Source organism: Modestobacter sp. NPDC049651, from assembly GCF_040659695.1.
Classification (GTDB): Bacteria; Actinomycetota; Actinomycetes; order Mycobacteriales; family Geodermatophilaceae; genus Modestobacter.
Map to the genome: position 1 here is coordinate 1 of NZ_JBFAOG010000002.1, position 55,223 is coordinate 55,223.

The 55,223-nt window shown below is 74.6% G+C and carries 62 protein-coding genes and 2 pseudogenes (1 of these 64 running past the window's edge); 43 read left to right on the forward strand and 21 right to left on the reverse strand.

Translation table 11 applies throughout. From position 1 onward, the window contains the following. Nucleotides 1-212: 212 nt before the first annotated feature. The 17 genes and pseudogenes from rpsH (at nt 213) to truA (ending at nt 11,174) form a co-directional block, all read left to right on the forward strand. Nucleotides 213-623 (forward strand): 30S ribosomal protein S8, encoded by a 411-nt coding sequence (gene rpsH / locus AB0J00_RS03315; RefSeq protein WP_357740134.1) that lies wholly within the window; start codon nt 213-215, stop codon nt 621-623. Nucleotides 624-638: 15 nt separating this feature from the next. Further along, nucleotides 639-1,178, forward strand: coding sequence for a 50S ribosomal protein L6 (rplF, locus tag AB0J00_RS03320; RefSeq protein ID WP_357740137.1), 540 nt, complete (start codon nt 639-641; stop codon nt 1,176-1,178). Beyond that, a complete protein-coding gene (gene rplR / locus AB0J00_RS03325) occupies nt 1,178-1,594 on the forward strand; it encodes a 50S ribosomal protein L18 (protein ID WP_357740140.1) in 417 nt (138 codons plus the stop codon). The genes rplF and rplR overlap by 1 nt, the downstream gene beginning before the upstream one ends. 31 nt (nt 1,595-1,625) lie before the next feature. Further along, on the forward strand, nt 1,626-2,240 hold the full coding sequence (gene rpsE, locus AB0J00_RS03330; protein WP_117375633.1) for a 30S ribosomal protein S5: 615 nt from the start codon (nt 1,626-1,628) through the stop codon (nt 2,238-2,240). A 1-nt stretch (nt 2,241) separates the two neighbouring features. Continuing rightward, the gene (gene rpmD, locus AB0J00_RS03335; protein ID WP_357740143.1) at nt 2,242-2,424 is read left to right on the forward strand and encodes a 50S ribosomal protein L30; all 183 of its coding nucleotides are present in this window, start codon (nt 2,242-2,244) and stop codon (nt 2,422-2,424) included. A 35-nt stretch (nt 2,425-2,459) separates the two neighbouring features. After that, nucleotides 2,460-2,903: a 50S ribosomal protein L15 gene (gene rplO, locus AB0J00_RS03340; RefSeq protein ID WP_357740146.1), complete on the forward strand. Its 444-nt coding sequence runs from the start codon at nt 2,460-2,462 to the stop codon at nt 2,901-2,903. Nucleotides 2,904-3,074: 171 nt separating this feature from the next. Beyond that, entirely contained in the window at nt 3,075-4,388 is a 1,314-nt protein-coding gene (secY, locus tag AB0J00_RS03345; protein ID WP_357740149.1) for a preprotein translocase subunit SecY, read from the forward strand. Further along, nucleotides 4,388-5,011 (forward strand): adenylate kinase, encoded by a 624-nt coding sequence (locus AB0J00_RS03350; RefSeq protein ID WP_357740151.1) that lies wholly within the window; start codon nt 4,388-4,390, stop codon nt 5,009-5,011. The genes secY and AB0J00_RS03350 overlap by 1 nt, the downstream gene beginning before the upstream one ends. Nucleotides 5,012-5,026: 15 nt before the next feature. After that, on the forward strand, nt 5,027-5,896 hold the full coding sequence (gene map, locus AB0J00_RS03355) for a type I methionyl aminopeptidase (protein WP_357740154.1): 870 nt from the start codon (nt 5,027-5,029) through the stop codon (nt 5,894-5,896). 276 nt (nt 5,897-6,172) lie between these two features. Next, nucleotides 6,173-6,394 carry a translation initiation factor IF-1 gene (infA, locus tag AB0J00_RS03360; RefSeq protein ID WP_012950459.1) on the forward strand — a complete coding sequence of 74 codons (222 nt, stop codon included), beginning with the start codon at nt 6,173-6,175 and terminating at the stop codon, nt 6,392-6,394. A 67-nt stretch (nt 6,395-6,461) separates the two neighbouring features. Next, nucleotides 6,462-6,575 (forward strand): 50S ribosomal protein L36, encoded by a 114-nt coding sequence (gene rpmJ, locus AB0J00_RS03365; RefSeq protein WP_014742835.1) that lies wholly within the window; start codon nt 6,462-6,464, stop codon nt 6,573-6,575. Between the two features lie 15 nt (nt 6,576-6,590). After that, nucleotides 6,591-6,965 carry a 30S ribosomal protein S13 gene (gene rpsM, locus AB0J00_RS03370; RefSeq protein WP_357740159.1) on the forward strand — a complete coding sequence of 125 codons (375 nt, stop codon included), beginning with the start codon at nt 6,591-6,593 and terminating at the stop codon, nt 6,963-6,965. 137 nt (nt 6,966-7,102) lie between these two features. Further along, the gene (gene rpsK / locus AB0J00_RS03375; RefSeq protein WP_026844840.1) at nt 7,103-7,510 is read left to right on the forward strand and encodes a 30S ribosomal protein S11; all 408 of its coding nucleotides are present in this window, start codon (nt 7,103-7,105) and stop codon (nt 7,508-7,510) included. Between the two features lie 35 nt (nt 7,511-7,545). Continuing rightward, nucleotides 7,546-8,172, forward strand: a complete 627-nt coding sequence (gene rpsD / locus AB0J00_RS03380) for a 30S ribosomal protein S4 (RefSeq protein ID WP_357740162.1) — start codon at nt 7,546-7,548, stop codon at nt 8,170-8,172. A gap of 140 nt (nt 8,173-8,312) precedes the next feature. Then, complete coding sequence (locus AB0J00_RS03385) at nt 8,313-9,380, forward strand: DNA-directed RNA polymerase subunit alpha (RefSeq protein WP_357740165.1); 1,068 nt, start codon at nt 8,313-8,315, stop codon at nt 9,378-9,380. A 128-nt stretch (nt 9,381-9,508) separates the two neighbouring features. Then, nucleotides 9,509-9,859, forward strand: a pseudogene (rplQ, locus tag AB0J00_RS03390) (50S ribosomal protein L17); the annotation flags it as partial. 451 nt (nt 9,860-10,310) lie between these two features. Beyond that, complete coding sequence (gene truA, locus AB0J00_RS03395) at nt 10,311-11,174, forward strand: tRNA pseudouridine(38-40) synthase TruA (RefSeq protein WP_357741325.1); 864 nt, start codon at nt 10,311-10,313, stop codon at nt 11,172-11,174. A 7-nt stretch (nt 11,175-11,181) separates the two neighbouring features. Here truA and AB0J00_RS03400 read toward each other — a convergent pair whose 3' ends face one another. Beyond that, complete coding sequence (locus AB0J00_RS03400; protein ID WP_357740168.1) at nt 11,182-11,844, reverse strand: SDR family oxidoreductase; 663 nt, start codon at nt 11,842-11,844, stop codon at nt 11,182-11,184. Nucleotides 11,845-11,853: 9 nt separating this feature from the next. After that, complete coding sequence (locus tag AB0J00_RS03405; protein ID WP_357740171.1) at nt 11,854-12,474, reverse strand: NTP transferase domain-containing protein; 621 nt, start codon at nt 12,472-12,474, stop codon at nt 11,854-11,856. Nucleotides 12,475-12,516: 42 nt separating this feature from the next. Here AB0J00_RS03405 and fdhD point away from each other — a divergent pair, with 42 nt between their 5' ends. Beyond that, nucleotides 12,517-13,386, forward strand: a complete 870-nt coding sequence (fdhD, locus tag AB0J00_RS03410) for a formate dehydrogenase accessory sulfurtransferase FdhD (RefSeq protein WP_357740174.1) — start codon at nt 12,517-12,519, stop codon at nt 13,384-13,386. A 7-nt stretch (nt 13,387-13,393) separates the two neighbouring features. Here the strand turns inward: fdhD and AB0J00_RS03415 are convergent, their stop codons facing one another. From AB0J00_RS03415 to glp, 4 genes are all read right to left on the reverse strand, one after another. Next, nucleotides 13,394-13,786, reverse strand: coding sequence for a hypothetical protein (locus AB0J00_RS03415; protein WP_357740177.1), 393 nt, complete (start codon nt 13,784-13,786; stop codon nt 13,394-13,396). A gap of 129 nt (nt 13,787-13,915) precedes the next feature. Next, on the reverse strand, nt 13,916-14,407 hold the full coding sequence (locus AB0J00_RS03420; RefSeq protein ID WP_357740180.1) for a molybdenum cofactor synthesis domain-containing protein: 492 nt from the start codon (nt 14,405-14,407) through the stop codon (nt 13,916-13,918). Beyond that, nucleotides 14,404-14,877 (reverse strand): cyclic pyranopterin monophosphate synthase MoaC, encoded by a 474-nt coding sequence (gene moaC / locus AB0J00_RS03425; protein WP_357740183.1) that lies wholly within the window; start codon nt 14,875-14,877, stop codon nt 14,404-14,406. The genes AB0J00_RS03420 and moaC overlap by 4 nt, the downstream gene beginning before the upstream one ends. Next, a complete protein-coding gene (gene glp, locus AB0J00_RS03430) occupies nt 14,874-16,079 on the reverse strand; it encodes a gephyrin-like molybdotransferase Glp (RefSeq protein ID WP_357740186.1) in 1,206 nt (401 codons plus the stop codon). Before glp ends, moaC begins: the two co-directional genes overlap by 4 nt. 84 nt (nt 16,080-16,163) lie before the next feature. Between glp and AB0J00_RS03435 the strand changes: the two genes are divergently transcribed. The 12 genes from AB0J00_RS03435 (at nt 16,164) to AB0J00_RS03490 (ending at nt 27,023) form a co-directional block, all read left to right on the forward strand. After that, nucleotides 16,164-16,667, forward strand: a complete 504-nt coding sequence (locus AB0J00_RS03435) for a carbonic anhydrase (RefSeq protein ID WP_357740188.1) — start codon at nt 16,164-16,166, stop codon at nt 16,665-16,667. A 185-nt stretch (nt 16,668-16,852) separates the two neighbouring features. Next, the gene (gene rplM / locus AB0J00_RS03440) at nt 16,853-17,296 is read left to right on the forward strand and encodes a 50S ribosomal protein L13 (RefSeq protein ID WP_357740191.1); all 444 of its coding nucleotides are present in this window, start codon (nt 16,853-16,855) and stop codon (nt 17,294-17,296) included. After that, complete coding sequence (gene rpsI, locus AB0J00_RS03445) at nt 17,293-17,712, forward strand: 30S ribosomal protein S9 (protein ID WP_357740193.1); 420 nt, start codon at nt 17,293-17,295, stop codon at nt 17,710-17,712. The genes rplM and rpsI overlap by 4 nt, the downstream gene beginning before the upstream one ends. A gap of 11 nt (nt 17,713-17,723) precedes the next feature. After that, the gene (gene glmM, locus AB0J00_RS03450; protein ID WP_357740195.1) at nt 17,724-19,067 is read left to right on the forward strand and encodes a phosphoglucosamine mutase; all 1,344 of its coding nucleotides are present in this window, start codon (nt 17,724-17,726) and stop codon (nt 19,065-19,067) included. An 85-nt stretch (nt 19,068-19,152) separates the two neighbouring features. Beyond that, nucleotides 19,153-21,003 carry a glutamine--fructose-6-phosphate transaminase (isomerizing) gene (gene glmS / locus AB0J00_RS03455; RefSeq protein WP_357740198.1) on the forward strand — a complete coding sequence of 617 codons (1,851 nt, stop codon included), beginning with the start codon at nt 19,153-19,155 and terminating at the stop codon, nt 21,001-21,003. A 120-nt stretch (nt 21,004-21,123) separates the two neighbouring features. Continuing rightward, entirely contained in the window at nt 21,124-21,501 is a 378-nt protein-coding gene (locus tag AB0J00_RS03460) for a holo-ACP synthase (protein WP_357740201.1), read from the forward strand. Further along, nucleotides 21,498-22,973, forward strand: coding sequence for an NAD(P)H-hydrate dehydratase (locus AB0J00_RS03465; RefSeq protein ID WP_357740204.1), 1,476 nt, complete (start codon nt 21,498-21,500; stop codon nt 22,971-22,973). Before AB0J00_RS03460 ends, AB0J00_RS03465 begins: the two co-directional genes overlap by 4 nt. A 26-nt stretch (nt 22,974-22,999) precedes the next feature. Continuing rightward, nucleotides 23,000-24,163 carry an alanine racemase gene (alr, locus tag AB0J00_RS03470; protein WP_357740207.1) on the forward strand — a complete coding sequence of 388 codons (1,164 nt, stop codon included), beginning with the start codon at nt 23,000-23,002 and terminating at the stop codon, nt 24,161-24,163. Next, nucleotides 24,160-25,326 (forward strand): alpha/beta hydrolase, encoded by a 1,167-nt coding sequence (locus tag AB0J00_RS03475; protein ID WP_357740210.1) that lies wholly within the window; start codon nt 24,160-24,162, stop codon nt 25,324-25,326. Before alr ends, AB0J00_RS03475 begins: the two co-directional genes overlap by 4 nt. Further along, entirely contained in the window at nt 25,323-25,943 is a 621-nt protein-coding gene (locus AB0J00_RS03480; RefSeq protein ID WP_357740213.1) for a uracil-DNA glycosylase, read from the forward strand. The genes AB0J00_RS03475 and AB0J00_RS03480 overlap by 4 nt, the downstream gene beginning before the upstream one ends. Beyond that, nucleotides 25,940-26,392 carry a tRNA (adenosine(37)-N6)-threonylcarbamoyltransferase complex ATPase subunit type 1 TsaE gene (gene tsaE / locus AB0J00_RS03485; protein WP_357740215.1) on the forward strand — a complete coding sequence of 151 codons (453 nt, stop codon included), beginning with the start codon at nt 25,940-25,942 and terminating at the stop codon, nt 26,390-26,392. Before AB0J00_RS03480 ends, tsaE begins: the two co-directional genes overlap by 4 nt. A 52-nt stretch (nt 26,393-26,444) precedes the next feature. Then, on the forward strand, nt 26,445-27,023 hold the full coding sequence (locus AB0J00_RS03490) for a Rho termination factor N-terminal domain-containing protein (RefSeq protein ID WP_357740218.1): 579 nt from the start codon (nt 26,445-26,447) through the stop codon (nt 27,021-27,023). A gap of 34 nt (nt 27,024-27,057) precedes the next feature. On the opposite strand, the gene AB0J00_RS03495 is transcribed toward AB0J00_RS03490, so the two are convergent. Then, a complete protein-coding gene (locus tag AB0J00_RS03495; protein ID WP_357740221.1) occupies nt 27,058-27,360 on the reverse strand; it encodes a DUF6221 family protein in 303 nt (100 codons plus the stop codon). 454 nt (nt 27,361-27,814) lie between these two features. On the opposite strand from AB0J00_RS03495, the gene tsaB reads away from it, so the two are divergent. Genes tsaB through tsaD form a run of 3 tightly spaced genes read left to right on the forward strand, consistent with a single transcriptional unit; the run spans nt 27,815 to nt 29,938 of the window. After that, the gene (gene tsaB / locus AB0J00_RS03500; protein WP_357740224.1) at nt 27,815-28,450 is read left to right on the forward strand and encodes a tRNA (adenosine(37)-N6)-threonylcarbamoyltransferase complex dimerization subunit type 1 TsaB; all 636 of its coding nucleotides are present in this window, start codon (nt 27,815-27,817) and stop codon (nt 28,448-28,450) included. Beyond that, a complete protein-coding gene (rimI, locus tag AB0J00_RS03505; RefSeq protein WP_357740226.1) occupies nt 28,447-28,908 on the forward strand; it encodes a ribosomal protein S18-alanine N-acetyltransferase in 462 nt (153 codons plus the stop codon). The genes tsaB and rimI overlap by 4 nt, the downstream gene beginning before the upstream one ends. Next, on the forward strand, nt 28,901-29,938 hold the full coding sequence (gene tsaD, locus AB0J00_RS03510; RefSeq protein ID WP_357740229.1) for a tRNA (adenosine(37)-N6)-threonylcarbamoyltransferase complex transferase subunit TsaD: 1,038 nt from the start codon (nt 28,901-28,903) through the stop codon (nt 29,936-29,938). Before rimI ends, tsaD begins: the two co-directional genes overlap by 8 nt. Before the next feature lie 43 nt (nt 29,939-29,981). Here the strand turns inward: tsaD and AB0J00_RS03515 are convergent, their stop codons facing one another. The 3 genes and pseudogenes from AB0J00_RS03515 to AB0J00_RS03525 all read right to left on the reverse strand — a co-directional run bounded on the left by AB0J00_RS03515 (nt 29,982) and on the right by AB0J00_RS03525 (nt 34,290). Further along, nucleotides 29,982-31,652, reverse strand: coding sequence for an AMP-binding protein (locus AB0J00_RS03515; RefSeq protein ID WP_357740232.1), 1,671 nt, complete (start codon nt 31,650-31,652; stop codon nt 29,982-29,984). 25 nt (nt 31,653-31,677) lie between these two features. After that, a pseudogene (locus AB0J00_RS03520) lies at nt 31,678-32,910 on the reverse strand (beta-ketoacyl-ACP synthase II); the annotation flags it as partial. Nucleotides 32,911-33,048: 138 nt separating this feature from the next. Next, nucleotides 33,049-34,290, reverse strand: a complete 1,242-nt coding sequence (locus tag AB0J00_RS03525; RefSeq protein WP_357740235.1) for a class I SAM-dependent methyltransferase — start codon at nt 34,288-34,290, stop codon at nt 33,049-33,051. A gap of 199 nt (nt 34,291-34,489) precedes the next feature. On the opposite strand from AB0J00_RS03525, the gene groES reads away from it, so the two are divergent. Further along, nucleotides 34,490-34,798: a co-chaperone GroES gene (groES, locus tag AB0J00_RS03530; RefSeq protein WP_357740238.1), complete on the forward strand. Its 309-nt coding sequence runs from the start codon at nt 34,490-34,492 to the stop codon at nt 34,796-34,798. 130 nt (nt 34,799-34,928) lie between these two features. Then, nucleotides 34,929-36,572 carry a chaperonin GroEL gene (gene groL, locus AB0J00_RS03535; protein WP_357740240.1) on the forward strand — a complete coding sequence of 548 codons (1,644 nt, stop codon included), beginning with the start codon at nt 34,929-34,931 and terminating at the stop codon, nt 36,570-36,572. Between the two features lie 127 nt (nt 36,573-36,699). Here the strand turns inward: groL and AB0J00_RS03540 are convergent, their stop codons facing one another. Next, nucleotides 36,700-36,999 carry a WhiB family transcriptional regulator gene (locus AB0J00_RS03540; protein WP_357740243.1) on the reverse strand — a complete coding sequence of 100 codons (300 nt, stop codon included), beginning with the start codon at nt 36,997-36,999 and terminating at the stop codon, nt 36,700-36,702. A 375-nt stretch (nt 37,000-37,374) separates the two neighbouring features. Here AB0J00_RS03540 and AB0J00_RS03545 point away from each other — a divergent pair, with 375 nt between their 5' ends. Continuing rightward, the gene (locus tag AB0J00_RS03545) at nt 37,375-38,127 is read left to right on the forward strand and encodes a response regulator transcription factor (protein WP_357740245.1); all 753 of its coding nucleotides are present in this window, start codon (nt 37,375-37,377) and stop codon (nt 38,125-38,127) included. A 151-nt stretch (nt 38,128-38,278) separates the two neighbouring features. Here AB0J00_RS03545 and AB0J00_RS03550 read toward each other — a convergent pair whose 3' ends face one another. Continuing rightward, nucleotides 38,279-38,692, reverse strand: a complete 414-nt coding sequence (locus AB0J00_RS03550; protein WP_357740248.1) for a DUF5319 family protein — start codon at nt 38,690-38,692, stop codon at nt 38,279-38,281. Nucleotides 38,693-38,947: 255 nt separating this feature from the next. Between AB0J00_RS03550 and guaB the strand changes: the two genes are divergently transcribed. From guaB to guaA, 3 genes are all read left to right on the forward strand, one after another. Then, the gene (gene guaB / locus AB0J00_RS03555) at nt 38,948-40,438 is read left to right on the forward strand and encodes an IMP dehydrogenase (protein WP_357741328.1); all 1,491 of its coding nucleotides are present in this window, start codon (nt 38,948-38,950) and stop codon (nt 40,436-40,438) included. 71 nt (nt 40,439-40,509) lie between these two features. Beyond that, entirely contained in the window at nt 40,510-41,649 is a 1,140-nt protein-coding gene (locus tag AB0J00_RS03560) for a GuaB3 family IMP dehydrogenase-related protein (protein ID WP_357740251.1), read from the forward strand. A 14-nt stretch (nt 41,650-41,663) separates the two neighbouring features. Next, a complete protein-coding gene (guaA, locus tag AB0J00_RS03565) occupies nt 41,664-43,226 on the forward strand; it encodes a glutamine-hydrolyzing GMP synthase (protein WP_357741330.1) in 1,563 nt (520 codons plus the stop codon). A gap of 75 nt (nt 43,227-43,301) precedes the next feature. Here the strand turns inward: guaA and AB0J00_RS03570 are convergent, their stop codons facing one another. Beyond that, nucleotides 43,302-43,595, reverse strand: a complete 294-nt coding sequence (locus AB0J00_RS03570) for a hypothetical protein (protein ID WP_357740254.1) — start codon at nt 43,593-43,595, stop codon at nt 43,302-43,304. Next, nucleotides 43,588-44,529 carry a PspC domain-containing protein gene (locus AB0J00_RS03575; protein WP_357740257.1) on the reverse strand — a complete coding sequence of 314 codons (942 nt, stop codon included), beginning with the start codon at nt 44,527-44,529 and terminating at the stop codon, nt 43,588-43,590. The genes AB0J00_RS03570 and AB0J00_RS03575 overlap by 8 nt, the downstream gene beginning before the upstream one ends. 133 nt (nt 44,530-44,662) lie before the next feature. Between AB0J00_RS03575 and AB0J00_RS03580 the strand changes: the two genes are divergently transcribed. Further along, entirely contained in the window at nt 44,663-45,868 is a 1,206-nt protein-coding gene (locus tag AB0J00_RS03580) for a PspC domain-containing protein (protein ID WP_357740260.1), read from the forward strand. Next, a complete protein-coding gene (locus AB0J00_RS03585; RefSeq protein WP_357740263.1) occupies nt 45,865-46,521 on the forward strand; it encodes a response regulator transcription factor in 657 nt (218 codons plus the stop codon). Before AB0J00_RS03580 ends, AB0J00_RS03585 begins: the two co-directional genes overlap by 4 nt. On the opposite strand, the gene AB0J00_RS03590 is transcribed toward AB0J00_RS03585, so the two are convergent. The 5 genes from AB0J00_RS03590 to AB0J00_RS03610 form a co-directional block, all read right to left on the reverse strand. Beyond that, entirely contained in the window at nt 46,487-46,828 is a 342-nt protein-coding gene (locus AB0J00_RS03590; protein ID WP_357740266.1) for a TfoX/Sxy family protein, read from the reverse strand. The genes AB0J00_RS03585 and AB0J00_RS03590 overlap by 35 nt on opposite strands. A 59-nt stretch (nt 46,829-46,887) precedes the next feature. Beyond that, entirely contained in the window at nt 46,888-47,622 is a 735-nt protein-coding gene (locus AB0J00_RS03595) for a PIG-L deacetylase family protein (protein ID WP_357741333.1), read from the reverse strand. Between the two features lie 13 nt (nt 47,623-47,635). Then, nucleotides 47,636-48,418 (reverse strand): sigma-70 family RNA polymerase sigma factor, encoded by a 783-nt coding sequence (locus AB0J00_RS03600; RefSeq protein ID WP_357741336.1) that lies wholly within the window; start codon nt 48,416-48,418, stop codon nt 47,636-47,638. 107 nt (nt 48,419-48,525) lie between these two features. Further along, nucleotides 48,526-49,113: a carboxymuconolactone decarboxylase family protein gene (locus tag AB0J00_RS03605; protein ID WP_357740268.1), complete on the reverse strand. Its 588-nt coding sequence runs from the start codon at nt 49,111-49,113 to the stop codon at nt 48,526-48,528. A gap of 40 nt (nt 49,114-49,153) precedes the next feature. After that, complete coding sequence (locus AB0J00_RS03610; protein WP_357740271.1) at nt 49,154-49,426, reverse strand: chorismate mutase; 273 nt, start codon at nt 49,424-49,426, stop codon at nt 49,154-49,156. A 259-nt stretch (nt 49,427-49,685) separates the two neighbouring features. On the opposite strand from AB0J00_RS03610, the gene pcrA reads away from it, so the two are divergent. Next, nucleotides 49,686-51,977, forward strand: a complete 2,292-nt coding sequence (gene pcrA / locus AB0J00_RS03615; protein ID WP_357740274.1) for a DNA helicase PcrA — start codon at nt 49,686-49,688, stop codon at nt 51,975-51,977. 43 nt (nt 51,978-52,020) lie between these two features. On the opposite strand, the gene AB0J00_RS03620 is transcribed toward pcrA, so the two are convergent. Together AB0J00_RS03620 and AB0J00_RS03625 are read right to left on the reverse strand one after the other, a co-directional pair. Continuing rightward, nucleotides 52,021-52,959 (reverse strand): M23 family metallopeptidase, encoded by a 939-nt coding sequence (locus tag AB0J00_RS03620; RefSeq protein ID WP_357740277.1) that lies wholly within the window; start codon nt 52,957-52,959, stop codon nt 52,021-52,023. Between the two features lie 230 nt (nt 52,960-53,189). After that, nucleotides 53,190-54,098 (reverse strand): alpha/beta fold hydrolase, encoded by a 909-nt coding sequence (locus AB0J00_RS03625; RefSeq protein WP_357740280.1) that lies wholly within the window; start codon nt 54,096-54,098, stop codon nt 53,190-53,192. A gap of 157 nt (nt 54,099-54,255) precedes the next feature. Here AB0J00_RS03625 and AB0J00_RS03630 point away from each other — a divergent pair, with 157 nt between their 5' ends. Continuing rightward, nucleotides 54,256-55,223, forward strand: the 5' portion of a protein-coding gene (locus tag AB0J00_RS03630) for a hypothetical protein (protein ID WP_357740283.1). Its footprint extends 61 nt past the window's final position; 968 of the gene's 1,029 nt are visible here — the first part of the coding sequence; it begins with the start codon at nt 54,256-54,258; its stop codon lies off the right edge, out of view.

Consider the following 55,223-nt stretch of genomic DNA (forward strand, 5'->3'; position numbering starts at 1 on the left):
CCCGCCAGTACCTGCTCCCGGGGACCCCCCCGCCCGCCCCCCCCCCCCCCCCCGCCCGCCCCCCCCCCGCGGCGCGGCCCCCGGGGCCGCAGCACCACCCAGCAGGACAGCACCACCCCACTCGAGCACCACCGATCGCCGACAGGCCCGCGCGCCAAGTCACGGAGACCCAGCGCCAGAGGAACCGCGGCGAGAGAGGCAAGTCCCCACCCATGACGATGACCGACCCCATCGCCGACATGCTCACGCGGCTGCGGAACGCCAACCAGGCGTACCACGACACCGCGGCCATGCCGTCGTCGAAGCTGAAGACGCACATCGCCGAGATCCTCCAGAAGGAGGGTTACATCGGCGGGTGGACCGTCAACGATGTCGAGAAGGACGGCCACGTCCGCAAGGAGCTCGTGGTCACCCTCAAGTACGGCCCCAACCGCGAGCGGAGCATCGCCGGCGTCCGCCGCGTCTCCAAGCCCGGTCTGCGGGTCTACGCGAAGTCGAACTCCCTGCCCAAGGTCCTGGGCGGCCTCGGGGTGGCGATCATCTCCACCTCGACCGGGCTGCTGACCGACAAGCAGGCGACCAAGAAGGGCGTGGGTGGGGAAGTCCTCGCCTACGTCTGGTAAGAGGAGCGAGCAGACATGTCACGGATCGGACGACTCCCGATTCCGGTGCCCAGCGGGGTGGACGTCGCCATCGACGGGCGCACGGTCAACGTCTCGGGCCCGAAGGGGAAGCTGAGCCACACGGTGGCCGCTCCCATCACCGTCGAGCGCGGTGAGGACGGCACGCTGCTGGTGCAGCGGCCCAACGACGAGCGCGAGAGCCGGGCCCTGCACGGCCTGTCCCGCACGCTCATCGCCAACATGATCACCGGCGTCACCCAGGGGTACGACAAGACCCTGGAGATCGTCGGCGTCGGTTACCGAGTGCAGGCCCGCGGCACGGACCTCGAGTTCGCCCTCGGTTACAGCCACCCGGTGCCGGTGCGTGCCCCCGAGGGCATCACCTTCACCGTCGAGTCCCCGACCCGCATCAAGGTCACCGGGATCGACAAGCAGCAGGTGGGCCAGGTCGCGGCCAACATCCGCAAGCTGCGCAAGCCCGACCCGTATAAGGGCAAGGGCGTGCGCTACCAGGGTGAGGTCGTCAAGCGCAAGGTCGGGAAGACGGGCAAGTGATGGCACAGGCAGCGAACACCGCGAAGGGTGCCCGGGTGCACAAGCCCGTCGGCACCGATGTCAGCACCGCGCGCCGCGTCTCGCGGCTGCGCCGTCACAACCGCCTGCGCAAGCGGGTGGGTGGCACGCCGGAGCGCCCGCGCCTGGTCGTCAAGCGCAGCTCGCGGCACATCCACGTCCAGGTCGTCGACGACACCGTCGGCCGTACCCTGGTCAGTGCCTCGACGCTGGACGCCAGCCTGCGCGGCGCCGAGGGCGACAAGTCCGCCCTGGCCCGTCAGGTCGGTGCCCTGGTCGCGGAGCGGGCGAAGAGCGCCGGCATCACCGCCGTCGTCTTCGACCGTGGCGGCAACCGCTACGCCGGCCGCATCGCGGCGCTGGCGGACGGTGCCCGCGAGGGCGGGCTGGACTTCTGATGCACACCGTTGAGATCGAGAGGGACGTCTGATGCCAGGACCACAGCGACGCGGCGGCGGCGCCGGCGGCGGCAACGACCGCCGGGACCGCCGTGACGGCGGGCGGGGGCCCGGAGGCGCGCCCGCCGAGAAGAGCAACTACATCGAGCGCGTGGTGGCCATCAACCGCGTGTCCAAGGTCGTCAAGGGTGGTCGTCGCTTCAGCTTCACCGCCCTGGTGATCGTGGGCGACGGCGACGGCACCGTGGGCGTCGGTTACGGCAAGGCCAAGGAGGTGCCCGCGGCGATCGCCAAGGGCGTCGAGGAGGCCAAGAAGCACTTCTACCGCGTGCCGCGCATCGCCAGCACCATCCCGCACCCGGTGCAGGGTGAGGCGGCGGCCGGTGTCGTGCTGCTGAAGCCGGCCAGCCCGGGTACCGGTGTCATCGCCGGTGGTCCGGTGCGCGCCGTGCTGGAGTGCGCCGGCATCCACGACGTGCTGTCTAAGAGCCTCGGCTCGTCGAACCCGATCAACATCGTGCACGCCACCATGCAGGCGCTGAAGGACCTCGTCCGCCCCGAGGAGATCGCGGCCCGCCGCGGTCTGCCGCTCGAGGACGTCGCCCCCGCCGCCATGCTGCGGGCGCGTGCCGGCCAGGGGGTGTGACGTGGCGCAGCTGAAGGTCACCCAGGTCAAGTCGACGATCGGCACCAAGCCGAACCAGCGCCAGACGCTGCGTTCGCTCGGCCTCAAGCGGATCAACGACTCGGTCGTCCAGGAGGACCGTCCCGAGATCCGCGGGATGGTCGCGACGGTGCCCCACCTGGTCACCGTCGAAGAGATCAGCTGACGCTGGTCCAAGACAAGACTCAGTAGGGACACGTCATGACTCTCAAGGTCCACCACCTGCGTCCGGCCCCCGGCGCCCACACCAAGAAGACCCGCGTGGGTCGTGGTGAGGGCTCCAAGGGCAAGACCGCCGGTCGCGGTACCAAGGGCTCCGGCGCCCGCGTGCAGGTCTCGGCCCGCTTCGAGGGTGGCCAGACCCCGCTGCACATGCGGCTGCCGAAGCTCTCGGGCTTCAAGAACAACAACAAGGTGGTCTTCCAGGTCGTGAACCTGGACCGGATCGCCGCCCTGTTCCCGCAGGGTGGCTCGATCAACCCGGACACGCTGGCCGAGGCCGGCGCCGTCCGGCGCGGTCAGCCGGTCAAGGTCCTCGGCACCGGCGACCTCGGCGGGGTCCAGGTCCACGTGCACGCGCACGCCTTCTCCGGCTCTGCCGCCGAGAAGATCAGCGCGGCCGGGGGCAGCTCCACCACGATCTGATCCAGCCGACCCCCGGGCCGGTCACCCGTTCCGGGTGCCCGTCCCGGGGGTCGTCTGCCATCCAGCTCCCGCCAGATAGGGTCGGACGGCCCCTCGCGGGGCCCGCCGCGGGCCCGTGAGAGCGGGGGCGGGGTGGTCCGTACACTCATTCGACCGACTCGGGGAGGGCACGTGCTGCAGGCGTTCGCCGCGGCGTTCCGGACGCCAGACCTCCGGCGCAAGCTGCTGTTCTCCCTGGCGATGATCGCCGTGTACCGGCTGGGCGCCAGCGTCCCCGGTCCCGGCGTCTCGATCGAGCGGATCAACAGCTGCCTGGACCAGGCCCAGGCATCCGACCAGCGGGACGTCTACTCGCTGGTCAACCTGTTCTCCGGCGGGGCGCTGCTGCGCCTGTCCGTCTTCGCGCTCGGCATCATGCCGTACATCACCGCCAGCATCATCGTGCAGCTGCTGGTCGTCGTGATCCCGCGGTTCGAGCAGCTGAAGAAGGAAGGGCAGTCCGGGCAGCAGAAGCTGACCCAGTACACCCGCTACCTGACCATCGGCCTGGCCATCCTCCAGAGCACCGGGATCATCGCGCTGGCCCGCAGCGGCCAGCTGTTCCCGAGCTGCTCCCAGCCCGACGTCATCCCCTCCAGCTCGGTGTGGACGACGGTCGTGCTGGTCGTGACGATGACCGCCGGCACCGCCGTCATCATGTGGCTGGGCGAGCTGCTCACCGAGAAGGGGATCGGCAACGGCATGTCCGTGCTGATCTTCACCTCGATCGCCGCCCGGATCCCCGCCGAGGGCGGCTCGATCCTGCAGACCCGCGGCGCGTTCATCTTCACGCTCATCTGCGTGCTGGCCCTGCTGGTCATCGCCTCGGTCGTCTATGTCGAGCAGGCGCAACGGCGCATCCCGGTGCAGTACGCCAAGCGGATGGTCGGCCGGCGCATGTACGGCGGCACGTCGACCTACCTGCCGCTGAAGGTGAACCAGGCCGGCGTCATCCCGGTCATCTTCGCCTCGTCGCTGCTGTACCTGCCCCAGCTGATCACCCAGCTGCAGGGCGACTCCAGCGGTGCTGTGCGGCGGTTCTTCGAGAACTACATCGTCGACCAGAGCAGCCCGGTGCACATCCTGGTGTACTTCGCGCTGATCGTGTTCTTCACGTACTTCTACGTGTCGATCACCTTCAACCCGGAGGAGCGGGCCGACGACATGAAGCGCTACGGCGGCTTCATCCCGGGCATCCGCCCCGGCCGGCCCACGGCCGAGTACCTGCAGTACGTGCTGTCCCGGATCACCCTGCCGGGGTCGATCTACCTCGGCCTGGTCGCGGTGCTGCCCAACCTCTTCCTGTCGGTGACGCAGGAGGGGCAGAACCAGAACTTCCCGTTCGGCGGGACAGCGGTGCTGATCATGGTCGGAGTGGGGTTGGAGACGGTGAAGCAGATCGAGACGCAGCTCAACCAGCGCAGCTACGAAGGGTTCCTGCGGTAGTGCGCGTCGTGCTGCTGGGGCCCCCCGGAGCGGGCAAGGGCACCCAGGCCCAGGTCATCGCCGGCCGGCTCGGCATCCCCGCCATCTCGACCGGCGACATCTTCCGCGCCAACGTGAGCGGCCAGACCGACCTCGGCCGGCAGGCCAAGGTGTTCATGGACGCCGGTGACCTCGTCCCCGACGCGCTCACCGTCGCCATGGTGGCCGACCGGCTCGCCGAGCCCGACGCGAAGGCCGGCTTCCTGCTCGACGGCTTCCCGCGCACCATCGCGCAGGCCGAGCAGCTGCGGGACAACCTGGCCGGGGCCGGCCAGGCGCTGGACCGCGTGCTCGAGCTCGTCGTCGACGAGGACGAGCTGGTGCGCCGGCTGTCCAGCCGGCGCATGCTGGTCGAGGGCGAGTGGGTGCAGCGCGACGACGACCGCCCGGAGACCGTCCGGCACCGCCTCGAGGTGTACCGGGAACAGACCGCCCCGCTGTCCGGGTTCTACGAGGGGGCCGGGCTGCTGAGCCGGATCGACGCGATCGGTGAGATCGACGAGGTCACCCGGCGTGCGCTGGAGGCCCTCGGGGCCACCGACGCGCTGGAGGACGAGTCGGCCGGCGAGCAGGACCGGGACTGAGACCGCGAGGTCCCGGTGCACGGTGACCGCGGCGCCGCCGTCCTCGGCCGGCTGCCGCTGCTGGCGAAGTGGAGTGGACGGATGATCCAGGTCAAGACGGCGCACGAGATCGAGCTGATGCGCGCCTCCGGGCTGGTGACCGCCGGCGCGATCAAGGCCGTGCGGGCCGCGGTCCGGCCGGGCGTCACCACCAAGGAGCTCGACGCGATCGCCGAGGACCACATCCGGTCCCAGGGCGCGGTGCCGAACTTCCTCGGCTACCACGGGTTCACCGGCACGATCTGCACGTCGATCAACGACGAGGTCGTGCACGGCATCCCGGACCCGAACCGGGTGCTCGCCGAGGGCGACAACATCTCCATCGACTGCGGCGCGATCCTCGACGGCTGGCACAGCGACTCCGCGGTGACGGTCACGGTGGGGGAGCCCTCCCCGCAGGACGCCGGCCTGCTGGCCGTCACCGAGCAGTCGATGTGGGCGGGGCTGGCCCGGGCCCTCGCCGGGGGCCGGCTGACCGACATCAGCCACGCGGTGGAGGAGTCGATCACCGCGCACGAGCACCGGTACGGGATCGTGGACCACTACGGCGGCCACGGCATCGGCACCGAGATGCACCAGGACCCGCACATCCTCAACTACGGGCGGGCGGGCCGCGGCCCCCGGCTCGTGCCGGGGATGGCGCTGGCCGTCGAGCCGATGGTGACCGTGGGCGACCCGGCCACCGAGGAGCTCGACGACGGGTGGACGGTCGTCACGAAGGACGGCTCCCGGGCCGCGCACTTCGAGCACACCGTCGCCGTCACGCCCGAGGGCCCCTGGGTCCTGACGGCCGAGGACGGTGGCGTCGCCGGCCTCGCGCCCTTCGGGGTCACCGCCCGCAGCTGACGGAGTTCCTCCTGCCCCCCCCCGTAGGAGGGCCGTCCCAGCGGGTAGCCCCCGTCACCCCGGCCCGGGTTGGAGAGCAGCCCGGGGGCGGAGTACAGTGGCCGATGGCGTTCGCGCCGTCCGTCGTCCTGCTGTGGCCGCAGACCGACGGGCGCCCTCTGCGAGATCGCCCATCAGCACCACCGTCCGTGCCCTCCGGCATGGGCGTGCACGCACCGGACCGCAGCCGAGCACGACAGGCTGGCGGCAGCGACGAACGAGGAGAGCGTTTAGGGCATGGCGAAGAAGGACGGGGCCATCGAGGTCGAGGGTCGCGTCGTCGAGCCGCTGCCCAACGCGATGTTCCGGGTCGAGCTGCAGAACGGGCACCGGGTGCTCGCCCACATCAGCGGCAAGATGCGGCAGCACTACATCCGCATCCTGCCCGAGGACCGCGTGGTCGTGGAGCTCTCGCCCTACGACCTGACGCGCGGTCGCATCGTCTACCGCTACAAGTGACGAGCCGTGTCCGCACCCCTGGTGCGGGCGGGCAGTCCCACGACATGAGGAATGAGGGGCGGCACCGGTGAAGGTCCAGCCGTCAGTGAAGAAGATCTGCGACAAGTGCAAGGTGATCCGCCGGCACGGCCGGGTCATGGTCATCTGCGAGAACGCCCGGCACAAGCAGCGCCAGGGCTAAAGGGAGTACCACGACATGGCACGACTGGCTGGCGTCGACCTGCCCCGCGAGAAGCGGATGGAGATCGCGCTCACCTACATCTACGGCATCGGCAAGACGTCGGCGAAGGCCACCCTGGAGGCGACGGGCGTCAGCCCGGACCTGCGGGCCAAGGACCTCACCGACGACGACCTGCTGAAGCTGCGCGACTACATCGACGAGCACTTCCGGGTCGAGGGTGACCTCCGCCGCGAGGTCGCCGCCGACATCCGCCGCAAGATCGAGATCGGGTGCTACCAGGGTCTGCGGCACCGCCGCGGCCTGCCCGTGCACGGCCAGCGCACCCGCACCAACGCGCGCGGCCGCAAGGGCCCCCGCAAGACGATCGCCGGCAAGAAGAAGGCTCGCTGAGCCACCGGCGCGCCGCCCGCTGAGTCCGCGAGGGCCGGACCGGCGGCGCGCCCGCAGCGGCAACGCTGCACCTGCACCGCGGTGGTGACCGCGGTGTGCACGACCAGGCCACGAACACAGACACAGACCGGAGAGACATGCCTCCCAGGGCTCGCGCGGCTGCTGGCACCAAGAAGGTGCGCCGCAAGGAGAAGAAGAACGTCGCCCACGGCGCGGCGCACATCAAGAGCACCTTCAACAACACGATCGTGTCGATCACGGACCCCACGGGCAACGTGATCAGCTGGGCCTCGGCCGGGCACGTCGGGTTCAAGGGCTCGCGCAAGTCGACGCCGTTCGCCGCGCAGATGGCCGCCGAGAACGCGGCCCGCAAGGCCCAGGAGCACGGCATGCGCAAGGTCGACGTCTTCGTCAAGGGCCCGGGCTCCGGCCGGGAGACCGCGATCCGCTCGCTGCAGGCCACCGGCCTCGAGGTGGGTCAGATCCAGGACGTGACGCCGCAGCCGCACAACGGCTGCCGCCCCAAGAAGCGCCGCCGGGTCTGACCGGCCACTGACGAGACGAACGAGGAGAACCTGACGTGGCCCGCTACACCGGTGCCGATTGCCGCCTCTGCCGGCGCGAGAAGATGAAGCTGTTCCTCAAGGGCAGCAAGTGCGAGTCCCCGAAGTGCCCGATCGAGATCCGGCCCTACCCGCCGGGCGAGCACGGCCGGGGCCGCAGCAAGGACAGCGAGTACCTGCTGCAGCTGCGCGAGAAGCAGAAGGCCCGCCGCATCTACGGCGTGCTGGAGAAGCAGTTCCGCGGCTACTACGAAGAAGCCAACAAGAAGACGGGCAAGACCGGTGAGGTCCTGCTGCAGATCCTCGAGTCGCGCCTGGACAACGTCGTGTACCGGGCCGGTCTGGCCGAGTCCCGCGACATGGCCCGCCAGCTCGTGCGCCACGGCCACATCAAGGTCAACGGCCGCAAGGTGGACATCCCGTCGTACCGCGTGAGCGCGAACGACATCGTCGAGGTCGCCAGCAAGTCGGCCTCGATGGTGCCCTTCGAGCTGGCCCAGGCCCGGGCCGGTCAGCGCCCCGTGCCGCCGTGGCTCGAGGTCATCACCGGTCAGCTGCGGGTGCTGGTGCACAGCATCCCCGCGCGCCAGGTGATCGACACCCCGGTGCAGGAGCAGCTGATCGTCGAGCTCTACTCGAAGTGATCCACCCCTGCCCCGTCGCGACCTGAGGTCGCGGCGGGGCAGGTGCACGACGGCGGGACGGCCGGCCAAGAGGTCCGCCCCGCCGGCACCACCCCCTCACGGCGTCATATGGCGGTCGCCGGAGGACCTGGAGGAGAACCATGCTCATCGCACAGCGTCCGACCCTCACCGAGGAGACCATCGACGCCCAGCGTTCCCGGTTCGTCATCGAGCCGCTGGAGCCGGGCTTCGGCTACACCCTCGGCAACTCGCTCCGTCGCACCCTCCTGTCGTCGATCCCCGGCGCTGCTGTCACCAGCATCCGGATCGAGGGCACCCTGCACGAGTTCACCACCGTGCCGGGCGTCAAGGAGGACGTCACCGAGATCATCCTGAACCTCAAGGGCCTGGTCGTCAGCTCCGACTCCGACGAGCCGGTGACCATGTACCTGCGCAAGCAGGGCCCGGGTGAGGTCACCGCCGCGGACATCGCGCCGCCGGCCGGTGTCGAGGTGCACAACCCCGACCTGCACATCGCCACGCTGAACGCGAAGGGCCGGCTCGAGATCGAGCTGGTCGTGGAGCGCGGCCGCGGCTACGTGCCGGCCACCCAGAACAAGCAGCCCGGCCAGGAGATCGGCCGCATCCCGGTCGACTCGATCTACTCGCCGGTGCTCAAGGTCACCTACGCCGTCGAGGCCACCCGTGTCGAGCAGCGCACCGACTTCGACCGCCTCGTGGTCGACGTCGAGACCAAGCCGTCGATCGAGCCCCGCGACGCGATCGCCAGCGCCGGCTCGACCCTGGTGGAGCTGTTCGGCCTGCTGCGCGAGCTGAACGTCGACGCCGAGGGCATCGAGGTCGGACCCAGCCCGGCCGAGGCGGCCGACATCGCGAACTTCTCGATGCCGATCGAGGACATGGACCTCACCGTCCGGTCCTACAACTGCCTCAAGCGCGAGGGCGTGCACACCGTCGGTGAGCTCGTCACCCGTTCCGAGGCCGACCTCCTGGACATCCGCAACTTCGGTGCGAAGTCCATCGACGAGGTCAAGATGAAGCTCGCCGCGATGGGCCTGGCGCTCAAGGACAGCCCGCCCGGGTTCATCCCCACCTCGGTGGAGAGCTACGACGAGGGCTACGAGACCGACGCCTACCAGGGCGACGCCGCCTACGGCGACCCGGCCGAGTACGTCGAGGGCGACTACCAGGAGACCGAGCAGCTCTGACAGACGGACCCTGCCGCCCCCCGGGGCGGCAGGGTCCCGCCGGGTCCGGCACCGCCGGCACCGGAGTACCACCCATCAGTGAACGCGCGGTACGCAGGGACACCCCGGCGGCCTGAGGAAGGACCGACATGCCCACCCCCACCAAGGGCCCCCGTCTGGGCGGCTCGCCCGCGCACGAGCGGCTGATGCTGGCCAACCTGGCCACCTCGCTGTTCGAGCACGGTCGGATCACCACCACCGAGACCAAGGCCAAGCGGCTGCGCCCGTACGCCGAGAAGCTGGTGACCCTCGCCAAGCGGGGTGACCTGCACGCCCGTCGCCAGGTGATGACGGTCATCCGCGACAAGGACGTCGTCCACACGCTGTTCGCCGAGATCGGCCCGCGGTACGAGACCCGCCCGGGTGGCTACACGCGGATCACCAAGGTCGGTCCCCGCAAGGGCGACAACGCCCCCATGGCGGTCATCGAGCTGGTCGAGGGCCAGACCGTGGCCCAGCAGGCCGTCGGTGAGGCCGAGCGCGCCCGTGGCACCCGGTTCGCCGCCGGTGCCGGAGCCGCCTCCGCGGCCGGCGAGGTCACCGCGGACGCGGTCGACACCACCGACGAGGGCCTGACCGACACCGACGTCACCACCGGCCCGGGCGGGGACACCAGCCCGGCCGTCACCGGTGGCGCCACGGCCGCCGAGCTGGCCGAGGCGGAGGGCGTCGTCGCCGACGTCTTCGACCCGGACGGCGACGTGCAGGACGACGGCAACGTCACCCCGGAGCCGACCGCGGAGAACCTGGCCGTCGTCGACGACCCGGCCCTGTCGCCGGACGTGGCCGAGGCCGCGGCCGCCGAGATCGAGGCCGCCGAGCTCGGCGACGCCGCCACCGCGGGCACCCACGCCCCCGGGGGCGAGCCCGAGATCGACCCCAAGTGATCTCCTGAACGACCAGCACGCAGACGAGCCCGTCACCGGATCCGGTGGCGGGCTCGTCCGCGTCCGGCTCGACGTCGCCTACGACGGGACGGCGTTCTCCGGCTGGGCCCGGCAGCCGTCCCGGCGCACGGTCCAGGCGGAGCTGGAGCTCGGCCTGGCCACCGTGCTGCGCCGCGACGTCGACCTGACCGTCGCCGGGCGCACCGACGCCGGGGTGCACGCGACCGGCCAGGTGGCGCACGTCGACGTCCCGGCCGACGTGTTCGCGGGGCACGAGCCGCGCCTGCTGCGCCGGCTGCGGGGCGTGCTGCCCCCGGACGTGGCGGTCACCGGCGCCCGGGTGGTCAGCCCGGACTTCGACGCCCGGTTCAGCGGTCTGGCCCGGCACTACGTGTACCGGCTGTCCGACGCCGACTCCGGCCCGCCGGTGCTGCGCCGGGCGGACACCGTGGGCTGGCCGCGGCGGCTGGACGACCGGGCGATGGCCATCGCGGCGGGGCTGCTGCTGGGCCGGCAGGACTTCGCCGCCTTCTGCCGCCGGCGCGAGTTTGCCACCACCATCCGCACCCTGCTGGCCCTCGACGTCGAGCGGGACGGCGACGTCGTGGAGATCCGTGCCTCGGCGGACGCGTTCTGCCACTCGATGGTGCGCAGCCTGGTGGGCGCGCTGACCGCAGTGGGGGAGGGCCGCCGGCTGCCCGAGTGGCCCGGCTCGCTGCTCGGCATGACCACCCGGGCCCAGGACGTGCCGGTCGTGCCGCCCGGCGGGCTGACGCTCGTGCGCGTCGACTACCCGCCGGACGGCGAATTGGCGGCCCGCAACCGCAAGACGCGCGCCGTCCGGACCTCGGTGACCGAGGACTCCTGACCTCAGGTCAGGTGAGCGACGCGACCGCCTCGTCGATCGGGGTCTCGCCGCCGACCAGCTCCACCACCTCGCCCCACTTGCCGGCGTGCAGGATCTCGGCGAGGACGGCGGCCACGTCGTCGCGGGGCACGTCGCCGCGCTGCACCCCGTGGGCGAGGGTGACCCGGCCGGTGCCCGGGTCGTCGGTGAGGCCACCCGGGCGGACGATCGTGGTGTCCAGCGCGGGGCGGGGCAGCACGTGGTCCTCGGCGGCCAGCTTGGCCTGCAGGTAGGTGGCGAAGACCGGGTCCATGCCGGCGGGCGTGCCCGCGCGGGCCTGCTCTACCCCGATCGAGGAGACCAGCAGGTACGGGCGGACGCCCGCGGCCTCCGCGGCGTCGGCGAGCAGCACGGCGGCGCCCCGGTCGACGGTGTGCTTGCGGGCGGCGCCGCTGTTCGGCCCGGCGCCGGCGGCGAACACGACGGCGTCCGCCCCCCGGACGACCGCGGCCAGCTCGTCGACGGACGCCTGCTCGAGGTCCAGCACGGCCGGCTCGACGCCGTCGGCCTCCAGGTCGGCGCCGTGGTCGGGGTTGCGGACGATGCCGACGACGGTGTCGCCGCGGCTGCTGAGCAGCCGGCCGAGGCGGCGGGCGACCTGCCCGTGGGCTCCTGCGATGACGATGCGCATGCGCTCGTCCTACCCGGGCCGGGGACCCCAGTCGAGACCGTCGCCGACGTCACCTGCCTGCTGCCGCGCCCGGGCCAGCTCGGCGGGGGTGTCGCAGTCGGTCCACGGGGCGGGGGCGCCGGCGGCCACCGGCGGCCGGTAGCGGGTGGCCGACAGCCTCCCGAGCACGGCGCGCAGCGGCGCGGGGCCGGACACCGCGGCCAGCGCCGGACGGAGCGCCGCCGTCCGCCAGACCCCCAGCAGCAGCTGGTCGCGGCCGGTGTCGTCGACCACCAGCGCACCGTCCCCGGTCAGCCGCCGGCGCAGCTCGGTGACCAGCTCGGGGGTGACGAAGGGCAGGTCGCCGGCGAGGACGGCGACCACCGCGGCGTCGTCGACCGCGGCCAGCCCGGCGGCCAGCGCCGGCACCGGTCCACCGCCGGGCGGCTGCTCGCGGACCAGGCGGACGCCGTCGGGCACCGGCTGCGGCGGGCCGACGACCACCCGCGGCGCGGCGCCGGCGACGGCGGTCAGTGCGGCCTCCAGCAGCGTCCGCCCGCCCACCCGGACCTGCGGTTTGGTCCGGCCGCCCAGCCGGGCGGCGCGGCCGCCGGCCAGCACGACGGCGGCGAACGGCGGCAGGTCGTCCATGGGGAGCACCGTAGGGCGCGGGGGATGGGTACCGTCGGGGTCGTGGGACGAGTCACCAGCCGCACCCCGGTGCTGCGCATCCGCGGGCCGCAGCACAGCCGCCGTCCGGACACCGTCGCGGCCGAGGAGCCGCTGGAGATCCGCCTGGGCGGCACCCCGCTGGCGGTCACCATGCGCACCCCCGGTGACGACTTCGACCTGGTGCACGGCTTCCTGGCCACCGAGGGCGTCATCCGCTCGGCCGCGGACGTGCTGGGGCTGCGCTACTGCAACTCCGTCGACGACTCCGGGCGGAACACCTACAACGTGGTCGACGTCGACCTGGCGCCGGGCGTCGAGGCGCCGGACACCGCGCTGGACCGGAACTTCTACACGTCGAGCTCCTGCGGGGTGTGCGGCAAGGCGAGCATCGACGCCATCCGCACGAAGACCAGCTACGACGTGGCCGGCGACGGCACGCGGCTGACGCTGGCGACGCTGCTGGCGCTGCCCGACCGGCTGCGCGCCGCCCAGCAGGTGTTCGACAAGACCGGGGGCCTGCACGCCGCCGGGCTGTTCACCGCCGACGGCGAGCTGGTGGCGCTGCGCGAGGACGTCGGCCGGCACAACGCCGTCGACAAGGTCATCGGGGACGCCGTGCGCGAGGGCCGGGTGCCGCTGGCGCAGCACGTGCTGATGGTGAGCGGCCGGTCGTCGTTCGAGCTGACCCAGAAGGCCGCGATGGCCGGGGTGCCGGTGCTGGCCGCGGTGTCGGCGCCGAGCTCGCTGGCGGTGGAGCTGGCCGCCGACGTCGGCATCACGCTGGTCGGCTTCCTCCGCGGCGACGGCTGCAACGTCTACACCCACCCCGACCGGCTGGTGCTGCCCGAGCAGGAGCCGGCTCCCGCCGCGGCGGGGGCCGCCACGAGCTGACCGGGGGTCAGCCGACGAGCGCGGCGTCCGCGCCGTAGAGCTCGATGCGGTGCACGTCGAGGTGGCGGGGGTGCACCAGCACGGCGATGCGGTCGGCGCGGCCCGGCAACGGGTGCAGGACGAGGTCCTCGCGGGTGCCGTCGGACAGCCGCAGCACGGCCGCCCGGACGTCGGGCCGCACCTGCAGCAGCACGACCGCCGGCCCGGCCTCGTCGCTGCCCACGGTGACCACCGAGGGCGCGGGCAGCGGCGGCTCGGCCAGCCCGCAGCCGGTGCCCCAGAACGGGTGCCCGTCCCAGGAGCACACCTCCACGACGACGATGTCGTCGCCGGGCCCGGTGTACCGGACGAGCGCCCACCGCTCGCCGTCGACGGTCCGTCCCTGGGCCAGCACGGTCACCCGGCCAGGATGGTCGCCCGGCCCAACCACCGGAAGCCCCGCGCGCCCGCCTCCCGCAAGACGCACAGTGCCGTTCCGAGACCGGCCCGACCCGGCAGGGAGCCGGTGGACCGGGGACGCGACCCCAGCTCAGTGGTCCCCGCCGCGGAGCTGGCTGACGATGTGGGGGAACAGCGGCCCGAGGACGGCGAGCCCGTCGCGCACGCCGCCGGGGGAGCCCGGCAGGTTGACGACCAGGGTGCGGCTGACGGTGCCGGCCAGCCCCCGGGAGAGCACGGACGTCGGGACCTTCTCAGCGCCGTAGCGGCGCACCGCCTCGGCGATGCCGGGGGCCTCCCGCTCGAGCACGGCGCGGGTGGCCTCGGGGGTGACGTCGGTGGGGGTGAGCCCGGTGCCGCCGGTGGTCAGCACGACGTCCGCCCCGCCGGCGACGGCCTCACGCAGCACGACCTCGAGCTCGGCGACGTCGTCCGGGCGGACGTGCGGGCCCTCGACGGTGAAGCCGAGCGCGCGCAGCCCCTCGGCCAGGAGCGCACCGCTGCGGTCCTCGTAGACGCCGAACGCGGCGCGGTTGGACGCGGTGACGACGACGGCGCGGGCGTCGGCGGGCAGCTCGGTCACCGGGTGAAGTCCCCGCTCTTGCCGCCGGTCTTCGACAGCAGCCGCACGTCGGTGATCGACGCCCGCTTGTCGACCGCCTTGACCATGTCGATCATCGTCAGGCCGGCGACGGTGACCGCGGTCAGCGCCTCCATCTCCACGCCGGTGCGGTCCGCGGTGCGGGCGGTCGCGGTGATCTCCACGGCCTCGTCGGTGACCTCGAGGTCGACGGTGACGCCGTGCAGCGCGATCGGGTGGCACAGCGGCACGAGGTCCGGCGTCCGCTTGGCCCCGGCGATGCCCGCGATCCGGGCGGTGGCGAGTGCGTCGCCCTTGGGCACCCCGCCGCCGCGCAGCAGCGCGACCACCTCGGGGCTGACCAGCACCCGGCCGGCGGCGGTGGCGGTGCGGGCGGTGACCGCCTTCTCCGTGACGTCGACCATCCGGGCCGCGCCGGACTCGTCGAGGTGGGTCAGCCGGGGCTGGCTCATTGCAGGGCTCCTTCGATCAGGACGACGGTCACCTCGGCGCCCGCGGGCAGCTCGGTGACGTCCTCGGGGACGACGACGAGGCAGTTGGCGCGCGCCAGGTGGGCGACCAGGTGTGAGCCGGGGCCGCCGACCTGGGACACCCGGCCGTCGTCGAACCGGCCGCGCAGGAACTGCCGCCGTCCGGCCGGTGACCGCAGCGGCGCGGTGAGCCGGGCGGTGGTGCGCAGCCGCTCGGGGGAGGTGGAGCCGAGCGCCCGCCGCAGCGCGGGGCGGACGAACACCTCGAACGACACGAACGAGCTGACCGGGTTGCCGGGCAGGGTGAACACCGGCACCCCGTCGACGGTGCCGGCGCCCTGCGGGCCGCCGGGCTGCATGGCCACCTTGGTGAACTCGACGGTGCCCAGGCCGCGGAACGCGTCCTTGACCACCTCGTAGGCGCCGGCGCTGACCCCGCCGCTGGTGACCAGCAGGTCGGCCGACGGCAGCTCGGACCGGACGGTGGCCAGGAACGCGTCGACGTCGTCGGGCACGAAGTGCAGCGTGCGCGCCTCGCCGCCGGCGTCGGTGACCGCGGTGGCCAGCAGCAGCGAGTTCGACTCGTAGATCTGCCCCGGCTGCAGCGGGGAGCCCGGGGCCACCAGCTCGCTGCCGGTGGAGAGCACCAGCACCCGCGGCCGACGGCGGACGGCGAGCTCCGCGTGCCCCAGCGACGCGGCCAGCCCGAGCTGCGCCGGCCCGAGCGCGGTGCCGGCCGCGAGCGCGACGGCGCCGGCGGGGATGTCCTCGCCGGCGTGCCGCACGTGGCTGCCGGCGGGCGGGGCGGCGGTGATGGTGACGACGTCGGTGCGGGCGTCGGTCTGCTCGACCGGGACGACGACGTCCGCGCCGTCGGGCACCGGGGCGCCGGTCATGATCCGGTGCACGGTGCCCGGCGCCAGCGGGGGGACGTCGGTGCGCCCGGCCGGCAGGTCGGCGGCCACCGGCAGCCGCACGGGGGAGTCGGCGCCGGCCGCGCCGACCTCCGCCCAGCGGGCCGCGTAGCCGTCCATCGCGGAGTTGGTGAAGACCGGGAGCGGCACCAGCGCCGGGACGTCCTCGGCGAGCACCCGCCCGGCGGCCGCGGTCAGCGGCACCCGCTCGACCGGCATCAGCCCGAGCAGCCCGGACACGACCGCCTGGTGTTCCTCGACCGTGCGCACCCGCCCATCCTGACCGATCCACGGGAGGCCGGCTCCGGCGCCACCCGTTATCGTCCTCGCGGTTCCGAGGGGCGGGGAGGACGCATGGCCGAGATCGACCGGATGCTCGCGGCGAACGAGCGGTGGGCGGAGCAGTTCCCGGGCAGCAAGCCCGTGCGACCGGCGCGGAAGGTCGCCGTGGTCGCGTGCATGGACTCGCGCATCCCGCTGTTCGGCGTGCTGGGCCTGGAGATCGGCGACGCGCACGTCATCCGCAACGCGGGCGGGGTCATCACCGAGGACGTCATCCGGTCGCTGACCCTCAGCCAGCACGCGCTGGGCACGCGGGAGATCGTCCTGGTGCACCACACCGACTGCGGGCTGCAGACCACCGACGACGTCTCCTTCGCCGACACCGTCGAGCGGGCCACCGGTCGCCGTCCCCCGTGGGCCGCCCGCACCTTCACCGACGTGGACGACGACGTCCGCGAGTCGATGCGGCTGGTCCGGGAGAGCCCCTACCTGCTCTCGCACGAGGTCCGTGGCACGGTCTTCGACGTCACCACCGGCCGGCTCCGCGAGATCGAGGACCCTGCTGCTCCCCGGTGAGGCCCGGCTGGCAGGGCCAGGAGCCGGCCTCCCGCCGCACGCTGGTATTCTTCTCGGCTGGTGCGTGACGCCGGCTGGTGCGCGCGTGCCCGGGGCCCCGATCCCATCGGGCCGGCCCAAGTCTCTCGTGTTCGGTGAGGCGATCCCACCAGCCGCCCGCCCGACGACGAAGGACAGTGAGCCTCGTGCGCACGTACACGCCGAAGCCCGGTGAGATCACCCGGGCCTGGCACGTCATCGACGCCACCGACGTGGTGCTCGGCCGACTCGCCAGCCAGACCGCCATCCTGCTGCGCGGCAAGCACAAGCCCCAGTTCGCCCCCCACGTGGACGCCGGCGACTTCGTCGTCATCGTGAACGCGGGCAAGGTGGCGCTGACCGGCTCCAAGCGCGACAGCAAGATGGCCTACCGCCACTCCGGCTACCCGGGCGGCCTGCGGGCGATCAACGTCGGCGACGAGCTGAAGACCCGCCCCGACCGCGTCATCGAGCGCGCCGTCAAGGGCATGCTGCCGCACAACTCGCTGGGCCGGCAGATGCTCTCCAAGCTCAAGGTCTACGCCGGGCCTGAGCACCCCCACGCCGCCCAGCAGCCCCAGACCTTCGAGATCAAGCAGGTGGCCCAGTGACCAGCGCGCTGACCGTGACCGACGCCGACGGGCGTCCCGTCCAGACCGTCGGTCGCCGCAAGGAGGCCGTCGTCCGCGTCCGCCTCGTCCCCGGCACCGGCCAGTTCAAGCTGAACGGCCGGACCATCGAGCAGTACTTCCCGAACAAGCTGCACCAGCAGCTCATCCGGGAGCCCCTCGTGATCCTGGAGAAGGTCGAGCAGTACGACGTCATCGGCATCCTGCACGGTGGCGGCGTCAGCGGTCAGGCCGGCGCGCTGCGCCTGGCCATCGCGCGCGCCCTCATCGAGGTCGAGCCCGACGACCGCCCCGCGCTGAAGAAGGCCGGCTTCCTCACCCGTGACCCCCGCGTCACGGAGCGGAAGAAGTACGGCCTGAAGAAGGCCCGCAAGGCCCCTCAGTACTCCAAGCGCTGACCGGTACGTCCGTGGGTCGCCTGTTCGGGACCGACGGCGTCCGGGGTCGGGCCAACGCCGACCTCACGCCGGAGTTGGCCCTCTCGGTGGCGCGTGCCGCCGCCAGCGTGCTCGCCGACCGCGACGGGACCTCGCGTCCCGTCGCGGTCGTCGGCCGTGACCCCCGCGCCAGCGGGGAGATGCTCGAGGCGGCGGTGGTCGCGGGGCTCGCGAGCGCCGGCGCCGAGGTGCTGCGCGCGGGCGTGCTCCCCACGCCCGCGATCGCGCACCTGACCGGCCGGACCGACGCCGACCTCGGCGTCATGATCTCGGCCAGCCACAACCCGATGCCCGACAACGGCATCAAGCTGTTCAGCCGCGGCGGGCACAAGCTGCCGGACGCCGTCGAGGCGGCCATCGAGCAGCGCATCGCCGGCCGCGAGGGCGTCGACCACCGGCCCACCGGTGGCGCGATCGGCCGCGTCCGGGACCTGCCCGGCGCCGCCGACGAGTACGTCGAGCACGCGCTGTCGGTGCTCGAGCAGCCCCTCTCGGGCATCCGGCTCGTCGTCGACTGCGCCCACGGGGCCGCGTCCGGCGTGGGCCCGGAGATCTACCGCCGCGCCGGCGCCGAGGTGCACGTCATCGGCGGCGAGCCCGACGGCTGGAACATCAACGACGGCATCGGCTCCACCCACCTGGGCCCGCTGGTCGCCGAGGTCGCCCGCCGGGGCGCCCACCTGGGCATCGCCCACGACGGCGACGCCGACCGCTGCCTGGCGGTCACCGCCGACGGCACGGTCGTCGACGGTGACGGCATCCTCGCCATCTGCGCGCTCGCCCTGCACGAGCGCGGCCGGCTGACCGACGACACCGTCGTCGCCACGGTGATGAGCAACCTGGGCTTCCACCACACGATGCGCGACGCCGGCATCACGGTGCAGACCACCGCGGTCGGCGACCGCTACGTGCTCGAGGCGCTGCGGGCCGGCGGCCTGAGCCTCGGCGGCGAGCAGAGCGGCCACCTGGTGTTCCTGGACTGGGCCACCACCGGCGACGGTCTGCTCACCGGGCTGGCGCTGCTGTCGCGGATGAGCGCGACCGGTGCGTCGCTGGCCGAGCTCGCCTCCGTCGTCCGCAAGCTGCCGCAGACCCTGGTCAACGTGCCGGTCGCCGACCGCATCGCCGTGGTCGAGAGCGAGGCCGTCGCCCAGGCCGTCAACGCGGTCGAGGCCGAGCTCGGGGACGCCGGCCGGGTGCTGCTGCGCCCCTCCGGCACCGAGCAGCTGGTGCGCGTCATGGTCGAGGCGCCGAGCCAGGAGCAGGCCGACGCCGTCGCCGCGCGGCTGGCCGAGGTCGTCGCCGCCGCGAGCTGACCGTTCGCCCGTGTGGGCGAACCCTCGCCGCCGGCGGCCGGTGGAACGCCCCGGTGCCGGTACATTCGGGGGAATGTGCGGCATCGTGGGATACGTCGGTCCGCAGGACGCCCTGGGCGTCGTGCTCGAGGGGCTGCGGCGGTTGGAGTACCGCGGCTACGACTCGGCCGGCGTCGCCGTCCTGGCCGACGGTGAGCTGACGACGGCGAAGAAGGCCGGCAAGCTGGCGAACCTGGAGAAGGTCCTCGCCGACGCGCCGCTGCCCGGCGCGACGATCGGGCTGGGGCACACCCGCTGGGCCACCCACGGTGGGCCGACGGACGCCAACGCGCACCCGCACGTGTCCGCCGACGGCCAGGTCGCGGTGGTGCACAACGGCATCATCGAGAACTTCGCCCACCTGCGCGCCGAGCTCGAGGCCACCGGTGTCGAGTTCACCTCCGAGACCGACACCGAGGTCGTCGCCCACCTGCTGGCCGCGACCTACCGGGAGCTGCCGGCCGGCGAGGGCCGGCTGGCCGAGGCGATGCGCGTGGTCAGCCGCCGGCTGGAGGGCGCGTTCACCCTCGTCGCCACGCACGCCGACGAGCCCGACACCCTGGTCGCCTCGCGCCGCAACAGCCCGCTGGTCGTCGGCATCGGCGACGGCGAGTACTTCCTCGGCTCGGACGTCGCCGCGTTCATCGCGCACACCCGCCACGCCCTGGAGCTCGGCCAGGACCAGGTGGTGGAGATCGACCGCACCCGCGGTGCCACCGTCACCGACTTCGCCGGCGCCCCGGTCGAGCCGACGTCCTACACCGTCGACTGGGACGCCGCGGCCGCCGAGAAGGGCGGCTACGACTGGTTCATGCTCAAGGAGATCGCCGAGCAGCCCCAGGCGATCGCCGACACCCTGCTGGGCCGGCTCGGCGACGACGGCGAGCTGATGCTCGACGAGGTGCGGCTGTCCGACCAGGACCTGCGCGACATCGACAAGGTGTTCGTGGTCTCCTGCGGCACCTCGTACCACGCCGGGCTCATCGCCAAGTACGCCATCGAGCACTGGACCCGCATCCCGGTCGAGGTCGAGGTCGCCAGCGAGTTCCGCTACCGCGACCCGGTGCTCGACCGCTCGACGCTCGTCGTGGTCATCAGCCAGTCCGGCGAGACCATGGACACCCTGATGGCGATGCGGCACGCCAAGGAGCAGAAGGCCCGCGTGCTGGCCATCTGCAACGTGAACGGCTCGACCATCCCGCGCGAGTCCGACGCGGTCCTCTACACCCACGCCGGGCCGGAGGTCGCGGTCGCCTCGACCAAGGCCTTCCTCGCCCAGATCGTCGCCTGCTACCTGGTCGGCCTGATCCTGGCCCAGGTGCGCGGGGTCAAGTACGCCGACGAGGTCTCCACGATCGTCAACGAGCTGCGCAAGCTGCCCGACGCCGTCGCGCAGGTGCTCACCCAGATGGAGCCGGTGCGCGAGCTGGGCCGGTCGCTGGCCGACGCGAACACGATCCTGTTCCTGGGCCGGCACGTCGGCTACCCGGTGGCGCTCGAGGGGGCGCTCAAGCTCAAGGAGCTCGCCTACATCCACGCCGAGGGCTTCGCCGCCGGTGAGCTCAAGCACGGACCCATCGCGGTCGTCGACCAGGGCACCCCGGTCGTCGTGGTCGTCCCCTCGCCGCGGGGCCGCAGCCTGCTGCACGGCAAGGTGGTCTCCAACATCCAGGAGGTCCGCGCCCGCGGCGCCCGCACGATCGTGATCGCCGAGGAGGGCGACGAGGACGTCGTCCCGTTCGCCGACCACCTGATCCGCGTGCCGCAGACCCCGACCCTGCTCGCGCCGGTGGTCACCACCGTGCCGCTGCAGATCCTGGCCTGCGAGATCGCCGACACCCGCGGTTTCGACGTGGACCAGCCGCGCAACCTGGCGAAGTCCGTCACCGTCGAGTGAGCCCAGCGTCGATCAGGTGACCTGATCGAAGGCCGTCCCCCTGCACCAGCGTTGGTGCGGGGGGACGGCCTTCGGTGCAGGGGGACGGCGGGCGCCGGCGTCACCAGGCAGACTGTCGCGGTGATCATCGGGGTCGGCATCGACGTCTGCCCGGTCGAGCGGTTCGCCGCCTCGCTGGAGCGCACCCCCGGCCTGCGCGACCGGCTGTTCACCGCGGCCGAGCAGCGCACGCCGTCGGGCGGGCCCCGCACCGGGGAGTCCCTCGCCGCGCGGTTCGCGGCCAAGGAAGCGCTGGCCAAGGCGCTCGGTGCCCCGGGCAGCCTGCACTGGCACGACGCGGAGGTCGTGGTCGGCGAGCACGGCCGCCCGCACCTCGAGGTGCGGGGCACGGTCGCCCGGCGGGCGGCCGCCCTGGGCGTCACGACCTGGCACGTGTCGCTGAGCCACGACGGGGGCATCGCGTCTGCCGTGGTGATCGCCGAGGGACCTGACGCATGATCGACCTGTTCACCGCCGACCAGGTGCGCGCCGCGGAGCGCGTCCTGCTGGCGGACCTGCCGGACGGCGCGCTCATGCAGCGCGCCGCCACCGGCCTGGCCACCGTCTGCCTGGACCTGCTCGGCCGCGCGCACGGCACCCGGGTGGTGCTGCTCGTCGGCTCCGGCGACAACGGCGGCGACGCGCTGCACGCCAGCGCCGTCCTGGCCGGCCGCGGCGCCCGGGTGGACGCCGTCCTGCTGGCCCCCGAGCGGGCGCACGCGGGCGGGCTGGCGGCGCTGCGCCGGGCCGGCGGCCGGATCGCCCCGCCCGGCCGCACCGGCCTGGACCGCGCCGACCTGGTGCTCGACGGCATCACCGGCATCGGCGGCAGCGGCGGGCTGCGGCCGGACGCCGCCGCGCTGGTCGCCGAGGCGGTCGCCGGGCCGGGCCTGCTGGTGGCCGTCGACCTGCCCAGCGGGGTCGCCGCCGACACCGGCGAGGTGCCGGGCGCGGCCTTCCCCGCGCAGCACACCGTCACCTTCGGCGCGGTGAAGCCCGGCCTGGTGGTGGGGGAGGGCCGGGACCACGCCGGCACCGTGCACCTCGTCGACATCGGCCTGGGCCCGCACCTGCCCGAGCCCACCGCGCGGCAGCTCACCGACGCCGACGCGATCGCCCGGATCGAGCCGCCGTCGTCCGGCAGCGACAAGTACTCCAGCGGCGTGGTCGGCGTCGTCGCCGGCTCGTCGACCTACCCCGGCGCCGGGGTGCTGTGCACCGGTGCCGCGCTGCGCACCCGCCCCGGCCTGGTGCGCTACGCCGGCACGGCGGCGGACGGCGTGCGGGCCGCCTGGCCGGAGGCGATCGTCACCTCCGGCCGCCCCTCCGACGCGGGCCGCGTGCAGGCCTGGGTGGTCGGCCCGGGCATGGGCACCGACGACGACGCGCGCAGCGTGCTGGCCGAGGTGCTCGCCACCGACCTGCCGGTGGTGGTGGACGCCGACGCCCTGACGCTGGTGTCGACGCAGCCGGAGCTGGTGCGCGACCGCACCGCGCCGACCGTGCTCACGCCGCACGACCGCGAGTTCGCCCGCCTCTTCGAGTGGGCGGGTCGGGCGGGGGGACCGATCAGCACCGACCGGATCGGCGCGGCCCGCCGGGGCGCGGCGGAGCTGGGCTGCACGGTGCTGCTCAAGGGCGACGCCACGGTGGTGGCCGACGCCGACGGCCGGGCCTGGGTCAACGCGACCGGCACCCCGTGGCTGGCCACCGCCGGCACCGGCGACGTGCTGGCCGGCGTCCTCGGCGCGGTGCTGGCCCAGCACGAGGTCACCGGCCTGCCGGCGGTGGAGGCGGCCGCGGTGGCCGCGCACGTGCACGGGCGCACCGGGCAGCTGGCCGCGGAGGAGGGCCCGCTGGTCGCCGGCGACCTGGTGCGGCACCTGCCGGCGGCGCTGGGCCGGCTGCGCCGGGGCGGCGCGGCGGGCTGACCCCGGGCGGCTGGGAGGATGGGGACGTGACGCAGGTGCAGCGCAGGCTCGACGCCCGGGCCGAGGTCGTGGTGGACCTCGACGCCATCGCCGCCAACGTGGCCGTGCTGCGGGAGCGGGTCGACCGCCCGCTGATGGCCGTGGTCAAGGCCGACGGCTACGGCCACGGGATGCTCCCGGCTGCCCGTGCCGCCCTGGCCGGCGGGGCCGACGCGCTCGGCGTGGCGGTCGTCGAGGAGGCCCTCGCGCTGCGTGCTGCCGGCGTGACCGCGCCGCTGCTGGCCTGGCTCAACGGGCCGGGCGAGGACTTCGCCGCCGCGCTCACCGCCGACGTCGAGGTCTCGGTCAACGCCGAGTGGGGGCTGGCCGAGGTGGTCGACGCCGCCCGGGCCACCGGCCGCACCGCGCGGGTGCACCTGTTCGCCGACACCGGGCTGTCCCGCGAGGGCGCCACCCCGGCCGACTGGCCCGGCCTGGTCGCCGCCGCGGCCCGGGCGCAGGCCGACGGCGAGGTGGTCGTGACCGGGCTGTGGAGCCACCTGGCCTACGCCGACGCCCCGCACCACCCGACGATCGGCGCCCAGGTGCGGGTGTTCGACGAGGCCGTCGGCATCGCCCGCGCCGCCGGGCTGACCGGTGCCCGCCGGCACCTGGCCAACTCCGCGGCGACCGTGGCGCTCCCGGAGACCTGGTACGACCTGGTGCGGCCGGGTGTGGCGATCTACGGGCTGGACCCGCTCGGCGGCGACCCGGCCGCGTACGGGCTGCGCCCGGCGATGACCGTGCAGGCGCGGGTCGCGCTGACCAAGCGGGTGCCGGCCGGCGTGGGCGTCTCCTACGGGCACACGTACTCGCCGGAGCGGGAGACCACGCTGGCGCTGGTGCCCGTCGGGTACGCCGACGGGGTGCCGCGGGCCGGCGGCAACCGGGCGCCGGTGCTCGCCGCGGGGGCGCAGCGGACGATCGCCGGCCGGGTGTGCATGGACCAGTTCGTCCTCGACGTCGGCGACGACGCCGTGCAGCCCGGCGACCCGGTGGTGCTCTGGGGCGCGGGCACCGCCGGTGAGCCCACCGCGCAGCAGTGGGCCGACGCCGTCGACACCATCCACTACGAGCTGGTCACCCGCATCGGCGGCCGGTTCCGCCGCCGGTACGTGGGCACGGCGGGCGCGGCGGGCACGGCCCCGTGAGCACCGCCCCGCACCGGCCCTCGGGCAAGCAGGTCGGGCTGGCCGGCGCGGTCGTCGGCCTCGCCGCGGCCGGCACGGCGATCGGCGTCGCGGTGGCCCGGTCGGCGGCGAACCGGGTGCGCGCCGAGCAGGCCGGCAAGCCGGACGTCGACACCGCGGCACCGGGCCGGCTGCGCACCGAGGACCCGCTCGGCGCCGCCCGCCGGGACCCCGACCGCAGCGTGCTGGTGCGCGCCGACGACGGCGTGCTGCTGGCGGTGGAGGAGATCGGCCCCGCGGACGCCCCGCTGACGGTGGTCTTCGTGCACGGCTACGCCCTGTCGATGGGCAGCTGGGCGTTCCAGCGCCGCGACCTCGGCGCCGAGCTGGCCACCGCGAACGGCTCCGCGCCGGCGGCCCGGCTGGTGTTCTACGACCAGCGCGGGCACGGCGCCTCCGGCCGGGGGGACGCCGGGCACTCGACCGTGGAGCAGCTCGCCGCCGACCTGGAGGCGGTGCTCGCCGAGCGGGTGCCGACCGGCCCGGTGGTGCTGGTCGGGCACTCGATGGGCGGCATGACGCTGCTGGCGCTCGCACGCCGCCGTCCGGACCTGTTCGGCTCGCGGGTCGTGGCCGCGGCGCTGATCTCGACGTCGTCGGGCAACCTGGCCGACCTCGACTTCGGCCTGCCGCAGCTGCTCACCCGGGTGCGCGCCGCGGTGCTGCCGGCCGCCGCCTGGACGATGCGGCACCGGCCCGGCTTCGCCGAGCGCACCCGGCGGCTGGCCAAGGACGTCGTGTCGGCGGCCACCCGGGCGCTGTCGTTCGCCGGCAAGGACGTCGACCCGGCGCTGGCGCACTACGTCGACGCGATGATCGCCGGAACGCCCGTCGACGTGATCGCGGAGTTCTACCCGGCCCTGGTCGGGCTGGACGAGAGCGGCGCCCTGGAGCCGCTGGCCCGGGTGCCGGTGCTGGTGCTCACCGGCGACGCGGACAAGATGATCCCGATGGCGCACAGCGAGCTGATCGTGGAACGGCTGCGGGAGCTGGGCGGCGACCCCGAGGTCGTCGTCGTCCCCGACTCCGGGCACCTGGTGCTGCTCGAGCACCCCGACCAGGTCACCCGCCCGCTCGCCGGGCTGCTGCGCCGGGCCGTCGCCGCGCAGGGAGCCCGGTCGTGACCCGCCCGCCGCGCCCGGACGCCGCCGCCCAGGAGGTCGCCGCGGTGGCCGCCGCCGCGCCGGACTGGACCGCGCTGGCCGACGTGGCCCGCGGCTGCGTGGCCTGCCCCGAGCTCGCGGCCACCCGGCAGCACGTGGTGGTCGGCGACGTCCCGGCCGGTGGCCGCCCGCGGCTGGTGCTGGTGGGCGAGGCGCCCGGCGCCACCGAGGACGAGACCGGCCGGCCGTTCGTCGGGCGGTCCGGCGCGCTGCTCGACCAGCTGCTGGCCGAGGCCGGGCTGGACCGCGGGGAGGCCGCCGTCCTCAACGTGGTGAAGTGCCGGCCGCCGGCCAACCGCACGCCGAAGGCACCCGAGGTGGCCCGGTGCAGCGGCTGGCTGCGCCGCCAGCTGGAGCTGCTCGGCGCGCCCACCGTGGTCGCCCTGGGGCTGTCGTCGGCGAAGTGGTTCCTCGGCCCGCGGACGGTGCTCGCGCAGGTGCGCGGCCGCCCGCACGACGTCGACGGCCGTGCCGTGTGGGCGACCTACCACCCCTCGGCCGCCATCCGGTTCGGGCCCGGCGGTGCCCCGCGCGCCGGCCTGCTGGCCGACCTGACCGCCGTGGCGGGCACGCTGTGAGGCCCGAGCGGGAGCTGCCCACCCTCGCCGACACGCAGGCGTTCGGGCGCGAGCTCGCCGGGCTGCTGCGCGCCGGTGACCTGGTGGTGCTGTCCGGGCCCCTGGGGGCGGGGAAGACCGCGCTCACCCAGGGCATCGGCGCCGGGCTCGGGGTGCGCGGGCCGGTCACCTCGCCGACGTTCGTGCTCGCCCGGGTGCACCGCGGCGGCCGGGTGCCCCTGGTGCACGTCGACGCCTACCGGCTGGGCAGCGTCGCCGACGTCGACGACCTGGACCTCGACGCGACCGCCGAGGAGGCGGTCACCGTCGTGGAGTGGGGGCACGGGCTGGTCGAGCAGCTCGCCGACGAGCACCTCGTCGTCGAGCTCGACCGGCGGGACGACGACGTGCGCACGGCCCGGCTGCGGCCGGTCGGTGCCGGCTGGGAGCAGCGCCTCGCGGAGGGGTGACCGCCGGTCCGCTGGGTAGCCCGGTCTGCAATACCCCGACCGAGGAGGAACCGTGGCGGACAGCGACCGGAGCGCCGACCAGCTCCAGGACATGAAGGTGGACGAGCTGCGCGACGTCGCCCGCGAGGAGGGCGTCAAGGCGCCGTCGTCCAAGCGCAAGGGCGAGCTCGTCGACGCGATCGAGGAGGCGACCGGGTCCGACGCCGGCAGCGGCAGCGGGGACGGCGACGGCGACCTGGGCGCGGGCCCGGACGGCGGCGAGGTGCGCACCGGCGACAAGAACTCCAAGTCGGTGCGGTACTCGCAGAACATCACCTCGCCCGACGAGGACCCCGAGCGGCCCGGCCGCAGCCTGGTGACCACCCACCACGAGGTGATCAAGGAGTGGGCGGAGGCCCGCGGCGGGCGGCCGGCCACGGTGCCCGGCAGCGAGTACGACGGGCGCCCCGGCCGGCTGCGCATCCACTTCGGCGAGGGCGGCGACGACCTGGTCGAGATCAGCTGGGACGACTGGTTCGGCACCTTCGACGAGCGCCGGCTGAACTTCATCTACCAGGAGGAGCGCAGCGACGGCCGGCCGAGCACCTTCTTCCGGCTGGAGAACCCCGACACCGAGGGGCAGGGCGTCTGACCCGGGGCGGGGGCCCCGCCGGGTCCCCGCCCGCTCAGCCGGTGCGGGCGCCGCGCTGCGGGACCCAGGCCGGGTCGAAGTCCGGGTGGTCGGCGTGGCGCAGGGCCAGCCGCCACATGGCGGCGAACAGCCCCTGGCTGGCCACCCGGTAGGCCTCCGGCAGCTCCGCGTCGGGGTGGTCGGCCCACACGGTGACCGCGTCCCAGGCGTCGACGACCTGCTGGACGGCCTGGCAGTTGGCCAGCACCTGCCCGGGGTCGCCCGCCGGGCGCCCGGCGTCCGCCGCCGCGCGCGCCTCGGCGGTGCGCTCGGCGAGGAAGTGCCGGACCGCCCACATGACCGGCCACGGTGCGCGGCCGGAGGCCAGCCAGCGTTGACCGGGTGGGAGCCGGGGGTGCGACCGGAGCGCGCGGTCCACGGCGCTCCGCGCGGACGCCGGATCGGTGGCCCGCGCCTCCGCGGCCGGCCGGGCCACGGGCACGTCGGGGACCGGGCGGGCCCGGGAGCCGTTCCCCGTCCGTCGTCGTCCAGCAGGTGTCGCCCGGTTGTCGGCCACCACGAGTCCCCCTGAGTGCCGTGCGGTCGCGCGCAGTACGTCTCTGCTCCCCGGCCGGGCGGGTCCGGTGCAACGGCGGCGACCACCACGCTCTGGCCGGTGCCGTGCGCCGGTGCGCGGCTCGGGGAGCAACAGGGCCACACGGTAAGGCCAGGTCCCGGAAACGGCGAGTCCGGCCGGGGGAGAAGGGTGGCCGCGGCCGGCCGGTCGCGGGCGCGGCCTAGGCTGACCGGTCGTGCTCGTCCTCGCCCTCGACACCGCCACCCCCACCCTCGTCGTGGGGGTCGCGCGCTGGTCGGCCGACGCCGGCACCGAGGTGCTCGCCGAGCGGGCGGTCGCCTCCGGCAACCGGCACGCCGAGCTCATGACGCCGACCGTGCGGGAGGCGCTGGCCGCCGCGGGCGTCGGGCTGCGCGACGTCGAGGCCGTGGTCACCGGGCTGGGTCCCGGGCCGTTCACCGGGCTGCGGGTCGGCGTGGTCACCGCGGCCGCGCTCGCCGACGCCCGCGGGCTGCCGGTCGCCGGCGTCTGCTCGCTGGACGCCGTCGGCGAGGGGCTGCGCACCGTGGTCACCGACGCCCGGCGCAAGGAGGTCTACTGGGCCGGCTACGACGCGGCCGGCGCGCGCGTCACCGGACCGGACGTCGTCCGCCCGGAGGAGCTCGACGCGGCCGGGCCGCTGGTCGGTGACGAGCGGTTCGCCGAGCGGCTGGGCCGCCCGGTGACGCCCGCGGAGGTGACGACGGCGGGGCTGCTGCGGGCCGCGGCGCCCCAGCTGTCCGGCGCGGTGCCGCGCGGGCCGCTGGAGCCGCTGTACCTGCGCCGTCCGGACGCCGTCCCGCCGACGTCGCACAAGACGGTGTCGCAGTGACCGTCGTGCTGCGCGACATGACGGCCGCCGACCTGCCCCGGGTGATGGTGCTGGAGGAGGAGCTGTTCGCCCCCGACACCTGGACCGAGTGGATGTACCGGGACGAGCTGGCCCACCCCGACACCCGGCACTACCTGGCGGCCGTCGACGACGGCACCGGCGAGCTGGTCGGGTACGCCGGGCTGATCGCCTACGACACCGAGGCGCACATCGCCACCATCGGGGTCACCGGCACCCGCCAGCACGAGGGCATCGGCGCGCTGCTGCTGGACACCCTGCTGGCCGAGGCCGACCGGCGGGTGCCGGCCGTGCTGCTGGAGGTGCGCGCGGACGACGTGGCGACCCAGGCGTTCTACCGCCGCCGCGGGTTCACCGAGATCGGCCGCCGGCCCCGCTACTACCCACTGTCTGGGAAGGACGCCGTCGTGATGCTGCGGGAGGTGGTCCGGCATGGCTGAGCAGCCGCTGGTCCTCGGGTTCGAGACGTCGTGCGACGAGACCGGCGTCGGGCTGGTGCGCGGGCACACGCTGCTGTCGGACGCGCTGGCCACCTCGATGGCCGAGCACGAGCGGTTCGGCGGCGTGGTGCCGGAGATCGCCAGCCGGGCGCACCTGGAGGCGATGGTCCCGACCGTGCACCGGGCGCTGTCCGAGGCCGGGGTCACCGCCGGCGACGTCGACGCGATCGCGGTGACCGCCGGGCCGGGGCTCACCGGCGCGCTGCTGGTCGGCGTGGCCGCGGCCAAGGCGTACGCGCTGGCGCTCGACGTCCCGCTGTACGGGGTCAACCACCTCGCCGCGCACGTCGCCGTCGACGAGCTGGAGCACGGGCCGCTCGCCGAGCCGTCGATCGCGATGCTGGTCTCCGGTGGGCACAGCTCGCTGCTGCTGGTGCCCGACCTCGCCCAGGACGTGCAGGAGCTCGGCCGCACCATCGACGACGCCGCGGGCGAGGCGTTCGACAAGGTGGCCCGGGTGCTCGGCCTGCCGTTCCCCGGCGGGCCGCCCATCGACCGCGCGGCGACCGAGGGCGACCCGGCGTCCATCCCCTTCCCGCGGGGGCTCACCGGGCCGCGCGACCCCGCCTACGACTTCTCGTTCTCCGGGCTGAAGACGGCGGTCGCCCGCTGGGTCGAGGCGCGGCAGCGGGCCGGTGAGCCGGTGCCGGTCGCCGACGTGGCCGCGGCGTTCCAGGAGGCGGTCGTCGACGTGCTCACCGCCAAGGCGGTGCGGGCCTGCCGGGACAACGGCGTCGACCACCTGGTGATCGGCGGCGGCGTGGCGGCGAACTCCCGGCTGCGCGCGCTGGCCCAGGAGCGCTGCGACGCCGCGGGCATCGTGCTGCGGGTGCCCAGCCGGCGGCTGTGCACCGACAACGGCGCGATGGTCGCCGCGCTCGGCTCCCGGCTGGTGGCCGCCGGGGTGCCGGCCTCCGAGATCGACCTCGGCGCCGACAGCTCGCTGCCGATCGACGTCGTCTCGCGCTGAGTGGAGTGTGGGCGCGCAGGTTTCCTGCGCTCCCACACTCCGGCTAGCTGCGGCGCCCGAGGCGGTGCAGCTCGCCGGCGGCGTCGGCGCGGACGGCGTCCTCGCGGACCCGGTAGTGCATCTTCTTGCCGGTCGCGTTGCGCGGCAGCGACTCCACGAGCTTGTACGCCCGCGGCCGCTTGTAGTCGGCGAGCATCGGGCTGGCCAGGCAGTGCGCGTCGGCCTCCGCGGGCGTGACGCCGGCCCCGGTCGGGACGACGTAGGCCACGACCAGCTCACCCCAGCGCTCGTCGGGCAGCCCGACGACGATCGAGTCGGCGATGCCGGGGTGGGTGTTGAGCACCTCCTCGACCTGCACCGGGTGCACGTTCTCCCCGCCGGAGATGATCATGTCGTCCTTGCGGCCGACCACGGTCACGTAGCCCTCGCCGTCCCAGGTGCCCAGGTCGCCGGAGTACAGCCAGCCGTCGCGGAACCGCGCCTCCTGCTCGGCGGCCAGGCCGACGTAGGCGTAGCCGGACTTCACCGAGCGCATGATGATCTCGCCGGTCTCGCTGCCGTCGCGGGCGGCCAGGTCGTCGGGCGCGGCCGGGCGGTCGTCGTACACCCGCACCACGCGCACGTCGTCGTCGGTGCACGCGCGGCCGGCGCTGCCGGCGTGCTCGGGCAGGTCGGCGGGGCGCAGGAAGGTGTTCCAGAAGGCCTCGGTGGTGCCGTAGCCGTTGAAGATCCGCGGCGTGAGCACGTCCTGGTAGCGCAGGCAGGCGTTCCGCTCCAGGGGTGCGCCCATGGTGACCAGGCCGCGCAGGCTGGACAGGTCGCGCGGCCGGGTCTCCTGCGCGGTGGCCAGCATCTCCAGGTTGGTCGGCGCGCCGATCAGGTACGTGAGCCGGTGCTCGGCGACCAGGTCGAGCACCCGGTCGGCGTCGAAGCTGCGCAGCGGGACGGCCGCGGCGCCGGCGTAGTGCACCGCGTTGGGACCGCCGGGGGAGATGCCGCCGCGGTGGAACCACGGCGTCATGTTCAGCGTGCGGTCCTCCGGCGTGAGCGGGAAGTGCATGATCACGTCGTGCGCCGTCATCACCTCGGCGACGCCGGGCAGCGAGACGCCCTTGGGCATGCCGGTGGTGCCCGAGGTGTAGAGCCGGGTCGTCTCGTCCCAGGCGGTCAGCTGCGGGCGCGGCGCCGGTGCCGCCCCGGTGCCCAGCAGCGCGGTGAACGCGACCGCGCCGGGCAGCTCCGGCGCCGCGGTCCGGTCGCCGTCCTCGGTCACCTCGACGACCAGCTCCGGCCGGTGGCCGGCCATCTCCAGCGCCTGCGCGGTGGCCGCGGCCAGGGACCGGTCGACCACCAGCACCCGCGGCTCGCTGTCGTCGAGCACGTGCGCGGTCTCCCCGGCGGAGAACCGGAAGTTCACCGGTGACGCGATCGCCCCGAGCCGCTGGGCGGCGAGGTACACGAGGTCGAACGCCGGCCCGTTGAACAGCTGGAACGCGATGACGTCGCGCGGGCCGACCCCGCGCGCCGCGAGCCCCGCGGCGAGGTCCTCGACGTCCGCGCCGAGCTGCGCGTACGTCCACGCCCGGCCGGTGGCCGCGTCGAGCAGGGCGAGCCGGTCGGCGTAGCGCAGCACGTTGCGCTCGAACCCGGCGAGCATCGTCATCTGCCGGTCGAAGACCCGCCGGTAGGCGGTGGGGTCGTAGACGTGGCTCACGGGTCGGTCCTCCTGCGGGCGCGGGTCAGAGGGCGGTGAGCACGGCGACGCAGTTCTGCCCGCCGAACCCGAACGCGTTGGTCATGGTGGTGTGCACCGGCATCTCGCGGGCGGCCTTCGGCACGTAGTCGAGGTCGCACTCCGGGTCCGGGGTGTCGAGGTTGATCGTCGGCGGGACGACGCCGTCCCGGATGGCCAGCGTGCAGACCATCAGCCCCAGTGCGCCGGCGGCGCCGATCAGGTGGCCGACCATCGACTTCGGGCTGCTCACCGCGAGGTCGTCGGCGGCCGCGCCGAACGCGGTGCGGATCGCCCGGGTCTCGGAGCGGTCGTTGGCCCTGGTCGAGGTGCCGTGGGCGCACAGGTAGTCGACGTCGCCGGGTGCGGTGCCGGTGCGCTCCAGCGCGGTGCTGATCGCGGCCGCGGCGTACCGGGCGTCCGGGGCGGGGGCGCTGACGTGGAAGGCGTCCGCGGTGAGCGCCCCGCCGGCGAACCGGGCCAGCGGCGTGGCACCGCGCGCCTCGGCGTGCGCCGCCGACTCGAGCACCAGCACGACCGAGCCCTCGCCGAACACGAAGCCGTCGCGGTCGGCGTCGAAGGGCCGGCTGGCGGCCTGCGGGTCGTCGTTGCGGGTGGACAGCGCGCCCATCGTGGTCAGCCCGGCGAACATGACCTCGGTGATCGCGGCGTCGGTGCCGCCGCAGACCACCACGTCGGCCTCGCCCGAGGCGATCAGCCGGCGCGCCTCGACCGCCGCGTAGACGCCGCTGGCGCAGGCCAGCGCGCTGGCGGTGACCGGACCGTGCACGCCGAGGTCGATGGCCACCTCGCAGGCGGGCATGTTGGTCAGCGAGGAGGCCACGAAGTACGGGCTCAGCCGGGTGGGCTCGGCGGACACGAGCTGGCGGGTGGCCTGCTCGACGGTGTCGAAGCCGGCGACGGCGGCGTTGATGACCACGCCCACCCGGCCCGGCGCCACCCCGTGCCCGGTGCCCTCGGTGTCGATCACCAGGCCCGCGTGCGCCACGGCCTCGCGGGCGGCCGCCACCGCGAACTGGGTGAACCGGGCGGTGCGCCGCAGCCGCTTGGTCGCCAGGACCGCCGACGGGTCGAAGCCGGTGACCTCGGCGGCGATGCGCACCGCGGAACCGCTCGCGTCGAACGCGGTGATCGGGCCGACGCCGGAGGTGCCGGACACGAGCGCCTGCCAGGTGGACTCGCGGTCCAGGCCCACCGGCGTCACCGCCCCGATGCCGGTGACGACCGTCGGGTTGCCGGGGGAGGTGCTGTCGTACGTGGCGGGCCTGCCTTCGGTCGGTCCCGTCCCCTGCCGGAACGGTTGCGCTCTGAGACGTTACTCAGCGCTCCCATCCAGCGGTACGCCTGATCCCGCAGGTCAGGACGGCGGGTCGCAGACCAGCGCCGTCGGCGCCCCGGCCACCCGGGTCACGACGACGACCGCCGACCCCTCGCCCGGACCCCGCAGCTGGCGGGCGAGCTCCTCCGGCTCGATCGCCGACCCGCGCTTCTTGACCGTCACCCGGCCGACGCCGCGGGCCCGCAGCAGCGCCTTGAGCTTCTTCAGGTTGAACGGCAGCACCTCGGTGACCGGGTAGGAGGTGACCCAGGGGGAGTCCGGCAGCGCGGCCGAGGTCAGGTAGGCGATCGTCGGGTCGACCAGGGTGGCGCCGATCCGGCCGGCGACCAGCGCGACCAGCCCGGAGCGGATCACCGCCGGGTCCGGCTCGTGCAGGAACGCCTGCACCGGTCCCGACGGCGCGGTGCCCGGGTCGGCGTCGGCGGTCAGCTCGGCCAGCACGCCGTCCGGGCCGGCCAGCGTCGCCCGCCGGAACGTGGTGCTGAGCGCGGGGCCCCACAGCAGTGCCTCGACGATCGACCCGCCCACCGACACCCACTCGGCCTCCACGCCGGCCGGCACCCGGTCGTGGTCCAGACCCGGGGCCACCTTGACCACCGGGGCGTCGACGCCGCCCAGCAGCGCGGTCACCGTCGACCACGGCGGCGACCAGCGGTCGGGGTCCATCACCCGCCGTCCGCCGGACCGCCGCGCCGGGTCCAGCGTCGCGGCCGGGGCCCCGGCGACCCGTCCGCCGTCCGCCCGGGCGACCAGGTCGACGACGTCGGCGTCGCGCACCTCGACCGCCTCGGCCAGGCCGAGCGCCGCGGCGTTCAGCGCGGTCAGCTCGCGGGCCACCGGATCGCGGTCGACGGCCACCACCCGGGCGCCGGCGAGGGCGAGGGCGAGGGTGTCGGTGCCGGCGGCGCAGCCGAGGTCCGCGGCGGCCTCCACCCCGCCGGCCAGCAGCCGCTCCGCGCGGCGGCGGGCCAGCACCGGGCGGCCCGCCTGCTCGAGGGTGTCGCCGGTGAAGAACAACCGGTCGGCGTCCGCGCCGAACGCCGGGCGGGCCTTCTCCCGCTGTCGCGCGACGCCCCAGGCCGGGCCGGCCAGCTGCACGCCGACCTCGGCCCGCAGCCGGCTCAGCGCGGCCACCGCGCCGGTGCCGGCGCGCAGCAGCTCCGCCGCGCGGGCGAGCGCCGCCGCGCCGTCGTCGGTGGCGAGGTCGCGCAGCTGGCGGACGGTCTCGGCGGCCTGTTCGCCGGGGGCTGCGCTGGGCACGCCGACAGCCTGGTGCACCCCGCGGACGCCCGGACAGGTGACCCCGCCGTGACCCGGTTGAGACGTTGGCACTCGCCTGGGTAGAGTGCCAATCGACACGGGTTGGCACCTGACCCCCGCGACGGCAGGAGCCGGCCCCCGTGCCACCAGCTCAGCACCACACCGATCCCGTCCGAGACACCGAAGGGGGCGTCACCACGTGACGACCGCTACCAAGGTCAACATCAAGCCGCTGGAGGACCGCGTCGTGGTCCAGGCCAACGAGGCCGAGACCACCACGGCCTCCGGTCTGGTCATCCCGGACACGGCCAAGGAGAAGCCCCAGGAGGGCACCGTCGTCGCCGTCGGCCCCGGCCGCGTCGACGACAACGGCAACCGGGTCCCGCTCGACGTGAACGTCGGCGACGTGGTCATCTACTCGAAGTACGGCGGCACCGAGGTGCGCTACGCGGGCGAGGACTACCTCGTGCTCTCGGCGCGCGACCTGCTCGCCGTCGTGGAGAAGTGACCCTTCCCCACCGCGCGCACTGATCCAGCTGCGCACTGGACGCAACCGCCCCGGCGACCCGAGAACACCGGGTCCCGGGGCGGTCGTCGTCCGCCCCCTTCTCTCCCCGCACTAGCGAGAGGTCTGGCACATGGCCAAGATCATCAAGTTCGACGAGGACGCCCGCCGCGCCCTCGAGCGCGGCGTCGACAAGCTCGCCGACGCCGTCAAGGTCACCCTCGGCCCGCGCGGCCGGAACGTGGTGATCGACAAGAAGTTCGGCGCCCCGACCATCACCAACGACGGCGTCACGATCGCCCGCGAGATCGACCTCGAGGACCCCTACGAGAACCTCGGGGCCCAGCTGGCGAAGAACGTCGCCACCAAGACCAACGACGTGGCCGGTGACGGCACCACCACCGCCACCGTGCTGGCCCAGGCGCTGGTCCACGAGGGCATGCGCAACGTGGCCGCCGGCGCGAACCCGATGGCGCTGGGCCGCGGCATGCGCGCTGCGGTCGACGCGGTCTCCGCCGCGCTCGACGCCGTGGCCACCCCGGTCTCCGACCGCCCGGCCATCGCCGGCGTCGCCACGGTCTCCGCGCAGGACGCCGAGGTCGGCGAGCTGATCGGCGAGGCGTTCGAGAAGGTCGGCAAGGACGGCGTCATCACGGTCGAAGAGGCCAACGGGATGACCACCGACCTGCAGGTCACCGAGGGCGTGCAGTTCGACAAGGGCTACCTGTCGCCGTACTTCGTCACCGACGCCGACGCGCAGGAGGCCGTCCTCGAGGACGCCCTGGTGCTGCTCGTCGAGGGCAAGATCAGCGCGCTGGCCGACCTGCTGCCGCTGCTGGAGAAGGTGCTGACCAACGGCGCCCGCCCGCTGCTCATCGTGGCCGAGGACGTCGAGGGCGAGGCGCTGTCGACCCTGGTCGTCAACTCCATCCGCAAGACGATCCGCGTCGTCGCGGTCAAGTCGCCGTTCTTCGGTGACCGGCGCAAGGCGTTCATGACCGACCTGGCGATCGTCACCGGCGGTCAGGTCGTCAGCTCCGACGTCGGCCTGTCGCTGGACGCCGTCGGCCTCGAGGTGCTCGGCACCGCCCGCCGCGTCGTCGTCACCAAGGACGACACCACGCTGGTCGACGGCGGCGGCACCGCCGGCACGATCGCCGACCGGGTCGCCCAGATCCGCAAGGAGATCGAGGCCACCGAATCCGACTGGGACCGCGAGAAGCTGCAGGAGCGGCTGGCCAAGCTGTCCGGCGGCATCGCGGTCATCCGGGTCGGTGCGGCCACCGAGGTGGAGATGAAGGAGCGCAAGCACCGCATCGAGGACGCCATCGCCGCCACCCGCGCCGCGGTGGAGGAGGGCGTCGTCCCCGGTGGTGGGTCCGCGCTGGTGCACGCCGCCGCGGCGGTCGACGCGCTGGAGCTGACCGGTGACGAGCTCACCGGTGCCCGCTCGGTGCGCAAGGCGCTCGACGCCCCGGCCGGCCTCATCGCGGCCAACGCCGGGTTCGAGGGGCCGGTCGTCGTCGGCCGGGTCCGCGAGCTGGGTGCCGGGCAGGGCTTCAACGCCGCCACCGGCGAGTACGGCGACCTGGCCGCGCAGGGCGTCATCGACCCGGTCAAGGTGACCAAGGCGGCGCTGACCAACGCCACCTCGATCGCCACGATGGTGCTGACCACCGACTCGGCCGTCGTCGAGGCGCCCGAGGAGGACCACGAGCACGGCGGTGGTCCCCACCCCCACGGCCACTCGCACGGCGGCCACGGCCACAGCCACTGACGGCCCGTCGGCCGGGGACCCCACGTCCCCGGCCGGCGGCCCGCACACGCCGAGAGGCCCGGTCCGACACCACGTCGGACCGGGCCTCTCGGCGTTGCGCTGGCGGGGGAGGTCGCCCGCCGGTGGGTCAGACCCCGGCAGCGATGGCGGCGGGCTCCGCGGCGATCAGCCGGGCCCGCTCCTCCTCGCTCATGCCGCCCCACACGCCGTACGGCTCGCGGACGGACAGCGCGTGCTGGAGGCAGGCGTCGATCACCGGGCACGTTCCGCAGACGGCCTTGGCAGCGGCCTGGCGGCGGGCGCGGGCCGGACCGCGCTCACCGTCGGGGTGGAAGAACAGGGACGTGCTCTCGCCACGGCATGAGCCGTGCAGCTGCCAGTCCCACACCTCAGCAACGGGGGTGGGCAGTCGGCGGATGTCGGCCATGGGACCTCCTCGGCTCGGATGCACCGGGGGGTCTGCCCGGTCACGGGTGGGACTGTCCCCGCTCCCGTGGGCGCGCAAACACGGCGATCACTTCTCGGGCTGCGGGATCGCCGCAGATGTGCTTGCCGGTGCCCGCGGTCACTCCCCGCAGCGTCCGTCCCGGCCGGAGGACACCCGGGCGTGGCCGGCGGCGGTCACCCGCCGGGGTGAGGGCCGCTGGTGTCCCACCACCCTGCGGATCAACCTGATCACGGGGAGTGCCGACCACCGGTGTGGGGGACACCCCGACCGGACCGGTCGGCGCCCCTGGAGCGGGACGTCCCCGTTCCCCGCGGGGTGTCGCCGGCCGCGTCCGGCGCAGGAGGAGCTGTCGTGATGGAAGAGCGGAAGCCCGGCGGTGCCGTGGTCTGGGTGTTCGACGAGCGTCGTCGGGTGCGGGACGACGTCGCCACCCGGCTGCTCGCGCTGCCGTTCGTGGCGCGCGTCGAGGCGGTCGGCGACCAGGCCTCGCTGACGGCCCGCCTGGCCAACCGGCTGCCCGACCTGCTGCTGATCGGCACCCAGCGGGCCACCGACAGCGGCCTGGCCGTCGCCACCTCCGTGCTGCGCGTGCACCCGGCGCTGCCGGTGCTCGTGCTCGGCGCCCCGGACGACGCCGACACGGTGCGCGCCGCGGTCGCCGCGGGAGCCCGCGGCTACCTGCGCTGGGACGCCAGCCCGCTCGAGCTCGGCCTGGGGCTCACCCGGACCGTCCGCCGTCCCGAGGCCCCGGGGCGCCCCGGTCAGCTGCCCGCGCCGCGCAGCCCGCACCAGGTGGGGGTGCCGACCGCCGCCGGCGGCCACGGGCCGGTCAACGGCGGCTGGAACGGCGCCAGCCCGCTGGCCACCGCCGCGCCGACCACAGTCCGCTCCACCGTGCCCGAGACGCCGGCGGTCACGCTGTCGATGCGCGAGATGCAGGTGCTCACCGGCATGAGCCAGGGCAAGAGCAACGCGCAGATCGGCCGCGAGCTCTACCTGTCCGAGGACACCATCAAGACCCACGCCCGCCGGCTGTTCCGCAAGCTGGGTGCCAAGGACCGCGCCGAGGCGGTGGCCACCGGCTTCCGCCGCGGCATGATGACGTGACGAGCGGGGGCCCGGAGGGTCCCCCGAGTCACGTCTCGACCCCGTCCCGCCGACGGGAGGACGGAGTCCTCCCCGAGGTGGGACACGCGACGCTCAGCGCGGGTCGGGTACGGCTCGTGGTCGCGGTGCGGCCCGGAGGGTCGCGATGTGCTCAGTCCTCGCGGGCGTGCCGGCCGCCGGTGCTGCCGTGCCGGCCGGTGGGCTCCTCCCGCTCGGCCAGCGCCGCGATGCCGTCGGCGTAGCCGCTGGCGTAGTCCCAGCTGACGTAGTCGTCCGGGTCCGGGTCGAACGGGGGTTCGTGCCGGCCGGTCTGCCCCTCGTCGAGCAGCTGGCGCAGGTTGGCCTGCATCAGCGCCCAGTCGACGTGGTGCTCCTCCTGGCAGTCGGGGCAGTCGACGACGATCCCCTTGACGCCGGTCGGCTCGAGCAGGGTCCGGAAGACCTCCAGCTCGGCCAGGTCGTCGAGCACCCCGGCGCGCTCCTCCATGGTCAGCGGAGGGTGCCCGGGCCGGTCCGCCGACCCGAACTCGGGGTCGGGGCCGAGTGCGTCGTCCCACGCGTCCACGTGTCCTCCTCGCCGGCGGCTGCCGGCAGCGTCTGCGCCTGCTCGGGTCTGTCGGGTCCCGCTGCTGGTCAGCCAGCGGATGGGCGGGCTGCGTCCGCCACCGCTCAACGGTAACGGGGGGAGGGGGTGACGCGGGCCTCCGCCTACCATGAGGGGACATCTCCTGCGCCACCGGCGGCGCATCCACACACGAGTCGAGAGGGTGTGGCACGCGTGCAGCCCGACGAGCAGCGCTCCGACCAGTACCGCCCCGAACTGCCCGCCAAGTTCGCCCCGCTGGGGCTGACCTACGACGACGTCCTGCTCATCCCGGGGCCGTCGGACGTCGTCCCCGCCGAGGTCGACACCAGCACCCGGCTGACCCGCGGCCTGCGGCTGGCGATCCCGCTCGTCTCCTCCGCCATGGACACCGTCACCGAGTCGCGGATGGCGATCGCCATGGCCCGCGCCGGTGGCATCGGCGTGCTGCACCGCAACCTGGCCGCCGAGGACCAGGCCGGCCAGGTCGACCTGGTGAAGCGGTCCGAGGCCGGCATGGTCACCAACCCGGTCACCTGCTCGCCGGACAACACCCTCGCCGAGGTCGACGCGCTGTCGGCGAAGTACCGCATCTCCGGCGCCCCGGTCGTCGACGCGACCGGCGTCCTGCTGGGCATCGTCACCAACCGCGACATGCGCTTCGAGACCGACCAGCACCGCCTCGTCCGCGACGTCATGACGCCGATGCCGCTGATCACCGCGCCGGTCGGGGTGGACGCCGACACCGCGCTGCAGCTGCTGTCCCAGCACAAGGTCGAGAAGCTGCCGCTGGTCGACGACGCCGGCCGGCTGCGCGGGCTGATCACCGTCAAGGACTTCGTCAAGCGCGACCAGTTCCCGCTGGCCACCAAGGACGCCGACGGCCGGCTCGCCGTCGCGGCCGCGGTCGGTGTCGGCGAGGACGCGTTCAAGCGCGCCGGCCTGCTGGTCGACGCGGGCGTCGACGTGGTCGTCGTCGACACCGCGCACGGCCACCAGCGGGCCGTGCTGGACATGGTCGCCCGGGTGAAGAAGGACTTCGGCGGCGAGGGCGGCGTGCAGGTGATCGGCGGCAACGTCGCCACCCGCGGCGGCGCCCAGGCGCTGATCGACGCCGGCGTGGACGCCGTCAAGGTGGGCGTGGGCCCCGGCTCGATCTGCACCACCCGCGTGGTCGCCGGCGTCGGCGTCCCGCAGCTGACCGCCGTCTACGAGGCCGGCCTCGCCGCGCGGCCGGCCGGGGTGCCGGTCATCGCCGACGGCGGGCTCCACTACTCCGGCGACATCGTCAAGGCGCTGGTCGCCGGCGCCGACACCGTGATGATCGGCAGCCTGTTCGCCGGCGTCGAGGAGGCCCCGGGCGAGCTGGTCTTCATGAACGGCAAGCAGTACAAGGCCTACCGCGGCATGGGGTCGCTCGGTGCCATGCAGAAGCGCGGCAACAAGAGCTACAGCCGCGACCGGTACTTCGCCGACGACGTGCTCAGCGACGACAAGCTGGTGCCCGAGGGCATCGAGGGCCAGGTGCCCTACCGCGGCTCGCTGGCCGGCGTCGCCCACCAGCTGGTGGGCGGGCTGCGCGCGGGCATGGGCTACGCCGGGTCGCCGACCGTGGCGCACCTGCAGGAGCACGGACAGCTGACCCGCATCACCGCGGCCGGCCTGACCGAGAGCCACCCGCACGACATCCAGATGACCGTCGAAGCCCCCAACTACGGCAGTCGGTGAGGTACTTGTCCACGATGCCGTCCTTGCGCCCTGAGACCGTCGAAGCCCCGAACTACGGGAGCCGCTGAGCCATGCCCGTGCGCGACAACGTCGAGATCGGCCTCAACCGGTTCGCCCGCCGGGGCTACGACCTCGACGACATCTCGATCGTCCCCTCCCGGCGGACCCGCGACGTCGACGACGTCTCGACCGCCTGGCAGATCGACGCCTTCCGGTTCGACATCCCGCTGGTGACCAGTCCCAGCGACGCGGTGATCAGCCCGGCGACGGCGATCGCCGTCGGCCAGGCCGGCGGGCTGGGCGTGCTCAACGGCGAGGGCCTCTGGACCCGCTACGAGGACCCCACCGAGGTGCTCCGCCGGCTGCGCGAGGCCTCCGGTCCGGACGCCGGGCCGCCGACCTCGCTGCTGCAGGAGGTCTACGGCCGGCCGGTGCAGCCGGACCTGCTCGCCGCCCGGGTCAAGGAGATCAGCGCGGCCGGCGTGACGACGGCGGTCCGCATCTCGCCGCAGCACACCCTGCAGCTGGCGCCCGCGGTGCTCGCCGCCGGCGTCGACCTGCTGGTCATCCAGGGCACGATCGTCTCCGCGGAGCACGTGACCACCCAGGGCGGCGCGCTGAACCTCAAGGAGTTCATCGCCGACCTCGACGTCCCGGTGATCGTCGGTGGCGCCGCTGACTACCAGACCGCGCTGCACCTGATGCGCACCGGCGCGGCCGGCGTGATCGTCGGCGTGGGGGCGGACAGCTTCTCCACGACCGACACGATCATGGGCATCCGGGTGCCGCTGGCCAGCGCCATCGCCGACGCCGCAGCGGCCCGCCGCGACTACCTCGACGAGACCGGCGGCCGGTACGTGCACGTCATCGCCAACGGCCGGATCGAGACCAGCGGCGCGATCGCCCGGGCGCTGGCCTGCGGTGCGGACGCCGTCCAGCTCGGCGAGCCGCTGCGGATCGCCACCGACGTCCCCGGGGGCGGCGTGTGGTGGGACTCGGTCGCCGCGCACCCGCACCTGCCGCGCGGTGGCGCGTCCGCGGTGCTGCCGCCGGCCGGCACGCTCGAGCAGGTGCTGCTCGGCCCGGCCGCGGTCGCCGACGGCCGCACCAACCTGTTCGGCGCGCTGCGCCGGACGATGGCCAAGACCGGCTACCGCGACCTCAAGGAGTTCCAGCGGGTCGACCTGGTCCTCGGCGGTCAGGGCGCATGAGCAGCGTCTCCGAGATGGACTTCCCGACCGTCCTGGTCGTCGACTTCGGCGCGCAGTACGCCCAGCTGATCGCCCGGCGGGTCCGCGAGGCCGGCGTCTACTCCGAGATCGTGCCCTCGACGACGCCCGTCGCCGAGGTGCTGGCCCGCAAGCCCGCGGCGATCGTGCTCTCCGGCGGGCCGTCCAGCGTCTACGCCGAGGACGCCCCGCAGGTCGACCCGACGCTGTTCGAGTCCGGCGTGCCCGCCTTCGGCATCTGCTACGGCTTCCAGGCCATGGCGCAGAGCCTCGGCGGCACGGTGGCGCACACCGGCGACCGCGAGTACGGCGGCACCCCGCTGACCGTGACCACCGAGTCGCGGATGTTCGGCCGGCTGCCTCACCAGCAGTCGGTCTGGATGAGCCACGGGGACGCCGTCAGCGCTGCCCCGCCCGGGTTCACCGTCACCGCGACGTCCACCGGCGCGCCGGTCGCGGCGTTCGAGGACGTCGACCGGCGGCTGGCCGGGGTGCAGTTCCACCCCGAGGTGAAGCACACCGCGCACGGGCAGACGGTGCTCGAGCACTTCCTGTTCGACATCGCCGGGCTCGAGCCGACCTGGACGATGAGCAACGTCGTCGACGAGCAGGTCGCGCTGATCCGCGAGCAGATCGGCGACCGGCGGGCGATCTGCGGGCTGTCCGGCGGGGTCGACTCCGCGGTGGCCGCGGCGCTGGTGCAGCGGGCCATCGGCGACCGGCTCACCTGCGTCTACGTCGACCACGGCCTGATGCGCGAGGGCGAGACCGAGCAGATCGAGCGCGACTTCGTCGCCGTCACCGGCGCGGACCTGCGGGTGGTCGACGCCAGCGAGCAGTTCCTCACCGCGCTGGCCGGGGTCAGCGACCCGGAGCAGAAGCGGAAGATCATCGGCCGCGAGTTCATCCGGGTGTTCGAGCAGGCCGCCACCGACGTCGTCGCCGACGCCCAGGCGCACGGCGAGACCGTCGACTTCCTGGTGCAGGGCACGCTCTACCCGGACGTCGTGGAGTCCGGCGGCGGCACCGGCACGGCGAACATCAAGAGCCACCACAACGTCGGCGGGCTGCCCGAGGACCTGACGTTCACGCTGGTCGAGCCGCTGCGCACGCTGTTCAAGGACGAGGTGCGCGAGGTCGGCCGGCAGCTGGGCCTGCCCGACCGGCTGGTGCAGCGCCAGCCCTTCCCCGGCCCGGGCCTGGGCATCCGGATCGTCGGCGAGGTCACCCGGGAGCGGCTGGACCTGCTGCGGCAGGCCGACGCGATCGTCCGCGAGGAGCTCACCGCAGCGAAGCTGGACACCGAGATCTGGCAGTGCCCGGTGGTGCTGCTGGCCGACGTCCGCTCGGTCGGCGTCCAGGGCGACGGGCGCACCTACGGCCACCCGGTCGTGCTCCGGCCGGTCTCCAGCGAGGACGCGATGACCGCGGACTGGACCCGGCTGCCCTACGACGTGCTGGCGAGGATCTCCACCCGGATCACCAACGAGGTGGCCGAGGTCAACCGCGTGGTGCTGGACGTGACCAGCAAGCCGCCGGGCACCATCGAGTGGGAGTGACGACGAGGGCCCTGGAGCGATCGCTCCAGGGCCCTCGTCGTCCCACCACCTCCCGGGCGCGACCTCGTGCCGGGGTCAGCTCCGGCGGTCGCGGCTGCGCCGCAGCTCGGTGACCAGCAGGGCCGCGCCGCCGCCGAGCAGCACCAGCCACAGCAGCCCGCCGCCCCAGAGCCAGTCGGCGCCGAGGTCGACGCCGGCCAGCACCAGCACCGCGAAGAGGCTGAACAGGACGCCGATGACCAGGCTCACCCGGTCCAGGCGCCGCGGCGCTTCCTGCGGCTGGAGGTCGTCGGGGGTGGTGATCGGCTCCGGCCAGGCCTGCTCCTGCCAGGCGGTCGGGGTGGTCGGGAACTCGCTGTAGTCAGCCACGGGACACCTCCACGTCTCCCACACCCGCGTGCACGGTGATCTCGATGTCGGCGGTGCCGTCCCCGCTCCAGGGGGTGGCCCCGTTGCCCGCGAAGTACCCGCTGTCGCGGTCGGAGTCGAACAGGTCGACGTCGCCGATGCCGGAGTCGGTCCGGACCCGGACGTCGGCGTCCGGCGGCACGACGACGTCGACGTCGCCGATGCCGGCGTCGATCCGGGTGACCACCGGCTCGGTGCGGCCGGCCAGGTCGATGCCGCCCATGTCCAGGGTGAGGTCGCCGACCCCGCCGTGGTACGCCGGCTCGACGTCCGCCGCGGTCATCGGCACGTACCGGCGGTCCCCGACGCCGCCGTCGCCGCCCACGTGCACCCGGGTCGACGCCGCGGCGGCCAGCGCCAGGACGACGCCGAGCCCGATCAGCCCGCCCTTGGCCGCCCGGCCGGCGCCGGTGACAGCCGCGACGGCCAGCCCGATGCCGACGACCAGCAGCGCGGTGGCGAAGAAGCCGCGGGCGCCGAACTCCCAGTCGGTCAGCTGCACGACGAGCACCGCGGCCCCGGCGACCAGCAGCAGCACGGCCAGCGTGATGCCCGGGACCGGCGAGCGCGGACCGGCCGGCCGGGCCGGGGCGCGGCCCGCGGCGCCGACGGCCGGGTCCGCGGTGGCCCGCGGCATCAGCAGCCACAGCAGGACGTAGACGAGGATGCCGCTGCCACCGGCGAGGGTGAGCGCGATCGCGCCGACCCGCCAGAGCAGGGCGTCGACACCGGTGTACTCGGCGAGGCCGCCGCAGACGCCGCTGAGCACCTTGTCGGTGCGGCTGCGGCGCAGCGACGGGCGCGGCGGCGGACCGGGCGGGGGAGTCGAGAAGGCCCAGCCCCCGGGGGGCTCGGGTGCCGGCGGGGCCGGAGGGGGAGGGGGCGTCGAGGTCATGCACCGAGCCTGCCGCCGCCGGGGGCCCAGGAACATCGGGGAACCACCTGACCCGACCCTGATCCGTCCGGCTCCCCGCACCTCCGGGTGGTCACCGGTGCCCGGACGGCCCGGTGGGTGACACGATCGAGAGGTGACCAGCACCCTGCCCGCTCCGGCGCCCGCTCCGGCGCCCGCGCCGCGGCCGCCGCTGCTGCGCCCGCGCAGCGGCCGGCTGCTGGCCGGTGTCGCGGCGGGCACCGCGGCGCACCTGCGGCTGGAGCCGTGGCTGGTGCGGATCGCGTTCGTGCTGCTGGCGATGACCGGCATCGGCGTCGTCGCCTACGCTCTGCTGTGGCTGACCATGGCGGCCGGCGAGCCGGGCGACCACGGCCGCCCCGGGCTGTCCGGGACGCCGGGGCGCCGGCAGCTGCTGGGCCTGGGCGCGCTGATCGTCGTCGCCGTCGGGCTGGTCTCCCAGCTGGCCAGCTGGGGCGGCAACGACGTCGTCGTGCCCATCCTGCTGGCCGGTGCCGGGCTCGCGGTCATCTGGCGGCAGCTGGACACCGAGGGCGATCTCGCCCGCTCGACCCGATGGGTGCTCGCCGGTGGCCTGCTGCTCGCGGTGGCCGGCGTCGTCCTGCTGCTGGCCAGCACCGGGCAGCTCGCCAACGCCCGCAACGGCTTCGTGGCCACCCTGGTGATCCTGGTCGGGATCGCGCTGACCACGGCTCCGCTGTGGCGGCGGCTGCTCGACCAGCGGGCGGAGGAGCGGGCCGCCCGGATCCGCTCGGAGGAGCGGGCGGCGGTCGCCGCGCACCTGCACGACTCGGTGCTGCAGACCCTCGCCCTCATCCAGCGGCACGCCGACTCACCCGCCGTGGTCGGCCGGCTGGCCCGCAGCCAGGAGCGCGAGCTGCGCACCTGGCTGTACGAGCCCACCGTCGCCGAGGGCGGCACCTGGGCGGGGCTGGTCTCCCGGCTGGTCGCCGACGTGGAGGCCGACCACGAGGTCACCGTCGAGCCGGTGGTGGTCGGCGACCTGCCGGTCGACGACGCGGTCGCGGCGCTGGGCAAGGCCACCCGCGAGGCGGTCGTCAACGCGGCCAAGCACGCCGGGGTCGGCACCGTCTCGCTCTACAGCGAGGTCACCCCCGACCGGGTGGAGGTGTTCGTCCGCGACCGCGGCAACGGGTTCGACCCGGCCGCGGTGCCCGCCGACCGGCGCGGGCTGAAGGACTCGGTGGTCGGGCGCCTGACCCGCACCGGTGGGACGGCGACGGTGCGATCCGCGCCGGGAGAGGGGACCGAGGTGGAGCTGTGCCTGCCGCGCACGAGCCGGGCGGAGCTGTCCGCATGACCCCGCCGAGGGTCTGGCTCGTCGACGACCACGCGATGGTCCGGTCGGGGGTGCGCAGCGAGCTGGGCGGTTCGGTCGACGTGGTCGGCGAGTCCGGCGACGTCCCCGGGGCGATCGAGGGCATCCGGGCGGCCGCCCCGGACGTCGTGCTGCTCGACGTCCACCTGCCCGGTGGCGGCGGGCTGGCTGTCCTGGAGGCGCTGCGCAGCGAGCTGCCGGACACCCGGTGGCTGGCGCTGTCGGTGTCCGACGCCGCCGAGGACGTCATCGCGGTCATCCGGGCCGGCGCGCGCGGCTACGTCACCAAGACCATCTCCGGCCCCGACCTGCGCGACGCCGTCCAGCGGGTGGCCGACGGCGACGTCGTGTTCAGCCCCCGGCTGGCCGGCTTCGTGCTCGACGCGTTCGCGGCCACGACGCCGGCACCGGCCACCGCGGACCCGGCCACCGACCCGGGCCTGGACCTGCTCTCGGCCCGGGAGCGCGAGGTCATGCAGCTGCTGGCCCGCGGTTACACGTACCGGGAGATCGGCGGCCGGCTCTTCATCTCGGTGAAGACCGTGGAGTCGCACGCGTCGAACGTGCTGCGCAAGCTCCAGCTGTCCAACCGCAACGAGCTCACCCGCTGGGCGGCGACGAACCGGCTGCTCTGACCCCGGCCGCCAGCGCGGCGACGTGCGCCCGGGCCTGCTCGACCAGCTCGGGCCAGTCCAGCGCGGGGGAGAGCAGCACCCAGCCGCCCATCCGCCGCCCGGCCATCGGCTCGAACGGCTCGGCGTCGCCGGTGGCGAGCAGGGCCTGCGCCCGGTCCGGCGGCAGCTTGGCGACCAGCTGGTCGTGCCACCAGATCGCGAAGACCTTCCGCCCGGTGCGCAGGCAGCGCGAGCCGAACATGCTCGACCGGGACACCGGTCCGCCCTCGAACCGGTCGACCAGGTCGTCCCACCGCTCCTCGGTCACGCCGGCAGGCTCCCAGGCCGGCGCGCCCGGCGGAACCCGGTCCGGACGCGCGGACCGGGTCAGCCGGTGTAGACGACCTGGAAGGCCTCGGCGAGCCGGCCCTCGGCCAGCCCGTGCGCCTGGGCGGTCTGCCGCATCCAGCCGCCGACGAACTCGCGCAGCTGGCCCTCGGGCAGGTGGCTGACCTGCGTGACGTGCGACTCGAGCGCGGCCCACTTCTGCTCGACGACGTCGGTGACGTCGACGGCGTGGTCGCTGCGCGGGCCGCCGCCCAGCCACACCTCGGACACCGTCCACGCGTCCAGCCCCTCGTCGGCGAGCAGCTCGGGGAAGGCGAACGGGTTGCGGGCGTCGGGGTAGACCGCCCGCAGCGTCGCCTCGCCGGCCGTCATGTGGTCGGGGTGGCTGGCGCCGATCCGCTCGTAGAACCGCTCGGGGGAGCTGGTCAGCACCCGCTGGGGCCGCACCTGGCGGATCACCCGGCTGATGTCGCGGCGCAGGTCGAGGGTCAGCTCGAGCCGGCCGTCGGGGTAGCCGAGGAACCGCACGTCGGTGACGCCGACCTGCTTCGCCGCCGCGGTCTGCTCGGCCCGCCGGAGCGGGGCCATCTGGTCGCGGGGCGTCTCGTCGAAGCCACCGGCGTCGCCGTCGGTGACGATCAGGTAGGTCACCTCGGTGCCGGCCGCCGTCCAGGTGGCGACCGTGCCCGAGCTGCCGAAGTCGACGTCGTCGGGGTGGGCGAGGACGCACAGGGCGCGCTCGACGTGCTCGGCGGGGTGCTGGGGCAGCGGCATCACGGGCGGCAGCCTAAGTCGGCCGGGCTCCGGGCGCCGAGAGCTGGGTCAGCTTGTCGGGGTTGAGGACGGCGAGCACCTGGCTGACCCGACCGCCGACCAGCCCCAGCGCGAAGGCGAACACCGGTGTCCCGGCGGCGTCCCGGACCACCGCGCCGGGCATGCCGCCGACGTCGGCCAGCTCGGTGTCCAGGCCGGTCGTGGCCCCCTGGCCCACCGCGACCAGGAAGCGGGCCACCTTGTCCGCGCCGGTGATCGGCCGCAGCGCCGCCCGCGCGCGGCCGCCGCCGTCGCTGACCAGTGTCACGCCGGGGGCCAGCACCACGAGCAACGCGTCGAGGTCGCCGCTGCCGCAGGCGGCGAGGAAGCGCTCGGTCACCTCGCGGGCCGCCCGGCGGTCGGTGTCGAAGCGCGGGCGCCGGGCCTCCACGTGCGAGCGGGCGCGGTGGGCCAGCTGCCGGACGGCGGACTCGGACCGGTCCAGCACCGCCGCCACCTCCGCGTGCGACAGGCCGAACACCTCCCGCAGCACGAACACCGCCCGCTCGGCCGGTGACAGCGTCTCCAGCACCACCAGCAGCGCGAGGGACACCGCCTCGGCGACCTCGGCCGTCTCCTCCGGGTCCGGCCCGGGCGCCGCGGCGGTCAGCAGCGGCTCGGGCAACCAGGGTCCCACGTAGCTCTCCCGCCGGGCCCGCGCCGTCCGCAGCCGGTTCAGCGCCAGCCGGGACGTCGTCCGCACCAGGTAGGCGCGGGGGTCGGCGACACCGGAGCGGTCGGCGGCCGACCAGCGCAGCCAGGCGTCCTACACGGTGTCCTCGGCGTCGGCTGCGCTGCCCAGCAGCTGGTAGGCCACCGTGAACAGCAGCCCGCGGTGCGCGGCGAAGGAGTCGGCCGGGGTGGTCACCGGGCGGGCACCTCGCACCGGTCGCGGAACCCCTGGCTGGGCAGACCGAGGGCGTCGTTGAACCGGGCCCGCTGGTTCTCCACGGCCACCACCATGGTCAGCTCCACCAGCGCGGCGTCGTCCAGGTCGCGGCGCAGCCCGGCGACCTGCTCGTCGGTCACGAGTGGCGGTGTCGCGCTCATCGCCTCGGCGTAGGCCAGCACCCGGCGCTCCAGGTCGGTGTAGGCGTCGCTGCCCGCCCACCGTGGCACGTCGCGGAGCTTCGCGGGGTCGACCCCCTGCCGGGTGCTCTCCCACCAGCCGAAGTCCTGGCACCACGCGCAGCCCACCGCGGACGCCGCGGCCAGCTGGGCGAGCGCCTTGAGGGTGGGGTCCAGCCGGTCCCAGCGGGCGATCCCCATCTCGTGGCGCATGGTGCCGCGCAGCACCCCCGGGTGGTGGCCCATCGCCGCGGCGGGTGCGGCGACCGTGCCCCAGCTGCGGCGGGTCCACCACTCGGTGAGGCGGTAGAACGGGGTGCGCGGCGGGTCGAGCGGGATGCGGGCGGTCATGGCTGCCTCCGGGTCCGGGTGGGTGTCGGTCATGCAGACACCGCCCGGACGCCGGACGTGACACCGGGGACGGTCAGAGCCGGCCGCGCCCCTGGCGCAGCAGCATCATGCCGAGCGCGGCGCCGTCCTGGCCGAGCGCGTCGCGGAACCGGTCGATCACCTGCCGCTCGCGGGAGAGGCTCAGCCGCATCCCGCCGGACGACGTCCGCAGCGAGCCGATCTCCTGCGAGATGGCCAGCCGGCGCTGCACCAGCTCGATCAGCTGCGCGTCGCAGTCGTCGATGGCCGCACGCAGCTCACCGATCCGCTCGTCGGTGCCGACGGCCGGGGCGGGGGTGGCGCTCATGGTCTGTTCCTCCGGGGTGTGCGGGCCCACCGGCCCCGGAGACGAGAAACGCCCCGGGGCCATCGGGCCCGGGGCGTCGTGTGCGGTGGCTGCTCAGCCAGCGGAGACGGACACCGGGACCCGGTGGCCGTAGTGAAACTCCGCGGAGTGGCTCAGCACGGGCAGAGTGTGACACGGACGACGGTCCACGCGCCAGCCGCCCACACCATCCTCAGCAGCCCCAGCGCCGTCGGTGGCCCGGCCTAGAGTTGGCGGCGTCATGAGCAGCCCGCAGATCTCCCTCCCCGGCACCGCCGCGCTGACCCGCTCGACCCCCGGCCAGGTCGGGCGCGAGCTCGACCGGATGCTGGCCGGCCTCAACGGCCCCCAGCGCCAGGCGACCGTGCACGAGGGCAGCCCGCTGCTCATCGTCGCCGGTGCGGGCTCGGGCAAGACCCGGGTGCTCACCCACCGGATCGCCTACCTGCTGGGCGCCCGCGGGGTGCAGCCCGGCGAGATCATGGCGATCACCTTCACCAACAAGGCCGCCGGCGAGATGAAGGAGCGCGTCGCGTCGCTGGTGGGCCCGCGCGCCCGCGCGATGTGGGTGTCGACGTTCCACTCGATGTGCGTGCGCATCCTGCGCGCCGAGGCGGGCAAGCTCGGCATGAAGAGCTCGTTCACCATCTACGACCAGGGCGACTCGGTCCGGCTGATGACGATGGTGGCCCGCGACCTGGACCTGGACAGCAAGCGCTATCCCGGCCGCAGCCTGGCCAACCAGGTGTCGAACCTGAAGAACGAGCTGGTCGACGAGGAGTCCTTCGCACCGGTGACGGCGCCGGAGAAGGTGCTCAAGGAGGCCTACACGCTCTACCAGCGGCGGCTGCGCGAGGCGCACGCCATGGACTTCGACGACCTGATCATGACGACGGTCCACCTGCTGCAGGCCTTCCCGGACGTCGCCGAGCACTACCGCCGCCGCTTCCGGCACGTGCTGGTCGACGAGTACCAGGACACCAACCACGCCCAGTACGTGCTGGTGCGCGAGCTGGTCGGCGGCCACGGCGGCCCGGTGCCGCCGGCGGAGCTGTGCGTGGTCGGTGACGCCGACCAGTCGATCTACGCGTTCCGCGGCGCCACGATCCGCAACATCGACGAGTTCGAGCGCGACTACCCCGACGCCACCACGATCGTGCTGGAGCAGAACTACCGCTCCACCCAGCGCATCCTCAAGGCCGCGAACACCGTCATCGCGAAGAACACCTCGCGGCGGCCGAAGAACCTGTGGTCGGAGGCCGGTGACGGCGAGCTGATCCAGGGCTACGTCGCGGAGAACGAGCACGACGAGGCCGCGTGGGTCGCCGAGCAGATCGACGCGCTCACCGACGAGGGCCTGGCGAGACCTGCGGACATCGCGGTCTTCTACCGGACCAACAACGCCTCCCGGGTGTTCGAGGAGGTGTTCATCCGCGTCGGCATGCCCTACAAGGTCGTCGGCGGGGTGCGCTTCTACGAGCGCAAGGAGGTCCGCGACGCGCTGGCCTACCTCAAGGTGGTCGCCAACCCGGCCGACGTCGTCAGCCTGCGCCGGGTGATCAACACGCCCAAGCGCGGCATCGGCGAGCGCGCCGAGGCCGCCGTCGAGTCCTACGCCGACCGCGAGCGGATCCCGTTCGCCAGCGCGCTGCGGCTGGCGTCGGAGGTGCCGGCGCTGGCGACCCGGTCGCTCAAGGCGATCCAGGAGTTCGTGGCGCTCCTCGAGGAGTTCGAGGGCCTGGTCGAGACCGGCTCGGGGCCCGCGGCGCTGCTGGAGAGCATCCTCGACCGCACGGGCTACCTGACCGAGCTGTCGGCCAGCACCGACCCGCAGGACGAGGGCCGCGTCGACAACCTCAACGAGCTGGTCTCGGTGGCCGCCGAGTTCGAGGCGGCCAACCCCGGGGGCACGGTCACCGAGTTCCTCGAGCAGGTCTCGCTGGTGGCCGACGCCGACCAGATCCCGGTCACCGGCGACGACGCCGGCGTGGTCACCCTGATGACCCTGCACACCGCGAAGGGCCTGGAGTTCCCGGTCGTGTTCCTCACCGGCCTGGAGGACGGCGTGTTCCCGCACCTGCGGGCGCTCGGCGACCCCAAGGAGCTGGAGGAGGAGCGCCGGCTCGCCTACGTCGGGATCACCCGCGCGCAGCAGCGGCTGTTCCTGTCCCGGGCCACGGTGCGCACCAGCTGGGGGCAGCCGGCCTACAACCCGCCGTCCCGGTTCCTCGACGAGCTGCCGGGCGACACCGTCCACTGGACCAACACCCAGCCGCTGCCCTCGGCGTCGCTGTCGTCGGCGCAGCAGCGGGTCGCGGCCACCGGGCTGTCGACCGGCGGGCTGCGCGGCGGTGCCGGCAACCGGGCCGTGATCAGCGTCGAGGTGGGTGACCGGGTCAGCCACGACGCGTTCGGGCTGGGCACGGTGGTCGAGGTGACCGGCGCCGGGGACAAGGCGCAGGCGACCGTCGACTTCGGCTCCGGCGGCACCAAGCGGCTCGTGCTCCGCTACGCCCCGCTCGTCAAGCTGTAGGTGGAGTGCGGGAGCGCAGGGTTCCTGCGCTCCCGCACTCCGGTCACACCGTGAGGCCGCGGGCGGCGAGCCACTTCGACGGGTCGGTGGGCTTGCCGTTCATGCCGCCGAGGTGGATCTCGAAGTGCAGGTGCGGCCCGGTCGACTGCCCCTGGTTGCCGACCTTGGCGATCTGGTCGCCGGCCGAGACGACGTCCCCGGCCTTGACGCTGTAGTAGCGCATGTGGCCGTAGATCTCGACGTTGCCGTCGGCGTCCTGGATGTAGACCGCGTTGCCGAAGCCGGTGGCCGGCCCGGCGCGCAGCACCACGCCGTCGGACGCCGCGTAGATCGGGGTGCCCAGCGGCGCGGCGAGGTCGAGGCCCCAGTGCATCGAGCCCCAGCGCATGCAGTAGCAGGTGGTCAGCCGGTAGTTCTGGGTCGGGACGACGAACTGCGGCGCCCGCGCGGCCCGGGAGGCGGCGATCGCGTTCAGCCGCTCCTGCGCCTCGGCCTGGCTCACCTCGCTGCGGGCGCTGGCGTCGATGCCGCCGGCGAAGCTGGCCTCGGCGTCGACGCCGAGGCCGTAGTCGACGCCGGAGGCGACCGGGGCGTCCGGGCCCGACAGGCCGGTGAGGACGGTGGTCAGCACGGCACCGAGCACCGCGGCGGCCAGCAGCAGCGGCGCGCGGTGGCGCGGCGGGCGGCGGCGCGAGGCGCGCGCGGGAGCCCGCTCGGCCGGGACGGCGACCGGCTCGGGACGGACGGCGACCGGCTCGGGGCGGACGGCGACCGGCTCGGGGCGGGCGGCCACCTGCTCGACCGGCCGGGCGGGCGGCGGGACCGCGGGCCGGCCGGCGGCGCGGTCGTTCCGCAGCCGGCTGCGCACGGCGCTGCCCACGGTGTCCTCGACGGAGCCCGCCCGCTCCCAGGCGTCGGCGGCGCGCGGCGCCGGGACCGACCCGGACCGCGGACGGTCCACGAGCTCGCGGATCGGGGACATCCGGCACCTTCTCCCGGGCGCGGTGCCGCGGGGGGAGCCGCAGCACCTGACGGGCACCGACCGGCCGGGTGGGCGCCGGTGCAGGTGCGTGGAGCGACGTCGACGAAGAACTACATCGATGTCGTTCCGGGACGCTACGGAGGGCCCCCGGGGCGGGCAACGACCTGACAGCCCGTGTCGCGATCAGCCACACATCGTGGCGACGCACGGTGCGGACGGTGCTCGTGGGACTAGGCGACCGCAGTTCCGGTGGTGCGGTCGCCGACCGTCCGGCGGCCGGCGAGGGTGGCGGCGACCTCGTCGACGACCGCCCGGTGGATCGGCAGCGACATGTGCCCGACCCCGCGCACCAGCACGTTGCGGGCGGCGAGGTCGGGGTGGTCGCAGCGGCCCGCGGCGGATGGCACGACCACCTGGTCCAGGTCGCTGTAGACGGCGGTCACCCGGGTGCGGCAGCCCGGGGCGGGCGCGGCCAGCTCGGCCAGCAGCGGCGAGCCGGGGCGCAGCTGCCGGACCAGCGGGGTGGGCAGCAGGTGCGCCCAGCGGGTGCCGGCGTGCGGCGTCCCGAGGGTCACCAGCGTGCCGATCCGCCGGTCACCGCCCAGCCGCTGCACCAGGTAGCGGGCGACCAGGCCGCCCATGCTGTGCCCGACCACGTGCACCCGCTCGTGCCCGGTCTCGCCGCAGATCCGGTCGACGTGCTCGCCGAGCGCCGCCGCTGCGCTCTCGACGTCGCGCAGCAGCGGGCTGTAGTTCCACGAGCACACCGAGGCGAAGCCGCGCCGCCGCAGGCTGCGGCGCATCACCGCGAACACCGACCGGTTGTCGACCAGCCCGTGCACCAGCAGCACCGGCACCTCGGCGGCCAGCGGGTCGTCGGCGAACAGCGCCCGGACGCCGGGCGGCTGGTTGCCCGGGCGCAGCCGGGAGTCGGGCCGCAGCTGCTCGGTGCGCGTGCCCAGCGGGTAGAGCAGCGCGTGGGCGCCGACCCAGGCCAGCTCGGTGAGCCCGCCGGTGACCGCGGCAGGGGACGCCAGCGAGCGCAGCCCCGACCAGATCCCGCCGGTCGGGCCGTCGTTCCCGGCGGGCGGGGCGGACCCGTGCCACGCTGGGACGGGGGAGAGGCCGACCGCGGTCACGCCGTCACTCCTCCCCGCTGGGCCGCCGGAGGCGGCGCGCCGCTGGCACGACGTGTGCCCGGCCGTGGGCAACGTAATGCCCTCGTGTGGCTCCCGTCACACATCCGGAACGGGACACGGTCTCGATCCGGCAACGACCACCTCGAGGAGGCCGACCGTGCCCGCCCGGAACCAGCCGACCACCCGCAGCGAGGCGCGCCGGCCGCGCGGTGGGGACCGTCCCGCCGCGGCGCCGGTCGCCACCGACCGGCTGGTGCTCGGCGACGTCCCGGTGCTGGCCCGGGGGAGCGGCTTGGCGCTGCTGCTCGCCGCCCTGGTCGGGGCGGCCGCCTTCTTCCCGACCTACCTCACCGTCGGCGGCGTCGAGGTCTCGCAGGTCACCGGCCCGCTGGACGCGGTGGTCGCGCTGGTCGGACCGGTGGTCACCGCGGTCGTGGCGGCCGGGCTGCTGGCCGGTCGGGTGCCGCGGCTGGGGCTGGCGTATGCGGCGGTGAGCGGCACGCTGGCCGTCGGCCGGCTGCTGATCGAGCTGTACCAGGGCCGCACCTCCACCGACCGGCCCGCCGTGGAGGTGCTCGCCGGCGAGCGGGTGGTGACCAGCTCGGTCGACGCCGGGCCCGGCTGGGTGCTGGGCCTGGTCGCCCTCGGGCTGACCGTCCTCGCCGGTCTCCTCGCGCTGGCCGCCTGGGAGCGCACGGTCATGGAGGACGGCGGCACGCTCGACCCGGTCCGGCCGGTGCTCGCCGGCGCCGCGGTCCTGCTCGGCGTCCTCGCCGTCCTGTGCCTCGCGCTGCCCGCCGCCGACGTGCCCGACCGGGTGGTGCTCGACCCGTCGACCGGGCTGGAGACCGTGGTGGCCGCCGAGGGCCCGCAGGCGCTGCTCGAGCGGCCCGGGACGGCGCTGCTCGGCGGCCTGCTGCTGGCCGGTGGGCTGCTGCTCTGCGCGGTCACCGCGCCGTCCCTGCGGCCCCGGCTCGGTGCGGTCGGCGGGCTGCTGGCGCTGACCGCCTTCCTGGCCGCGACCGCGCTGTCCGGGCTGCGCGACGCCGCGCACAGCGCCGAGCTGCGGTGGACGCTGCCGGGCGTCGGGCTGGTGGTCTGCGCCGTGCTGGCCGCGGGCCTCAC

Coding starts and splice junctions, on each gene's coding strand:
- rplO (WP_357740146.1), top strand. CDS start 2,460: ATGACTCTCAAGGTCCACCACCTGCGTCCGGCCCCCGGCGCCCACACC.
- rpsM (WP_357740159.1), top strand. CDS start 6,591: ATGGCACGACTGGCTGGCGTCGACCTGCCCCGCGAGAAGCGGATGGAG.
- AB0J00_RS03465 (WP_357740204.1), top strand. CDS start 21,498: ATGATCGACCTGTTCACCGCCGACCAGGTGCGCGCCGCGGAGCGCGTC.
- AB0J00_RS03400 (WP_357740168.1), bottom strand. CDS start 11,844: ATGCGCATCGTCATCGCAGGAGCCCACGGGCAGGTCGCCCGCCGCCTC.
- rpsH (WP_357740134.1), top strand. CDS start 213: ATGACGATGACCGACCCCATCGCCGACATGCTCACGCGGCTGCGGAAC.
- rplF (WP_357740137.1), top strand. CDS start 639: ATGTCACGGATCGGACGACTCCCGATTCCGGTGCCCAGCGGGGTGGAC.
- infA (WP_012950459.1), top strand. CDS start 6,173: ATGGCGAAGAAGGACGGGGCCATCGAGGTCGAGGGTCGCGTCGTCGAG.
- AB0J00_RS03405 (WP_357740171.1), bottom strand. CDS start 12,474: ATGGACGACCTGCCGCCGTTCGCCGCCGTCGTGCTGGCCGGCGGCCGC.
- rplR (WP_357740140.1), top strand. CDS start 1,178: ATGGCACAGGCAGCGAACACCGCGAAGGGTGCCCGGGTGCACAAGCCC.
- pcrA (WP_357740274.1), top strand. CDS start 49,686: ATGAGCAGCCCGCAGATCTCCCTCCCCGGCACCGCCGCGCTGACCCGC.
- AB0J00_RS03385 (WP_357740165.1), top strand. CDS start 8,313: ATGCTCATCGCACAGCGTCCGACCCTCACCGAGGAGACCATCGACGCC.
- AB0J00_RS03495 (WP_357740221.1), bottom strand. CDS start 27,360: ATGTGGGCGGTCCGGCACTTCCTCGCCGAGCGCACCGCCGAGGCGCGC.
- groL (WP_357740240.1), top strand. CDS start 34,929: ATGGCCAAGATCATCAAGTTCGACGAGGACGCCCGCCGCGCCCTCGAG.
- rpsE (WP_117375633.1), top strand. CDS start 1,626: ATGCCAGGACCACAGCGACGCGGCGGCGGCGCCGGCGGCGGCAACGAC.
- AB0J00_RS03605 (WP_357740268.1), bottom strand. CDS start 49,113: ATGACCGACACCCACCCGGACCCGGAGGCAGCCATGACCGCCCGCATC.
- AB0J00_RS03595 (WP_357741333.1), bottom strand. CDS start 47,622: ATGCCGCTGCCCCAGCACCCCGCCGAGCACGTCGAGCGCGCCCTGTGC.
- AB0J00_RS03435 (WP_357740188.1), top strand. CDS start 16,164: ATGGCCGAGATCGACCGGATGCTCGCGGCGAACGAGCGGTGGGCGGAG.
- moaC (WP_357740183.1), bottom strand. CDS start 14,877: ATGAGCCAGCCCCGGCTGACCCACCTCGACGAGTCCGGCGCGGCCCGG.
- AB0J00_RS03540 (WP_357740243.1), bottom strand. CDS start 36,999: ATGGCCGACATCCGCCGACTGCCCACCCCCGTTGCTGAGGTGTGGGAC.
- tsaD (WP_357740229.1), top strand. CDS start 28,901: ATGGCTGAGCAGCCGCTGGTCCTCGGGTTCGAGACGTCGTGCGACGAG.
- AB0J00_RS03585 (WP_357740263.1), top strand. CDS start 45,865: ATGACCCCGCCGAGGGTCTGGCTCGTCGACGACCACGCGATGGTCCGG.
- AB0J00_RS03620 (WP_357740277.1), bottom strand. CDS start 52,959: ATGTCCCCGATCCGCGAGCTCGTGGACCGTCCGCGGTCCGGGTCGGTC.
- AB0J00_RS03545 (WP_357740245.1), top strand. CDS start 37,375: ATGGAAGAGCGGAAGCCCGGCGGTGCCGTGGTCTGGGTGTTCGACGAG.
- guaA (WP_357741330.1), top strand. CDS start 41,664: ATGGACTTCCCGACCGTCCTGGTCGTCGACTTCGGCGCGCAGTACGCC.
- AB0J00_RS03575 (WP_357740257.1), bottom strand. CDS start 44,529: ATGACCTCGACGCCCCCTCCCCCTCCGGCCCCGCCGGCACCCGAGCCC.
- AB0J00_RS03560 (WP_357740251.1), top strand. CDS start 40,510: ATGCCCGTGCGCGACAACGTCGAGATCGGCCTCAACCGGTTCGCCCGC.
- AB0J00_RS03610 (WP_357740271.1), bottom strand. CDS start 49,426: ATGAGCGCCACCCCCGCCCCGGCCGTCGGCACCGACGAGCGGATCGGT.
- rpsK (WP_026844840.1), top strand. CDS start 7,103: ATGCCTCCCAGGGCTCGCGCGGCTGCTGGCACCAAGAAGGTGCGCCGC.